The organism is Microcella sp., assembly GCF_025808395.1.
GTDB lineage: Bacteria > Actinomycetota > Actinomycetes > Actinomycetales > Microbacteriaceae > Microcella.
In genome coordinates, this window is sequence record NZ_CP075524.1 from 339,309 (window position 1) to 396,447 (window position 57,139).

At 68.1% G+C, this 57,139-nt stretch carries 54 protein-coding genes (2 of these 54 only partly in view); 43 read left to right on the forward strand and 11 right to left on the reverse strand.

Going from position 1 to position 57,139, the window contains the following annotated elements; all coding sequences use genetic code 11:
* On the forward strand, positions 1-1,950 hold the 3' portion of the coding sequence (locus KIT89_RS01700; protein WP_297602749.1) for an FtsK/SpoIIIE domain-containing protein. It extends 678 nt beyond the left edge of the window; only the last 1,950 of its 2,628 coding nucleotides appear in the window; its start codon lies off the left edge, out of view; the stop codon is at positions 1,948-1,950.
* A gap of 6 nt (positions 1,951-1,956) precedes the next feature.
* Here KIT89_RS01700 and ald read toward each other — a convergent pair whose 3' ends face one another.
* Positions 1,957-3,072 (reverse strand): alanine dehydrogenase, encoded by a 1,116-nt coding sequence (gene ald, locus KIT89_RS01705; RefSeq protein WP_297602750.1) that lies wholly within the window; start codon positions 3,070-3,072, stop codon positions 1,957-1,959.
* A 260-nt stretch (positions 3,073-3,332) separates the two neighbouring features.
* On the opposite strand from ald, the gene KIT89_RS01710 reads away from it, so the two are divergent.
* Genes KIT89_RS01710 through KIT89_RS01725 form a run of 4 tightly spaced genes read left to right on the forward strand, consistent with a single transcriptional unit; the run spans position 3,333 to position 7,500 of the window.
* Positions 3,333-4,538, forward strand: a complete 1,206-nt coding sequence (locus KIT89_RS01710) for a PotD/PotF family extracellular solute-binding protein (RefSeq protein WP_297602751.1) — start codon at positions 3,333-3,335, stop codon at positions 4,536-4,538.
* Between the two features lie 32 nt (positions 4,539-4,570).
* Positions 4,571-5,791 carry an ABC transporter ATP-binding protein gene (locus KIT89_RS01715; RefSeq protein WP_297602752.1) on the forward strand — a complete coding sequence of 407 codons (1,221 nt, stop codon included), beginning with the start codon at positions 4,571-4,573 and terminating at the stop codon, positions 5,789-5,791.
* Between the two features lie 3 nt (positions 5,792-5,794).
* On the forward strand, positions 5,795-6,706 hold the full coding sequence (locus tag KIT89_RS01720) for an ABC transporter permease (RefSeq protein ID WP_297602753.1): 912 nt from the start codon (positions 5,795-5,797) through the stop codon (positions 6,704-6,706).
* Between the two features lie 38 nt (positions 6,707-6,744).
* A complete protein-coding gene (locus KIT89_RS01725; RefSeq protein ID WP_297603880.1) occupies positions 6,745-7,500 on the forward strand; it encodes an ABC transporter permease in 756 nt (251 codons plus the stop codon).
* A 5-nt stretch (positions 7,501-7,505) separates the two neighbouring features.
* On the opposite strand, the gene KIT89_RS01730 is transcribed toward KIT89_RS01725, so the two are convergent.
* Together KIT89_RS01730 and gabT are read right to left on the reverse strand one after the other, a co-directional pair.
* On the reverse strand, positions 7,506-8,501 hold the full coding sequence (locus KIT89_RS01730) for an asparaginase (protein ID WP_297602754.1): 996 nt from the start codon (positions 8,499-8,501) through the stop codon (positions 7,506-7,508).
* The gene (gabT, locus tag KIT89_RS01735) at positions 8,498-9,859 is read right to left on the reverse strand and encodes a 4-aminobutyrate--2-oxoglutarate transaminase (protein ID WP_297602756.1); all 1,362 of its coding nucleotides are present in this window, start codon (positions 9,857-9,859) and stop codon (positions 8,498-8,500) included. Before gabT ends, KIT89_RS01730 begins: the two co-directional genes overlap by 4 nt.
* 60 nt (positions 9,860-9,919) lie before the next feature.
* Between gabT and KIT89_RS01740 the strand changes: the two genes are divergently transcribed.
* From KIT89_RS01740 to KIT89_RS01790, 11 genes are all read left to right on the forward strand, one after another.
* Positions 9,920-10,405 (forward strand): OsmC family protein, encoded by a 486-nt coding sequence (locus KIT89_RS01740; RefSeq protein WP_297602757.1) that lies wholly within the window; start codon positions 9,920-9,922, stop codon positions 10,403-10,405.
* 79 nt (positions 10,406-10,484) lie between these two features.
* Entirely contained in the window at positions 10,485-11,459 is a 975-nt protein-coding gene (locus KIT89_RS01745) for an FKBP-type peptidyl-prolyl cis-trans isomerase (RefSeq protein WP_297602758.1), read from the forward strand.
* 43 nt (positions 11,460-11,502) lie between these two features.
* Entirely contained in the window at positions 11,503-12,582 is a 1,080-nt protein-coding gene (dxr, locus tag KIT89_RS01750; RefSeq protein ID WP_297602759.1) for a 1-deoxy-D-xylulose-5-phosphate reductoisomerase, read from the forward strand.
* Positions 12,583-12,607: 25 nt separating this feature from the next.
* The gene (locus KIT89_RS01755) at positions 12,608-13,936 is read left to right on the forward strand and encodes an RIP metalloprotease (RefSeq protein WP_297602760.1); all 1,329 of its coding nucleotides are present in this window, start codon (positions 12,608-12,610) and stop codon (positions 13,934-13,936) included.
* 145 nt (positions 13,937-14,081) lie between these two features.
* The gene (locus tag KIT89_RS01760; protein WP_297602761.1) at positions 14,082-15,671 is read left to right on the forward strand and encodes a class I adenylate-forming enzyme family protein; all 1,590 of its coding nucleotides are present in this window, start codon (positions 14,082-14,084) and stop codon (positions 15,669-15,671) included.
* On the forward strand, positions 15,668-16,333 hold the full coding sequence (locus KIT89_RS01765; protein WP_297602762.1) for a TetR/AcrR family transcriptional regulator: 666 nt from the start codon (positions 15,668-15,670) through the stop codon (positions 16,331-16,333). Before KIT89_RS01760 ends, KIT89_RS01765 begins: the two co-directional genes overlap by 4 nt.
* Positions 16,333-17,082, forward strand: coding sequence for a 3-hydroxybutyrate dehydrogenase (locus tag KIT89_RS01770; protein ID WP_297602764.1), 750 nt, complete (start codon positions 16,333-16,335; stop codon positions 17,080-17,082). The genes KIT89_RS01765 and KIT89_RS01770 overlap by 1 nt, the downstream gene beginning before the upstream one ends.
* Positions 17,079-18,002: an alpha/beta fold hydrolase gene (locus KIT89_RS01775; protein ID WP_297602765.1), complete on the forward strand. Its 924-nt coding sequence runs from the start codon at positions 17,079-17,081 to the stop codon at positions 18,000-18,002. Before KIT89_RS01770 ends, KIT89_RS01775 begins: the two co-directional genes overlap by 4 nt.
* Before the next feature lie 30 nt (positions 18,003-18,032).
* Positions 18,033-19,094 (forward strand): alpha/beta hydrolase, encoded by a 1,062-nt coding sequence (locus tag KIT89_RS01780; RefSeq protein WP_297602766.1) that lies wholly within the window; start codon positions 18,033-18,035, stop codon positions 19,092-19,094.
* 106 nt (positions 19,095-19,200) lie between these two features.
* On the forward strand, positions 19,201-20,328 hold the full coding sequence (gene ispG / locus KIT89_RS01785) for a flavodoxin-dependent (E)-4-hydroxy-3-methylbut-2-enyl-diphosphate synthase (protein WP_297603881.1): 1,128 nt from the start codon (positions 19,201-19,203) through the stop codon (positions 20,326-20,328).
* Between the two features lie 325 nt (positions 20,329-20,653).
* Positions 20,654-22,423 (forward strand): proline--tRNA ligase, encoded by a 1,770-nt coding sequence (locus tag KIT89_RS01790; protein WP_297602767.1) that lies wholly within the window; start codon positions 20,654-20,656, stop codon positions 22,421-22,423.
* A 9-nt stretch (positions 22,424-22,432) separates the two neighbouring features.
* Here the strand turns inward: KIT89_RS01790 and KIT89_RS01795 are convergent, their stop codons facing one another.
* On the reverse strand, positions 22,433-23,911 hold the full coding sequence (locus tag KIT89_RS01795; RefSeq protein WP_297602768.1) for a sodium:alanine symporter family protein: 1,479 nt from the start codon (positions 23,909-23,911) through the stop codon (positions 22,433-22,435).
* A 102-nt stretch (positions 23,912-24,013) separates the two neighbouring features.
* Between KIT89_RS01795 and nusA the strand changes: the two genes are divergently transcribed.
* The 4 genes from nusA to rbfA all read left to right on the forward strand — a co-directional run bounded on the left by nusA (position 24,014) and on the right by rbfA (position 28,675).
* Positions 24,014-25,009 carry a transcription termination factor NusA gene (nusA, locus tag KIT89_RS01800; protein ID WP_297602769.1) on the forward strand — a complete coding sequence of 332 codons (996 nt, stop codon included), beginning with the start codon at positions 24,014-24,016 and terminating at the stop codon, positions 25,007-25,009.
* 101 nt (positions 25,010-25,110) lie between these two features.
* Positions 25,111-25,389 carry a YlxR family protein gene (locus KIT89_RS01805; RefSeq protein WP_297602771.1) on the forward strand — a complete coding sequence of 93 codons (279 nt, stop codon included), beginning with the start codon at positions 25,111-25,113 and terminating at the stop codon, positions 25,387-25,389.
* Positions 25,390-25,422: 33 nt separating this feature from the next.
* The gene (gene infB / locus KIT89_RS01810) at positions 25,423-28,143 is read left to right on the forward strand and encodes a translation initiation factor IF-2 (RefSeq protein ID WP_297602772.1); all 2,721 of its coding nucleotides are present in this window, start codon (positions 25,423-25,425) and stop codon (positions 28,141-28,143) included.
* Positions 28,144-28,240: 97 nt separating this feature from the next.
* Positions 28,241-28,675, forward strand: a complete 435-nt coding sequence (gene rbfA / locus KIT89_RS01815) for a 30S ribosome-binding factor RbfA (RefSeq protein WP_297602773.1) — start codon at positions 28,241-28,243, stop codon at positions 28,673-28,675.
* On the opposite strand, the gene KIT89_RS01820 is transcribed toward rbfA, so the two are convergent.
* Positions 28,676-29,032 carry an SdpI family protein gene (locus KIT89_RS01820; RefSeq protein WP_297602774.1) on the reverse strand — a complete coding sequence of 119 codons (357 nt, stop codon included), beginning with the start codon at positions 29,030-29,032 and terminating at the stop codon, positions 28,676-28,678.
* Positions 29,033-29,197: 165 nt separating this feature from the next.
* On the opposite strand from KIT89_RS01820, the gene KIT89_RS01825 reads away from it, so the two are divergent.
* From KIT89_RS01825 to KIT89_RS01885, 13 genes are all read left to right on the forward strand, one after another.
* Complete coding sequence (locus KIT89_RS01825) at positions 29,198-30,118, forward strand: ribokinase (RefSeq protein ID WP_297602775.1); 921 nt, start codon at positions 29,198-29,200, stop codon at positions 30,116-30,118.
* Entirely contained in the window at positions 30,115-30,816 is a 702-nt protein-coding gene (gene deoC / locus KIT89_RS01830; protein ID WP_297602776.1) for a deoxyribose-phosphate aldolase, read from the forward strand. Before KIT89_RS01825 ends, deoC begins: the two co-directional genes overlap by 4 nt.
* A gap of 2 nt (positions 30,817-30,818) precedes the next feature.
* A complete protein-coding gene (locus KIT89_RS01835) occupies positions 30,819-31,604 on the forward strand; it encodes a GntR family transcriptional regulator (RefSeq protein WP_297602778.1) in 786 nt (261 codons plus the stop codon).
* Positions 31,601-32,551, forward strand: coding sequence for a nucleoside hydrolase (locus tag KIT89_RS01840; RefSeq protein ID WP_297602779.1), 951 nt, complete (start codon positions 31,601-31,603; stop codon positions 32,549-32,551). Before KIT89_RS01835 ends, KIT89_RS01840 begins: the two co-directional genes overlap by 4 nt.
* 229 nt (positions 32,552-32,780) lie before the next feature.
* Entirely contained in the window at positions 32,781-33,494 is a 714-nt protein-coding gene (locus KIT89_RS01845) for an ECF transporter S component (protein ID WP_297602780.1), read from the forward strand.
* A 62-nt stretch (positions 33,495-33,556) separates the two neighbouring features.
* Positions 33,557-34,411: an energy-coupling factor ABC transporter ATP-binding protein gene (locus KIT89_RS01850; protein WP_297602781.1), complete on the forward strand. Its 855-nt coding sequence runs from the start codon at positions 33,557-33,559 to the stop codon at positions 34,409-34,411.
* 1 nt (position 34,412) lies between these two features.
* A complete protein-coding gene (locus tag KIT89_RS01855; RefSeq protein ID WP_297602782.1) occupies positions 34,413-35,294 on the forward strand; it encodes an energy-coupling factor ABC transporter ATP-binding protein in 882 nt (293 codons plus the stop codon).
* A gap of 8 nt (positions 35,295-35,302) precedes the next feature.
* Positions 35,303-36,199 carry an energy-coupling factor transporter transmembrane protein EcfT gene (locus tag KIT89_RS01860; RefSeq protein ID WP_297602783.1) on the forward strand — a complete coding sequence of 299 codons (897 nt, stop codon included), beginning with the start codon at positions 35,303-35,305 and terminating at the stop codon, positions 36,197-36,199.
* 12 nt (positions 36,200-36,211) lie between these two features.
* Complete coding sequence (locus tag KIT89_RS01865; protein WP_297602784.1) at positions 36,212-36,994, forward strand: nucleoside phosphorylase; 783 nt, start codon at positions 36,212-36,214, stop codon at positions 36,992-36,994.
* Positions 36,991-37,761: a nucleoside phosphorylase gene (locus tag KIT89_RS01870; RefSeq protein WP_297602785.1), complete on the forward strand. Its 771-nt coding sequence runs from the start codon at positions 36,991-36,993 to the stop codon at positions 37,759-37,761. The genes KIT89_RS01865 and KIT89_RS01870 overlap by 4 nt, the downstream gene beginning before the upstream one ends.
* Complete coding sequence (locus tag KIT89_RS01875; protein ID WP_297602786.1) at positions 37,752-39,065, forward strand: MFS transporter; 1,314 nt, start codon at positions 37,752-37,754, stop codon at positions 39,063-39,065. The genes KIT89_RS01870 and KIT89_RS01875 overlap by 10 nt, the downstream gene beginning before the upstream one ends.
* A complete protein-coding gene (locus KIT89_RS01880; protein ID WP_297602787.1) occupies positions 39,062-40,390 on the forward strand; it encodes an MFS transporter in 1,329 nt (442 codons plus the stop codon). Before KIT89_RS01875 ends, KIT89_RS01880 begins: the two co-directional genes overlap by 4 nt.
* Positions 40,387-41,316, forward strand: a complete 930-nt coding sequence (locus tag KIT89_RS01885; RefSeq protein WP_297602788.1) for a nucleoside hydrolase — start codon at positions 40,387-40,389, stop codon at positions 41,314-41,316. Before KIT89_RS01880 ends, KIT89_RS01885 begins: the two co-directional genes overlap by 4 nt.
* On the opposite strand, the gene KIT89_RS01890 is transcribed toward KIT89_RS01885, so the two are convergent.
* Complete coding sequence (locus KIT89_RS01890) at positions 41,289-42,809, reverse strand: PucR family transcriptional regulator (RefSeq protein ID WP_297602789.1); 1,521 nt, start codon at positions 42,807-42,809, stop codon at positions 41,289-41,291. The two genes, KIT89_RS01885 and KIT89_RS01890, sit on opposite strands and share 28 nt — an antisense overlap.
* Before the next feature lie 145 nt (positions 42,810-42,954).
* Here KIT89_RS01890 and KIT89_RS01895 point away from each other — a divergent pair, with 145 nt between their 5' ends.
* Complete coding sequence (locus KIT89_RS01895) at positions 42,955-43,695, forward strand: formylglycine-generating enzyme family protein (protein WP_297602790.1); 741 nt, start codon at positions 42,955-42,957, stop codon at positions 43,693-43,695.
* Entirely contained in the window at positions 43,692-44,405 is a 714-nt protein-coding gene (locus KIT89_RS01900) for an SUMF1/EgtB/PvdO family nonheme iron enzyme (protein WP_297602791.1), read from the forward strand. Before KIT89_RS01895 ends, KIT89_RS01900 begins: the two co-directional genes overlap by 4 nt.
* 15 nt (positions 44,406-44,420) lie before the next feature.
* Here the strand turns inward: KIT89_RS01900 and KIT89_RS01905 are convergent, their stop codons facing one another.
* From KIT89_RS01905 to KIT89_RS01915, 3 genes are all read right to left on the reverse strand, one after another.
* Positions 44,421-44,546, reverse strand: coding sequence for a hypothetical protein (locus KIT89_RS01905; RefSeq protein ID WP_297602792.1), 126 nt, complete (start codon positions 44,544-44,546; stop codon positions 44,421-44,423).
* Positions 44,543-44,824: a 2TM domain-containing protein gene (locus KIT89_RS01910; protein WP_297602793.1), complete on the reverse strand. Its 282-nt coding sequence runs from the start codon at positions 44,822-44,824 to the stop codon at positions 44,543-44,545. The genes KIT89_RS01905 and KIT89_RS01910 overlap by 4 nt, the downstream gene beginning before the upstream one ends.
* A gap of 62 nt (positions 44,825-44,886) precedes the next feature.
* Positions 44,887-45,789, reverse strand: a complete 903-nt coding sequence (locus KIT89_RS01915; RefSeq protein WP_297602794.1) for an A/G-specific adenine glycosylase — start codon at positions 45,787-45,789, stop codon at positions 44,887-44,889.
* A gap of 155 nt (positions 45,790-45,944) precedes the next feature.
* On the opposite strand from KIT89_RS01915, the gene KIT89_RS01920 reads away from it, so the two are divergent.
* The 3 genes from KIT89_RS01920 to KIT89_RS01930 all read left to right on the forward strand — a co-directional run bounded on the left by KIT89_RS01920 (position 45,945) and on the right by KIT89_RS01930 (position 49,074).
* Positions 45,945-46,589, forward strand: a complete 645-nt coding sequence (locus tag KIT89_RS01920; RefSeq protein WP_297602795.1) for a uridine kinase — start codon at positions 45,945-45,947, stop codon at positions 46,587-46,589.
* Between the two features lie 39 nt (positions 46,590-46,628).
* The gene (locus tag KIT89_RS01925; protein WP_297602796.1) at positions 46,629-48,101 is read left to right on the forward strand and encodes an SDR family oxidoreductase; all 1,473 of its coding nucleotides are present in this window, start codon (positions 46,629-46,631) and stop codon (positions 48,099-48,101) included.
* Between the two features lie 61 nt (positions 48,102-48,162).
* Complete coding sequence (locus KIT89_RS01930; protein ID WP_297602797.1) at positions 48,163-49,074, forward strand: glycerophosphodiester phosphodiesterase family protein; 912 nt, start codon at positions 48,163-48,165, stop codon at positions 49,072-49,074.
* A gap of 22 nt (positions 49,075-49,096) precedes the next feature.
* Here KIT89_RS01930 and KIT89_RS01935 read toward each other — a convergent pair whose 3' ends face one another.
* Entirely contained in the window at positions 49,097-50,479 is a 1,383-nt protein-coding gene (locus tag KIT89_RS01935; RefSeq protein ID WP_297602798.1) for a M20/M25/M40 family metallo-hydrolase, read from the reverse strand.
* A 45-nt stretch (positions 50,480-50,524) separates the two neighbouring features.
* Between KIT89_RS01935 and KIT89_RS01940 the strand changes: the two genes are divergently transcribed.
* From KIT89_RS01940 to KIT89_RS01955, 4 genes are all read left to right on the forward strand, one after another.
* Entirely contained in the window at positions 50,525-52,396 is a 1,872-nt protein-coding gene (locus tag KIT89_RS01940) for a DUF2207 domain-containing protein (protein WP_297602799.1), read from the forward strand.
* Between the two features lie 114 nt (positions 52,397-52,510).
* Positions 52,511-53,365, forward strand: a complete 855-nt coding sequence (locus KIT89_RS01945) for a transporter substrate-binding domain-containing protein (RefSeq protein ID WP_297602801.1) — start codon at positions 52,511-52,513, stop codon at positions 53,363-53,365.
* On the forward strand, positions 53,365-54,219 hold the full coding sequence (locus KIT89_RS01950) for an amino acid ABC transporter permease (protein ID WP_297602802.1): 855 nt from the start codon (positions 53,365-53,367) through the stop codon (positions 54,217-54,219). The genes KIT89_RS01945 and KIT89_RS01950 overlap by 1 nt, the downstream gene beginning before the upstream one ends.
* Positions 54,216-54,974 carry an amino acid ABC transporter ATP-binding protein gene (locus KIT89_RS01955; protein ID WP_297602803.1) on the forward strand — a complete coding sequence of 253 codons (759 nt, stop codon included), beginning with the start codon at positions 54,216-54,218 and terminating at the stop codon, positions 54,972-54,974. Before KIT89_RS01950 ends, KIT89_RS01955 begins: the two co-directional genes overlap by 4 nt.
* Here the strand turns inward: KIT89_RS01955 and mmuM are convergent.
* Positions 54,971-55,867 (reverse strand): homocysteine S-methyltransferase, encoded by an 897-nt coding sequence (gene mmuM / locus KIT89_RS01960; RefSeq protein ID WP_297602804.1) that lies wholly within the window; start codon positions 55,865-55,867, stop codon positions 54,971-54,973. The two genes, KIT89_RS01955 and mmuM, sit on opposite strands and share 4 nt — an antisense overlap.
* A gap of 228 nt (positions 55,868-56,095) precedes the next feature.
* Between mmuM and KIT89_RS01965 the strand changes: the two genes are divergently transcribed.
* On the forward strand, positions 56,096-57,139 hold the 5' end (the start) of the coding sequence (locus tag KIT89_RS01965) for a DEAD/DEAH box helicase (protein WP_297602806.1). 1,098 nt of this gene lie beyond the right edge of the window; the window shows 1,044 of its 2,142 coding nt (coding positions 1-1,044); it begins with the start codon at positions 56,096-56,098; its stop codon lies off the right edge, out of view.

The window sequence follows — 57,139 nt, forward strand, 5'->3', positions numbered from 1 at the left end:
GTTCGCCCCGAGTTCATGACAAGGCGCCAGGTGAGCACTCTGCCGAGCGCCGGTGGCGGCAGCGCAGAGCTGCCCGTGTCGCTCGCCTGGAGCTCGCTCGAGTGCAGTGGGCGCGACGATGCCGAGTTATCTGGAGTGGTCGTCGGCGTCGGAGCATCAGGGGTCGATGAGATCGACCTGGTCGCGGCGGGCCCGCATGCGATCGTCGGCGGCACGACCGGCAGCGGCAAGAGCGAGTTCTTGCGCGCTCTCGCTCTGGGCTGGGCGGCTGCGGCGCCCCCGAGCCGAGCGCAACTGCTCTTCGTCGACTTCAAGGGCGGCGCCACCTTTGCGGGGCTCACCGACCTTCCTCACTCGGCGGGGTTGGTCACCGACCTCGACCCGATCGTCGCGCAGCGCGCCGTGCGAGCGCTGCGTGCCGAACTGCGGCACCGAGAGCGAGCACTCGCCGAGGCCGCAGTCCGCGACCTTCGCGACCACCCTGAACTGCTGCCGCGGCTTCTCGTGCTCGTCGATGAGTACGCGGCGCTCATCGAGGCTTTTCCCGACGTGCATGCGGTCTTCAGCGACCTGGCCGCTCGAGGTCGATCGCTGGGCGTGCACCTGGTGCTCTGCACCCAGCACCCCAACAGCATCGTGAGAGACGCGATCTCGGCGAACTGCCCGGTGCGCATCTCGTTTCGGGTCACCGAGGTCTCATCGGCCGCCATCGTCGGCGATCTCGCTCGAGAGCTCGTCACTGCTCCTCCCGGCCGCGCGGCGCTCGTCGACGAGCGCGGCACTCGCCTGCTGCAGATCGCGGTCATCAGCGATGACGACATCACGGTGGTTCGTCGACGGTGGTCCGGCCACGAGCCGGCGAGCAGCACCTGGTGCCCGCCCCTGCCCGACCTCGTGAGCGCTGACGACCTTGCTGCCCTGAGATCGCAGCAGCCGATCGAGCCAGGCGAGTCGTCGTCGCCGATGAGCACGATCGACTTCGGCGTGCTCGATGATCCTGACAACCGGTGCCGGCAGATCGCGCGCTGGGTGCCCCAGAGAGACGGTTCGCTCGCGGTGCAGGGCGCTGCTCGCAGCGGACGCACCACGGTGCTGGCAACCCTTGCAGAACAGGCTGCTGAGCACGCCGCGGTCGTGGTGCTGCCGGCTGCGCTTCCGGCAGCGTGGGCGATCCTCGAGAGACTGTCGAAGGGCTCCATCGGCTGCACGCTGCTGCTGGCTGACGACCTCGATCAGCTCGTCAGCGGCGCGGGCGAGCGCAGTGGTGAGCTGCTCGCGCTGTGGGACGCCGCCGTGCGGTCAGTGCGTGCCGCGGGCGGCGCCGCTGCGGCCGCGCTCTCGATCTCGACACCCGGGGCAGCCGCACTGCTCGCTCGCTTCGAGAGTCGCGTGATGCTGCGCTGCACCGATGCAGACGAGCATGCTCTGGTCGGCGCCCCGCGCGGGCTCTTCGATCGCAGAGCGCCAGCCGGAAGGGGCTGGTGGCACGAGCTGCAGCTGCATTCGCTCATGCCCTCGTCGGCGCTGCCCCCACCGGCAGACGGTCGCGCGGCGGTGTGGCGACTGCCGCAGGCGACTGACGTCATCGTCGTCACGAACCATGTCTCCGAGGTCGTCGAGCAGGTCGCTGCCCACCACGGCGAGCGTCGGCTCGTCGTCGACGTGCGCAGTCTCGGGGCGCACTCGTTCGACCCCGACAGCAGCGTGGCGCTCGATCCTCGCATCATGATCGCCACTCCCGAAGCGTGGCAGTCGGTGTGGGGCGTGCTGTCGATCGCCCGGCAGAGCGCACCGGTCGTGCTCACCAGAGTCGATCCGGCCGACGTGCGAGCGGTGCTCGGGTGCCGCGACAGCCTGGCCCCCCTCGACACCCGCGCGGGGGAGTGCTGGGTGGCCGAACCGGGTTCACCGCCCGTCAGAGCCAGGTGGCAGACGCTGGCGCGGCCGTGATGCTCGTCAGGCGAGAGCCTCGGCGGGCTCGATCGACGGCAAGGCGTGCGCGATGCCCACGGGGCCGTTCGTGACGGTGCCGGCGTGCGTGTTCAGCCCGAGCGCGAGAGACGCATCGGCGCGCAGAGCATCTCGCCACCCCAGGTTCGCGATCGCACGAACGTAGGGCATCGTCGCGTTGGTCAAGGCGTAGGTCGAGGTGGTCGGCACCGCGCCCGGCATGTTCGCAACGCAGTAGAAGATGCTGTCGTGCACGGCGAACGTGGGCTCTGCGTGCGTCGTCGGCCGAGAGTCGGCGAAGCAGCCGCCCTGATCGACCGCGATGTCGACGAGAACGCTGCCAGGCTTCATGCGCGAGACGAGCTCATTGCTGATGAGCTTCGGAGCCTTCGCTCCGGGGATGAGCACCGAGCCGATGAGCAGATCTGCTCGCACCGCGGCCTTCTCGATCTCATAGCCGTTCGAGGCGATGGTGCGGATTCGGCCGCTGTAGAGCGCGTCGAGCTCGCGCAAGCGCTGAATATTCGTGTCGAGAACGGTCACTTCAGCACCGAGGCCGACAGCCATCGCCACGGCGTTCGTTCCGGCGACTCCGCCGCCGAGCACGACGACGTTCGCCGGGTCGGTTCCGGGAACCCCGGGCACGAGCAGACCGGGGCCGCCGTTCGGTCGCATCATCGCGTTCGCGCCGACGATCGGAGCGAGGCGACCAGCGACCTCGCTCATCGGAGCGAGGAGGGGAAGCGCCCGGGTCGGCAACTGCACGGTCTCGTAGGCGATGCCGGTGACGCCGCTCGCGAGCAGTGCGTGAGTGAGGTCTTTCTCGGCAGCGAGGTGCAGATAGGTGAACAGCACCATGCCGTCTCTGAAGTGCTCGTACTCGGAGGCGATCGGCTCTTTGACCTTGAGCAGCAGCTCTGCTTCGCCCCACGCCGTCGCGGCATCGGGCACGATGCGCGCTCCTTGCGCTGCGTACTCGGCGTCGGTGATCGACGAACCGAGACCGGCACCCGACTGCACGAGAACCTCGTGCCCGTGCGCGACCAGGTCGTGCACGCCCGCGGGAGTGATCGCCACTCGGTACTCGTTGTTCTTGACCTCAGCCGGAACGGCGATTCTCATCAGTGTCTCCTCGCGGACGGTTGCGCGCGGGAATCGACACATCGCCGCGCTGCGTTGCGACACTCAGCGTAGCGCCCCAAACCGATGGATTCCGCACTGTTTCTTTCATGGAAGTGCTGATTTCGTGACATTTGTGTTTCAGAATGGCCGAATCAAGCGTTCGGGGGTGCGGGTTCGGGCGGCCGTGTGACAGTATCGATTCACCGCCCCCGAGCGGCAACGGACACCGACGTACCGGCAATCGCATGAAGGAGCACGCCATGAACCGTCCTCTTCCCGAAGACCCGATGATCCGCAGCCTGATCGCACAGGCCAAGCGTGCGCAGCTGACTCGTCGCACCATGCTCGCCGGCACCGGCGCGGGCGCCACTGCTCTTGCGCTCGCCGCGTGCACGCCGGCCGACAGCTCGGCCGGGCCCGCCGAAGACAACTCGGCCAACGACCCGACGCTGAACTGGGCGAACTGGCCGTTCTACATCGATGAAGACGATGACGGAAACTTCCCGACCCTCCTGGCGTTCGAAGAGCAGTACGGCATCGCCGTCAACTACCTCATCACCGTCGACGACAACAACTCGTACTTCGCGACCGTGCGCGACCAGCTCGCTCTCGGTCAAGACATCGGCGCAGACACGGTGTGCTTGACCGACTGGATGGTCAACCGCTGGATCCAGCTGGGCTACACCCAAGAGCTCAACAAGGCCAACATCCCGAACGCGGCCAACCTTGTCGACAGCTTGCAGAACCCCTCGTTCGACCCCGGCCGCGTGCACTCGCTGCCCTGGCAGGGCGGCTTCGCCGGCATCTGCTACAACGTCGAGCAGACGGGCGAGGTTCGATCGGTCAGCGACCTCTGGCGCTCTGACCTCGCCGGGCGCGTCGGCGTGCTGAGCGAGATGCGCGACACGATCGGGCTGCTCATGCTCGAGAACGGCGTCGACATCTCGGGCGACTTCTCGGCGGACGACTTCAACGCAGCGCTCGACGTGTTCCGCACGCAGATGGAGTCGGGTCAGGTTCGCAACGTGCGTGGCAACGCCTACACCGAAGACCTCGTGAACGAAGACACGCTCGCCGCGATCTGCTGGTCGGGTGACATCACGGTGCTCAACTTCGAGGCCGGGTACGAGAAGTGGAAGTTCGTGCTGCCCGAGGCGGGTGCAACCCTCTGGAACGACAACTTCATGATTCCGATCGGCTCGCCTCGCAAGACCAACGCCGAGACCCTCATCAACTACTACTACGAGCCAGAAGTGGCAGCCGAGGTCGCTGCGTGGGTCAACTTCATCACGCCGGTCGAGGGTGCTCAAGAGGCTGCCGTGGCGATCGACCCCGAGCTGGCCGAAGACACGCTGATCTTCCCTGACGACGAGACGCTCGCCAAGGCGAGCATCTTCCGCGGACTCACCCCGCAAGAAGAGAACGAGTACCAGGCCGCATTCCAGGCGATTCTGCTCGGCGCATAACACCACCCCTCACGAGAAGGAGTACCACCCAGGTGACGAACAACGAGGTTCAGCAAGGGGGGTTTGCCGAAGCGGGTGCTGATCTCGAGCTGGTGGGGATCAGCAAGCGGTTCCCCGGCTTCACGGCGATCGAAGAGCTCGACCTGATGATCCCGGCAGGGTCGTTCTTCGCCCTGCTGGGGCCGTCAGGGTGCGGCAAGACGACGACTCTGCGGCTCATCGCGGGCCTCGAAGAGCCCACCCAGGGGCGCATCGTGATCGGCGGCAAAGACGTCACCGCGACGAAGGCCTACCAGCGCCCGGTCAACACGGTGTTTCAGAGCTACGCACTGTTTCCGCACATGACGATCCTCGAGAACGTCGCGTTCGGCTTGAAGCGACGCGGCATCAAGAACGCCGAACCGCTCGCGCACGAGGCGCTTCGCCTCGTCGAGCTCGACCACCTCGCCCAGCGCAAGCCCGCACAGTTGTCGGGTGGCCAGCAGCAGCGCGTGGCCCTCGCGCGCGCCGTCGTGAACCGACCCGCGCTGCTGCTGCTCGACGAACCGCTGGGAGCGCTCGACCTGAAGCTGCGTCGGCAGATGCAGGTCGAGCTCAAAGACATTCAGAGCGAGGTCGGCCTGACCTTCTTGCACGTCACGCACGACCAGGAAGAAGCCATGACCATGGCTGACACGGTCGCCGTCATGAACAAGGGGCGCATCGAGCAGATGGGCGCACCGCAAGACCTCTACGAGCTGCCGCACACGGCCTTCGTGGCCAAGTTTCTCGGTCAGTCGAACCTCTTCACCGGTGACATCGTGTCGAGCACAGCGACATCGATCGTCGTCGATGCCTCCGGCTCGAAGATCGAAGTGCCCACCGAGAGGGCGCAGCGCCACAACGGTCGTGTCACCGTCGGTGTTCGCCCCGAGAAGGTGACGCTGCACGACACCGAGCCGAAGAGCGAGGCGGCGCGCAACGTGATCGGCCCCGGCCGCATCACCGACGTGTCGTTCAGTGGCGTGAGCACGCAGTACGAAGTCACCATTCCTCGCCACGGTGCTATCACGGTCTTCGCTCAGAACACCTCGATCTCGAGCCTGCACCACGACGGCGACGAAGTGTGGCTGAGCTGGTCGGTCGGCCACGCCTTCGGGCTGGCCGATGAGGCAGAGGGCGAACCGGTGTCGCGCTTCCACGCCGACCTCGACACGACGACGATCGCCGTGCAGTCGCGCAAAGATCTCGAAGCGGAACTCGAGGGGGCCTAGGCCATGGCCTTCACCGCCTTCTCGAGCTCGACCGCGGCGGCTGAACCGATCGCCCGGCGCAGAAGCCCGATCGCCCTGTTCTTGCTGCTGCCGGGCATCCTGTATCTGATCCTGTTCTTCGTGACTCCGCTGATCTCGCTCGTGATCACGAGTCTCCAGGTGCCAGACCCGGTGCTGTTCGGTCAGTTTCAGAACGCCTTCAACTGGCAGAACTACACCTTCGTGCTCGAGACCTACTGGCAGCAGTCGGTGCGCTCTGCCGGCTACGCCGCCCTCGCCACGCTCTTCGCGCTGCTGATCGGGTTTCCGCTCGCGTACTTCATCGGCATCACGTTGCGGCCGTACCCGCTGCTGCAGGCCCTCGCCCTGGTGCTCGTCATCGCGCCGTTCTTCATCTCGTTCCTGCTGCGCACCCTCGCGTGGAAGCAGATCTTCGCGACCGAGGGGCCGATCTCAGGAATCCTGTCGTCGATCGGCATTCTCGGCCCAGGGCAGGCGATCACCGGCACAGCCTTCTCGGTCATCTTCGGTCTGACCTACAACTTCATTCCGTTCATGACTCTGCCGATCTATGCGACGCTCGAGCGCTTCGATCTTCGCCTCATCGAGGCGGGCAACGACCTCTACGGCAGCCCGGCGACCACCTTCCGCACGGTCACGCTGCCGCTCTCGGCGGCCGGAGTGATGTCGGGCACGCTGCTCACGTTCATTCCAGCGGCGGGCGACTACATCAATGCGTCTCGCGACTTCCTCGGCTCTGCCGACACGACCATGATCGGCAACGTCATCGAGACCAACTTCCTCGTGCTGCAGAACTTTCCGGCGGCGGCGGCGCTGTCGATCGTGCTCATGGCGTTCATCCTCATTCTGGTGAGTCTGTACGTGAAGCGCAGCGGAACGGAGGAACTGCTGTGAGAGGCTTCGGAAAGTACGCCATCTGGGTCTACTCGGGCATGGCCTTCGTCTTCTTGCTCATTCCGATCGTCTACACGATCGTCTTCTCGTTCAACGATGCGCGCCGCACGAACATCATCTGGCGCGGCTTCACCTTCGATAACTGGCTGTCGGTGTGCGACGCCCAAGACGTCTGCCGGGCCTTCGGCAACAGCATCTTCATCGGTGTCATCGCCACGATTCTCGCGACGACGCTGGGCACCATGATCGCGCTCGCCCTCGTGCGCTACCGGTTCAGGTTCCGCAACGCGACCACCCTGCTCATCTTCTTGCCCATGACGACCCCCGAGGTCGTGCTGGGCGCAGGTCTGGCTGCGCAGTTCTTGCAGGCCGGGGTGCCGAAGGGTCTCGGAACGATCATTCTGGCCCACACGCTGTTCTGCTTGAGCTTCGTCGTGGTCACCGTGCGCGCACGTGTCGCGAGCCTTGATCCGGCGCTCGAAGAGGCCGGGCGCGATCTCTACGGCAACCCGCGTCAGGTGTTCTGGCGCATCACGTTTCCGATGCTGCTGCCCGGCATCGTCGCCGCGGCCCTGCTGTCGTTCGCGTTGAGCTTCGACGACTTCATCATCACGAACTTCAACCGTGGCGCAGAAGTCACCTTCCCGAGCTTCGTCTACACGGCTGCTGCTCGCGGTATTCCCGCCGAGGCCAACGTGATCGCGTCGGCCGTCTTCTTCTTGGCGATCATTCTCGTGCTCGCCTCGCAGTTCAGCGCGGCGGCCAAGCGACGGCGGATGGCCAAGCAGAGGTAGTCGGCTCAGAACTCGCTGACGCGCAACCGGCCGATCTCGCGATCGCCCGCCCGCACGCGTTCGCTCGTCTCATCGATGAGCGCTGCCGCCACCAGCGGGTCGACGACTCCTTCTGCCGCGAGCAGGCTTAAGGCGACAGGAGTCGTCGCCCGCATCGATCCGTCGAGCACTTTGACCGCGACAGCGACTCCGCCCGGTGTGGCGATGACGACGAGCCCTTCGGTGCCGAGCTTGGCGAGGCCGCCGAGCCGCTCGATGACCACGGTGTTCGCCCGGCCCCGGCCGTCGATGGCCCAGGGTTCGGCGCGCACCGCGGCCATGACCCTGGCAGTGTGCGGCTCGGCCGCCGAGGCGATGCGCGCGGTGGCACGGGCGAGGCCGGCGAGGCTCACGGCGGGCATCGGCGACCCGCAGCCGTCTGACGCGCGGTGCCGCACCGGTTCGCCGGTGTACTGCTCGACGACGTCGCGAATGAGGCGCTGCACCGGATGCTCCGCCTCGAGATACCCGCCGGGGTCGGCGTTGAGCGCGTCACTGGCGCGCAGCATGCCGGCGTGCTTGCCCGAGCAGTTCATCGTGAGCCGCGTCGGCCCGAGCCCGGCGGCCTGGAGGGCCGCGCGCTGCTCGCTGCCGAGCGGCCAGAGCGCGGGGCACTGCAGAGACTGCTCAGTGCGCGCGTCGTCGGCGAGCATCCGTTCGACGACCGCAACATGCTCGGGGCTGCCGCAGTGGCTGGCGAGCGCGAGCACGAGCTCGTCGTCGGCGAAGCGTGCTCCGGCGGTGAGCATGGCGATCGCCTGCACCGGCTTGAGGGTCGAGCGGGGGTAGATCGTGGCGTGCACGTCGCCGACGGCGCGCAGCAGCCGGCCGTCGCTGTCGACGACGGCTGCCGCGCCGATGTGTCGAGACTCGATGAGGCCGCTGCGCTCGAGCCGCGCGAGTTCGACGCTGCCCTCGACCCCGAGCTCGCTGATCACTCGTGCACCGGCAGCGGGTGTCACCCTGCCCAGAGCGCGTCGTCGAGCACAGAGATCGCCTCGCGCAGCAGCTCGTCGCTGATGGTGAGGGCGGGCAAGAACCTGATGACGTTGCCGTAGGTGCCGGCGTTGAGCAGCAGCACTCCCTGCTGGGCGGCCGCAGCCACGGCGCGGTTGACAATGTCGGCGTCTGGCTCGTGCGTGTCTGGGTCGACGAACTCGATGGCGAGCATCGCGCCGATGCCTCGCACGTCGCCGATGCGGGGGTGCTTCTGCTGCAGTTCGAGCAGCAGGGGCTTGAGCACCGATTCGATGTGGCGCGCCCGGCCGAGCAGGTCTCGCTGCTCGATCTGGTCGAACACGGCGATCGCGGCGGCGCACGCGACCGGGTTGCCGCCATAGGTGCCGCCGAGCCCGCCCGCGTGCGCGCTGTCCATGATCTCGGCGCGGCCGACGACTCCGGCGAGCACCATGCCGCCCGCGATGCCTTTGGCGGTCGTCACCATGTCGGGCACGAGCCCGAAGTGCTCACTCGCGTAGTAGGCGCCCGTGCGGGCGACGCCCGACTGCACTTCGTCGGCGATGAAGACCACGCCGTTCTCGGTGCACCACTGCTGCAGGGCGACGAGGTAGCCCTCGGCCGGAACGATGAAGCCGCCTTCTCCCTGAATGGGCTCGGCGACGAGGCAGGCGAGGTCGGCCGCACCGACGCGCTTCTCGAGGTAGCTGATGGTGCGCGCGGCCGCCGCCTCGCCTGAGAGACCGTCGTGGAAGGGGTATGAGCTGGGCGCGTGGTAGATGTTGCTCGCGAACGGCCCGAAGCCCAGGTTGTAGGGCATGGCCTTGAAGTTCATGGCCATCGTCAGGTTGGTGCGGCCGTGGTAGCCGTGGTCGAGCACGGCCACGCCCGCGCGACCGGTGTGCTTGCGCGCGATCTTGACGGCGTTCTCGAGGGCCTCGGCGCCCGAGTTGACGAGCACGACCTTCTTGGCGTGGTCGCCCGGAGTGTGCTGCACGAGCAGTTCGGCGACGCGCACGTATGGCTCGTAGGGCGTCACGGTGAACAGCGTGTGGGTCAGCTTGGCGACCTGCTCCTGCACGGCGGCGACGACCGCGTCGTTGGTGTGGCCGGCGCCCATGACGCCGATGCCGCCGCCGAGGTCGATGAAGTGGTTGCCGTCGACGTCGACGACGATGGCGTCGTGCGCTCGGTCGATGTAGAGCGGAAACGAGGTGCCGACGCCCGCGCTCACGACCGCGAGCCTGCGTTCATGCATGGCCTGCGAAGCGGGGCCGGGCACGGCGGTGACGATGCGGCGTTCTTGCGCCACCGCGGCACCTTCCGACGACAGTGATGAGGGCGCAGAAAGTGTGTCAGTCATGGTGAGATTGAGTGTACTCCGGGCCCTGCTGAGCGGTTCGGAATGGCTGAGGAGAGCGCTATGGGGCACGAGCACGGCTACGCGGTGAGCCTGCAGTGGACGGGAAACCGGGGCGAGGGCACGTCGACCTACCGCTCATACGGTCGCGATCACCGCGTGCGCGCCGAGGGCAAGCGTCACGAGATCGACGGCTCGAGCGATCGCACGTTTCGCGGTGACGCCGACCGCTGGAACCCCGAAGAGCTCGTCATCGCAGCTCTCGCGCAGTGCCACATGCTCAGCTATCTGCACGTCGCCGCGGTGAATGGCATCGTCGTGGTCGACTACCACGATGACGCCACCGGCACTCTGCAGCAGGAGGGCGACGGCGGCCATCTCTCGCAGGCGACGCTGCGGCCCGTCGTCACGATCGCTGCGCACCACGATGAGGCGGATGCGCGCCGGGCCGCAGAACTGCATCATCGGGCGAGCGAGCTGTGCTTCATCGCCAACTCGGTGAACTTCGAGGTGCGCCACGAGCCCACCACGCTCGTCGAAGGCTCGTGAGCGCCGCGCCGGAGCGAACACCAAGGCTCGGCGTGGGAGGATGGGCGCTTCGTGCCCGTCTCGTTGTAAGGATTCCGTCGTGCGCCGCTCATCGTCTCTCCTCTCGCTCGGCGTCAGTGCCGGCCTGCTCTTCTCGCTCGTGGCCTGCGCGCCCGGCGACTCGGCAGAGCCGACGCTCGACGGCTGCGCCACCAACGGTTCGGCCTCTGACGCGGTCTCGGTCGATGGTGCCTTCGGCTCGGTGCCCGTCATCTCGTTCGACGGCCCGCTGACGGCCGCCTCGACCGAGCGCACGGTGCTCGACGAGGGCGACGGCGAGACGGCCGCGAACGGCGACACAGTGCTCATCGAGTACACCGTGTTCAACGGCGAGACGGTCATCGAGCTCGCCTCGACGGGCTTCATTGGCGTCAACGCCGAACGTTTTCCGATCGACACCTCGAGCCCGCAGCTCGTCGGCTTCTCGCGATTGCTCGACTGCGCCACTGTGGGGTCTCGACTGGCGGGCGTCATTCCGCCGAGCGAGGGCTTTGGCGAGCAGGGGGTTCCTGAGCTGGGGCTCACCGGCAGCGAGTCGCTCGTCTTCGTGATCGACGTCATGGGTATCGTGCCGCCGCCGCTCGCGCGGGCCGAGGGCGCTGCCCAGGATGCGCCCGAGGGCTTTCCGACGGTCGAGCTCGATGAGAACGGGGCTCCGACCATCACGCTTCCGGCGGGCGAGCCCGGCACCGAGTTCGACCTCGCCGTGCTGATTCTCGGTGAGGGCCCCGTCGTGCAAGACGGTCAGTCGGTCACGGTGCACTACACCGGCCTCAACTGGAACACGGGTCAGATCTTCGATTCGAGCTGGCAGCGCGGGGTGCCGGCAGACTTTCCGACGAGCGGGGTGATCCAGGGATTCCGTGACGCCCTGGTGGGCCAGACGGTCGGTTCGCAGATCATCGCCATCATTCCGCCCGACCTCGGCTACGGCCCGAGCGGCGGCACTCCCGATGGCTCGATCGGCCCCAACGACGTCATCGTCTTCGTCGTCGATATTCTCGCCGCCTCGTAATCGACGACCGGATGCCCGCTCTCGGTCGGGCATGATGAGAACCATGCGCGACGTCATCATTCTGGGTTCGACGGGCTCGATCGGCGTGCAAGCGCTCGAGGTCATCGCCGCGAACCCCGACCGGTTTCGCGTCGTCGGCCTCGCGGCAGGTCGCAATCGCGAGCTGGTCGAGGCGCAAGCGCACGAGCATGGCGTCGAGCACATCGCGCTCGGTGCCGACGCGGCCGCCGAGCTGGTGCGCGATGTCTCGTGCGATGTCGTGCTCAACGGCATCACGGGGTCGGTGGGGCTGGCGCCCACCCTCGCGGCGCTGCGCGCCGGTCGCGTCTTGGCGCTCGCCAACAAAGAGAGTCTCATCGTGGGCGGGTCGCTCGTCACCGACCTCGCCGCTGCGGGGCAGATCGTGCCGGTCGACAGCGAGCACTCGGCGATCGCGCAAGCGCTGCTCGCCGGCGAGCAGCATGAGGTGCGGCGTCTCGTGCTGACGGCGAGCGGCGGACCGTTTCGGGGCCGCACGCGAGCAGAGCTCGCCGCTGTGACCCCCGCCGAGGCCCTCGCCCACCCCACATGGAACATGGGCACGGTCATCACGACCAATTCGTCGACGTTCGTCAACAAGGGCCTCGAGGTCATCGAGGCGCACTTGCTCTTCGGCGTGCCATACGACCGCATCGAGGTGACGGTGCACCCGCAGTCGATCGTGCACTCGATGGTCGAGTTCGTCGACGGCTCGACGATCGCGCAGTGCTCGCCGCCCGACATGCGGCTGCCGATCTCGCTCGGCCTCGACTGGCCGCACCGGGTCGAGGGGGTGGGTGCTCCGCTCGACTGGAGCACAGCATCCACCTGGAGCTTCGCCCCTCTCGATGACGAGGCTTTTCCGGCGGTGACGCTTGCGAAGCAGGTCGGTCTCGCGGGCGCGACGTTTCCCGCCGTCTTCAACGCCGCGAACGAGCAGGCCGTGCACGCCTTTCACGAGGGCCGCATCGGGTATCTCGACATTCTCGACACCGTGCGGGCCGTGGTCGATCGGCACGAGCCGCAGCCGATGACGCTCGAGGGTGTGCTCGAGGCTGAGCGCCGTGCTCGGCTCGACGCCGACCAGCTCATGGGCGTGCGCTGAGCGCGCGGCGCTAGAGTGGCCGCTCGTGGAGACTGTGCTGCTGTACCTCGTCGGCATTCTCGTGGTCGTCGTCGGGCTCATCGTCTCGATCGCGCTGCACGAGCTGGGGCACTTCGTGCCCGCGAAGCTCTTCGGTGTGCGAGTGGGCCAGTTCATGATCGGCTTCGGGCGCACGATCGTGTCGTGGCGCCGCGGCGGCACCGAGTACGGCTTCAAGTGGATTCCGCTCGGCGGCTACATCTCGATGGCCGGCATGTATCCGCCCGTGGCCGGTGCGTCGGCGTCGCGCTATTCGACGACGGGCTTCTTCCAGACGCTCGTGCAAGACGCTCGCACGGCCTCTGCCGACACGATCGCTGAGGGCGAAGAGCACCGCACCTTCTACCGCCTGCCGGTGCACAAGCGCATCATCATCATGCTCGGCGGGCCGTTCATGAACCTCGTCATCGCCGTGGTGCTCTACGCCGTCGTGCTCATGGGCTTCGGGGTGGCGCAGCCGTCGACGACGCTCGGCAGCGTCAACGAGTGCGTGCTGCCGGCGACAAGCGAGCGGCAGGAGTGCGTGCCGGGCGATCCGCTTGCTCCGGGCGCCGAGGCGGGGCTGCAGCCGGGTGACCGCATCGTTTCGATCGACGGGGTGCCGATCGATTCGTGGGATGCCGTGCTCACCACTGTGCGAGCATCGGCCGCGCAACCGCTTGACTTCACGGTCGACCGCGGCGGCCGCACGGTGCAGACCACGCTCACGCCGCTGCTGACTGAGCGCTATGTCGTCGACGACCGCGGGCGCGTGGTCGAGGGCGCCGACGGCGAGCCGCTGACGCAAGAGGTCGGATTCATCGGCATCGCCGCGGCCTACGAGACCGTGCAGCAGCCGGTCACCGCGGTGCTGCCCGCCGTGGGCGACAATGTGTCGGCGGTGGTGGGCATCATCATCAACCTGCCTCAGCGCATGGTGGATGTCGCGAACGCGGCGTTCGGACCAGCTGAGCGCGACCCCAACGGGCCGATCAGCGTCGTCGGGGTCGGTCGCATCGCGGGCGAGATCGCGAGCATCGACACGATTCCGATCGTCGAGCGCATCGGCTTCTTGACGGGGCTTCTGGCCTCACTCAATGTGGCGCTCTTCGTCTTCAACCTGATACCGCTGCTGCCGCTTGACGGCGGGCACGTCGCCGGGGCGCTCTTCGAGGCTCTGCGGCGCTGGTTCGCGAAGCTGCGCGGCAAGCCCGACCCCGGCCCGGTCGACACGGCTCGACTCGTGCCGATCACGCTCGCGGTCGTGCTCGTGCTGGGTGTCATGAGCGCCCTCTTGATCTACGCCGACATCGTCAAGCCGGTCTCGCTCTTCTAGCTGCCACTGGCTGTTGACACGGCGGGCAAGAGTGCCTACGCTCACCAATACCTGAATCACCTGTCAGGTTTGCACCTGGCTCGGTGATCTCAGTTCGACGACACTCCATGCGAACGACGATGTTGGCGGTGACCACGTGACGCTGATGAGCAGCGCAGACGACCCAGAAGGGTTGCACACGCTCGGGCGGTGGACGGTCGATCGCGCCGTGGCAACGCCCGATCGAGTGGCCATCGACGACCGCGGGGTCGTGCTGCGCTATCGCGATCTGCACGAGCGCAGTACGCAATTGGCGCAGCGACTGCGCGACGCAGGCTATGGGGTCGGCGACCGCATAGCCACCCTCACCGGCAACAGTTCTGACCACGTCGTGCTGTTCTTCGCGTGCGCGCAGGCCGGACTCGTGCTGGTGCCGATCTCATGGCGCCTCTCGCCTCGCGAGATCGCTCAGCAGCTCGAGCTCGCCGAGCCGATGGCGTTCGTGGTCGAAGACGAGTTCGCGTCGCTCGGCGCCGCGGCGGCCGAGCGCCTTCTCGACCCGCCGCCGCAGGCCGCGCCCGGACTGCGCGGCATCGAGAGAACACCGCCATTGCCTCGTCGATCGATGCGCGACGGCGACGCGCTCGTGCGTGCCGTGCGCGATGACGACCCTCTGCTGATCATCTTCACCTCGGGCACCCTCGGGGCTGCGAAGGGGGCGGTGCTGACGCACGCCAACTGCTTCTGGACGAACCTTGCGCTCTCGCGCACCATCGAGATCTCGAGTGCCGACACGGTGCTGGCGGTCATGCCGCAGTATCACGTGGGCGGCTGGAACGTGCAGCCCCTGCTCGCCTGGTGGACGGGCGCCACGGTCGTGCTCGAGCGCACCTTCGACCCCGGCAGAGTGCTGCACCTGATCGAAGACAGGGGCATCACGACGATGATGGGCGTGCCGGCGAACTACCTGCTGCTGGCCGAGCACCCGGCGTTCGGTCGCACCGACCTCACCACCCTCAGCCACGCCCTCGTCGGCGGCGCCCCCATGCCAGAGCCGCTCTTGCGCACCTGGCATGCCCGAGACGTAGCGCTCGTGCAGGGCTACGGCCTCACCGAAGCCTCGCCGAACGTGCTCTGCCTGCCTGACGAAGACGCGCGCTCTCGGGTGGGCTCGGCCGGTCGGCCGTACCCGCACGTCGAGGTGCGCCTCGTCGACCCGGTCACCGACGAGACGATCGACGGTGCGGGTGCCGGAGAGCTGCTCGTGCGAGGCCCGAGCGTGTTCGCCGGATACTTCAGAGACGACGAGCGCACGGCAGACGTGCTGCGCGACGGGTGGTTGCGCACGGGCGATCTCATGCAGCGCGATGCCGACGGCTACTACCGCGTGGTCGACCGACTGAGCGACATCTTCATCACGGGCGGCGAATCGGTGGCGCCCGCCGAGATCGAGAGTGTGCTCTTCGAGCACCCTGCCGTGGCAGACGCGGCCGTCGCAGGAGTGCCAGACGACCGCTGGGGCGAAGTGCCAGAAGCCTGGGTGGTCGCACGAACGGGCGTGGCTGTCGACGAGAAGGCCCTCGTCGAGCACTGCGCGGCACGACTCGCGCGGTTCAAGGTGCCGAAACGAGTCTGGTTCGTCGACCGGATTCCCCGGTCGGGCGCAGACAAGGTGCTGCGCCGAGAGCTGCGCGACGTGCACCCCAGCGAGAGCGCGCGCGTGCGCGCAGACGCGCTCGCTGAGGCCGAGTCATGAGCGAGGCGCCTCGCACCGCTCGCGGTGAGCGCACGCGTCGGGCGCTGCTCGACGCGGCCGAGTCGGTGTTCGCCGAGCACGGCTACGCCGACGCGTCGATCGTGCGCATCACCGAGCGTGCGGGAGTCGGGCAGGGCACCTTTTACCTCTACTTCGACAGCAAGCTCGAGATCTTCGAGGAGCTCGTCGACGACCTCAACCGGCGAGTGCGGCACGCGATGACCGAACGGGCGACCGAGGGCATGACGCGCATCGAGCGCGAACGAGAGGGCTTTCGCGGCTTCTTCCGGTTCACCGCCGAGCACCCCGCGCTCTATCGAGTCGTGCGCGAGGCAGAGTTCGTCTCGCCCCGCTCGCTCAAGCTGCACTACTCACGCATCGTCGAGGGCTATATCGAGGGGCTCGGCACTGCCCGCGATCGCGGCGAGGTCGGCGACATCGACCCCACGGTCGCCGCCTGGGCGCTCATGGGCATCGGCGAGATGATCGGCATGCGCTGGGTGCTGTGGGGTGCTGACGGTGCTGCGGGCGCCGACGCAGACCCGCTCGCGAGCGGTACGAGCGAGCTGCCAGACGAGGTGTTCGAGCAGATGATGCGCTTCATCGAGAATGCGCTGCAGGCACGGCCCGGTGAGGGGCCATCAGAGGGGGAGGGTTCGTGATGGCCACAGAGCTGGGCGGTCGGCGCGCGGTGGTGACGGGAGCCGCGAGCGGCATCGGCGAGGCCTGCGCGCGGGCATTCGCCGCGCAGGGAGCGCACGTGATCGTGGCTGATCGCGACGACGAGGGTGCCCAGCGCGTCGCTGCTGAGATCGGTGGCGAGCCGTGGGTCGTCGATCTCTCTGACCTGGATGCTCTCGCCGAGGTTCGACTCGACGCCGACATCCTCGTCAACAACGCCGGAATCCAGACCGTCAGCCCGATCGTCGACTTCGACCCCGCTCGGTTTCGGCTCATCGTCGACCTCATGCTCGTCTCGCCGTTCATGCTCACGCGCGCAGCCATGCCCGGCATGATCGAGAAGGGCTGGGGGCGCGTCATCAACATCAGCTCGGTGCACGGCCTGAGGGCGAGCGCCTACAAGTCGGCCTACGTCTCGGCCAAGCACGGCCTCGAAGGCCTCTCGAAGGTGACCGCGCTCGAGGGCGGTGCGCACGGCATCACGAGCAACTGCATCAACCCCGGCTACGTGCGCACTCCGCTCGTCGAGAAGCAGATCGCTGACCAGGCACGGGTGCACGGCATCGCCGAAGACGAGGTGGTCGATCGGGTCATGCTGACCGAAAGCGCCATCAAGCGCCTCGTCGAGCCGCACGAGGTGGCGTCGTTGGCCACGTGGCTCTGCAGTGACGCGGCAGGCATGGTCACGGGTGCCTCGTACACGATGGACGGCGGATGGAGCGCGCGATGATCGAGCTCGAGCCCCCCGTGGTCAGCGTTCCGGTCGAGGGTGGCGATCTCGCGGTGGGCGTGTACAACGGCGCCGATGACGCCGCCGTTCACTCCGGCGCTGCACCGGTGCTCGCCGTGCACGGCATCACGGCCAACCATCGTTGCTGGCCGCTCGTGGCGGCGGCACTGCCTCACGTGCGCCTGATCGCCCCCGATCTGCGGGGGAGGGGCCGCAGCAGCAGCGTCGCCGGAGCCGCCGGCCTGCGTCAGCACGCCGCCGACCTGATCGCCGTGCTCGACGCGCTCGAGGTGCCGGCCGCCCACCTCGTCGCTCACTCGATGGGTGCCTTCGTGTCGGTGGTCACGGCCGCTCTCCACCCCGACCGTGTGCTGACGCTGACCCTCGTCGATGGCGGGCTGCCGCTGCAGCGACCTGCGTCGGTCTCGCCGACGGCATCGGGCACCGAGCTGCTGGGACCCGCCGGCGAGCGGCTCAGCATGACGTTCGCAAGCCGAGAAGAGTATCGGCAGTTCTGGCACCGGCATCCCGCTTTCGCCGAGCAGTGGTCGCCGGTCGTGCAGGGCTATGTCGACTACGACCTCGAAGGCGTCGAACCCGCACTGCGACCGTCGGCGGTGCTGCAGGCAGTAAGTGCCGACGTCGTCGAGCTCTACGGGCCCGACTGGTACCTCGAGGCCTTGAGGGCAGTACGGGCACCTGCGTCGTTCTTGCGGGCACCGAGAGGCCTGCTCAACGAGCCGACGGCGCTGTACGCCCCGGGCCATGCCGACGACCAGCGGGCTCTCACACCGCTGAGGGTCGTCGAGATCGACGATGTCAACCACTACACGATCGTGCTCGCCCAGCACGGTGCCGCCGCCGTCGCCGAGGAGGTGGGGCGAGCGATCGCCAGCACCGCTGAGGTCTCGTCCCACTGACCGACCGAGAAACGAAGGAGTATCCCCGTCATGACCGATCACCTGCTCGCGGGCATCCACGCCCACGACGTCTCGACACCCCGCCTGAGGGCCCGCGTGCTCGAGCGCCCCGCACAGTCAGAGCCGTCGACCACTGTCGTCTTCGTGCACGGCAACGTGTCGAGCTCGCAGTTCTATCAGCCCACGATGCTCGCGCTCGCCCCCGACGTGCGCGCTCTCGCGATCGACCTGCGCGGATTCGGAGGCAGCGAGACGCTGCCCGTCGACGCCTCGCGGGGTCTGCGCGATTTCTCAGACGACGTGCTCTCGGTGCTCGACGCTCTCGAGCTCGACAGGGTTCACCTGGTCGGCTGGAGCATGGGAGGCGGAGTCGTGATGCAGCTGATGCTCGACGCCGCTGAGCGCATCGCGAGTGTGACGCTCGAGTCGCCGGTGTCGCCCTACGGTTTCGGCGGAACGGCTCGAGACGGATCACTCTTGACCCCCGATGCTGCTGGCACCGGCGGAGGGGGAGCCAACCCCGACTTCGTCGCGCGCCTCGACGCCGGCGATACCTCCGCAGACGAGGCGACGTCGCCGAGGTCGGTCTATCGCTCTGCCTACGTCGCCGCACCCGATGAGCTCGACCATGAAGACCTGTGGGTCGCATCGATGCTGACGACGGCGACGGGTGTCGGCAACTACCCGGGAGACAGCACTGCGTCAGAGAACTGGCCAGGATTCGCCCCCGGCAGCAATGGTGTGCTCAACACCATGGCGCCGACGAACTTCAACGCGAGTGCGATCGTCGACCTCGAGCACAAGCCCGCGGTGCTCTGGATTCGCGGTTCGGCAGACGCGATCGTGTCTGACGGCTCATTCTTCGACCTCAACATGCTCGGCCAGGTCGGAGTGATTCCCGGGTGGCCGGGGGCCGACGTGGCACCACCCCAGCCGATGGTCACCCAGACGCGCGACGTGCTCGAGCGGTACGTCGCACACGGCGGAGCCTCGCGCGAGCTCGTCTTCGAAGGGTGCGGGCACTCGCCGCACCTCGAGCGCGAGCGCGAGTTCGTCGAGGCGCTCAGCGAGCACCTCGAGAGCAACCGATAGGCACGGTGCTGCGGGGGCGAACGTGACGAGCGGCCACTCGCCCCCGCAGCGACAAGTCTTCAGGTCAGATGCGTAGACTTTGCCCGTGCCCGCAGTGAATCTCGGAATGCCCAAGGTCCCTGAGACCCTCGCCCCCCGCCGTCAGAGCCGCCAGATCAAGGTCGGCAAGGTGCTGGTCGGCGGCGGTGCCCCCGTGAGCGTGCAGTCGATGACGACGACACCGACGACCGACATCAACGGCACCCTGCAGCAGATCGCCGAGCTCACGGCCACGGGCTGCGACATCGTGCGCGTCGCGGTGCCGAGTCAAGACGATGCCGATGTGCTGCACATCATCGCCAAGAAGAGCCAGATTCCGGTCATCGCCGACATCCACTTCCAGCCCAAGTACGTCTACCAGGCGATCGATGCAGGGTGCGCTGCCGTGCGCGTCAACCCCGGCAACATCCGCAAGTTCGACGACCAGGTGGCCGAGATCGCCAAGCGGGCGAAAGAAGCCGATGTGAGCATCCGCATCGGGGTCAATGCCGGCTCGCTCGACCCGCGTCTGCTGCAGAAGTATGGCAAGCCCACCGCCGAGGCTCTCGTCGAGAGCGCCGTGTGGGAGGCGAGCCTGTTCGAAGAGCACGACTTTCACGACTTCAAGATCTCGGTCAAGCACAACGACCCGATCGTCATGGTCAAGGCCTATCGCCAACTGGCTGAGCGCGGCGACTGGCCGCTGCACCTCGGCGTGACCGAGGCCGGCCCCGCGTTCCAGGGCACGATCAAGAGTGCGACCGCTTTCGGCATTCTGCTCGGCGAAGGCATCGGTGACACCATCCGCGTCTCGCTCTCGGCACCTCCCGCCGAAGAGGTCAAGGTCGGCCTGAAGATTCTCGAAGCCTTGAACCTGCGCGAGCGCAAGCTCGAGATCGTGTCGTGCCCCTCGTGCGGCCGAGCCCAGGTCGACGTCTACACGCTCGCCGAAGACGTCACGAAGGGCCTCGAGGGCATGTCGGTGCCTTTGCGCGTCGCCGTGATGGGCTGTGTCGTCAACGGGCCGGGCGAGGCGCGCGAAGCCGACCTCGGCGTGGCCTCGGGCAACGGCAAGGGCCAGATCTTCGTCAAGGGCGAGGTCATCAAGACCGTTCCCGAGAGCGAGATCGTCGCGACCCTCATCGAAGAGGCGAACCGCCTCGCCGCGTCGATGCCCGATGCGCCAGTCGGGTCGCCCGAGGTCGTCACGGCCTGACCCGGCCGCACGTGTCCCCCCATCGGGGGACTGACTCGCGAGCGCTCGCAGTCATTACGCTGAACCCATCGGCCGGGGGAGCCGACTGACAGCGCCGGGGGGCGGCGCACGACTCGCAGGGCCCGTGTGGCTCGGTGGTCGCTCAGAGCGAATCCTTCACCGAGCGGGTTTCCCGCCGCGCGAGCGATCGCGAGACGGGAAGGGCCTGCGAGCGATCCAAGCCCCCCTTGCCATCGCTCGCAGGCCTGCTTTCTATTCTGTCCCCCGAACGGGGGTCATGTCGCGTGAAACGCTGACGACTCGCCGCGGCCAGTAGTCTGGGCCGGTGATCACGCGCCTTTCCACGCTCTTTCTCCGCACGCTCCGAGACGACCCTGCAGACGCCGAGGTGGCCAGCCACCGGCTGCTCGTGCGGGCCGGCTACATCCGGCGCCAAGCGCCCGGGGTGTTCGCCTGGTTGCCGCTCGGGTTGAAGGTGCGGCGGCGCATCGAGGCGATCATTCGCGAAGAGATGGCGGCTGCGGGCGCGCAAGAGGTGCACTTTCCGGCTCTGCTGCCGCGCGAGCCCTATGAGGCGACCGGGCGCTGGACAGAGTACGGCGATGGCATCTTCCGGCTGAAAGACCGCAAGGGCGCCGACTACCTGCTGGCACCCACGCACGAAGAGGTCTTCACGCTGCTCGTCAAAGACCTCTACAGCAGCTACAAAGACCTGCCTCTCGCGATCTACCAGATTCAAGACAAGTACCGCGACGAAGCGCGCCCTCGCGCAGGTCTGCTGCGCGGCCGCGAGTTCTCGATGAAAGACGCGTACTCGTTCGACGTCGACGACGCCGGACTCGACGCCGCCTATCAGGCGCAGCGCGACGCCTACGAGCGCATCTTCGCCCGGCTCGGTCTTGACTACGTCATCGTGCAGGCAGATGCCGGCGCCATGGGCGGTTCGCGCAGTGAAGAGTTCTTGCACCCGACGCCCATCGGCGAAGACACCTTCGTGCGCTCGGCGGGCGGCTACGCCGCCAACGTCGAGGCCTACCGATCTGCGGTGCCGGATGCCCTTCCGATCGACGGGCTGCCTGCGGCGGTCATCCACGATTCGCCTGGCACTCCCACGATTGCCACGCTCGTCGATCTCGCCAACGACCGCTACCCCCGAGACGATCGGCCGTGGCAGGCGGCAGACACGCTCAAGAACGTCGTGCTGCGGTTGACCCACCTCGACGGTTCGCGCGAGCTCGTCATCGTAGGCCTGCCCGGCGACCGCGATGTCGATCTCAAGCGCGCCGAGGTGGCCTTCGCGCCCGCGGCCGTCGAGGCGGCCACCGACGAAGACTTCGCGAAGGCGAAGGGTCTCGTGAAGGGCTACATCGGGCCCTGGGGGCCGAACGGCCCGGTGCTCGGCGAGCAGTCCGCCACCAGGATTCGCTATCTTCTTGACCCCCGCGTCGTCGACGGCACAGCGTGGGTGACCGGGGCCAACGAGCACGAGAAGCACGTCTTCCACCTCGTGGCAGGGCGAGACTTCGTCGGCGACGGCCGAGTCGACATCGCTGAGGTGCGCCCTGGCGACCCCGCCCCTGACGGCAGCGGGCCGGTCGAGCTCGCTCGCGGCATGGAGATCGGGCACGTCTTTCAGCTCGGCCGCAAGTATGCCGAATCGCTCGGACTCAAGGTGCTCGACGAGAACGGCAAGCTCGTCACCGTCACGATGGGGTCGTACGGCATCGGAGTCACTCGCATTCTCGCGGTCATCGCCGAGAACGCGCACGACGAGAAGGGTCTCGTGTGGCCGCGCGCGGTCGCACCCTTCGACGTGCAGGTCGTCGCCGCCGGCCGCGATGAGGCCGCGTACACCGTCGCCGAGGCGCTCGCCGGCGAACTCGACGAGCGGGGTCTCGACGTGCTCTACGACGACCGTGCGAAGGTCTCGCCCGGCGTCAAGTTCGGTGATGCCGAACTCATCGGAGTGCCGCTCATCGTCATCGTCGGCCGCCGCGCTGGCGAGGGGGTCGTCGAGTTCTGGAATCGCCGCACCGGCGAGCGAGACGAGATCGCGCTGCACGAGGTCATCGACCGCGTGCGCACTGCCGACTAGCGCCGGCGGTCAGCGGCGCTTTCCGCGCACGAGCGGAATCGGCCCGGTGACGCTCAACTCGTCGCTCCACTGCTCGATGCCGCGCAGGTCGGGCAATCGGTCGCGCGTGAAGACGGGGTCTCGGCCGTCACGGCGCTGCTGCTGGTAGTCGCGCAGCAACCGGAAGGCCACGCCTCCGAGCAGCGCGATCGCCGTGAGGTTCACGAGCGCCATGAGTCCCATGACGCCGTCGGCGGTCGTCCACACGAGCGAGGTCGACGCGACCGAGCCGCCGAAGACCGCTGCGATGACGAGGCCTCGATAGATCGTGAGCGCACGGCGGTTCTCGGTGATGAACTCGAGGTTCGACTCGCCGTAGTAGTAGTTGCCGAGAATCGAGCTGAAGGCGAGCAGCAGGATGACCACCGCGAGCAGCACGCCAGCCCAGCTGCCCAGCGAGCCGACGATGGCCTGCTGCGTCAGGTCGACGCCGCGGCCGGCCGCCGACAGGTCAGGGTTGGTGACGAGAATGATGAAGGCCGTGATCGAGCACACCAGAAAGGTGTCGAAGTAGACGCCGAGCGTCTGCACGAGCCCCTGCTTGACGGGGTGGGTCACGGCGGCAGAGGCACCGGCGTTCGGCGCCGACCCGAGCCCCGCCTCGTTCGAGAACATGCCGCGCTGCACTCCGACCATGATGATCGTGCCGATCGCCCCGCCGGCGATCGACTGAAAGCCGAAGGCGCCCGCGTAGATCTCGGCGAACACGCGCGGCACCTCGCCGATGTTGAGCCCGACGATCGCGAGCCCGATGAGCAGGTAGAGCAGCGCCATCGACGGCACGAGCGCCTGGGTCACGCTCGCGATGCGGCGGATTCCGCCGAAGATCACGAGACCGGTGAGTACGGCGAGTGCGCCGCCGATGACCCACGGCAGGGCATCCGGAACCGGGCCGCCGAGCGCGCCGCCGGCAGCGCTCACGATCGTGTTCGCCTGCAGGCTCGAGAACGCGAACGGAAAGCAGATGATGAGAATGATCGCGAAGACGATGCCCATCCAGCGAGCACCGAGCCCGTGCTGCATGTAGTAGGCGGGGCCGCCGCGGAAGCCCGCAGGGTCTTTGCGCTTGTAGAGCTGACCGAGCGTCGACTCGACGAAGCTCGACGCACCGCCGATGAAGGCCATCGTCCACATCCAGAAGATCGCGCCCGGCCCGCCGACGGCGAGTGCCGTCGCCACGCCCGCGATGTTGCCCACGCCGACACGCGAGGCAGCAGACACCGTGAAGGCCTGAAATGCCGAGATCGACTGCGGCTTGCCCTCGGCGTCGCGCGGCGTGACATTGGTGAGGGTGCGGAACATGTCGGGCAGCAGCCGCAGCTGCACGACGCCCGTGCGCACGGTGAACCACAGGCCGAGACCGATGACGACCGGCAGCACGATCCACTGCCAGAGGTCTCCGCCGAGAGATCCGATCGTCGATTCGATGGCATCCATGACCGCGTTCATGCCGACAACAGTAGGTGAACGGCGAGCCGCGCGGTCGGGTACGGTAGAGGGTTGACGCGCCCGGGAGGGCGCTGACCCAATCGAATAGCGGAGGTACCGTCAGTGGACATCGACCTGAGCATCTTGAGGATGATGGAGCGTGAGCGGGAGATCCCGTTCGACGAACTCGTGCAGATCATCGAGCAGGCCATTCTGACGGCCTACCTGAAGCACACCGATCACGATGACCACCGCGGCACCGATGAGCCGCAGCCGAGGGTCGAACTCGATCGCAAGACCGGCCACGTGACCGTCTTCGTGCCCGAATTCGACGACGACGGCGCCCTGATCGGCGAAGCACCCGACAGCCCGGACGACTTCGGCCGCATCGCCGCCTTCGCTGCCAAGCAGGTCATCAACCAGCGGCTGCGCGACATCGGTGACGACCGCGTGCTCGGCGAGTTCAAGGGTCGAGAAGGCGACATCGTCGCTGGCGTGATCCAGCAGGGCCCCAACCCCCGCATGGTGCACATCGACCTGGGAACGGTCGAAGCGATCTTGCCGCCTGAAGAGCAGGTTGCGGGCGAGGAGTACCCCCACGGTTCGCGCATGCGGGTCTACGTGACGAGCGTGTCGAAGGGTCTCAAAGGGCCGTCGATCACGGTCAGCCGCACGCATCCCTCGCTCGTGCGCAAGCTCTTCGCGCTCGAAGTGCCCGAGATCGCCAGCGGAGTCGTCGAGATCACCGCGCTCGCGCGTGAAGCGGGGCACCGCACCAAGATCGCCGTGCGATCGCTCGAACCCGGTGTCAACGCGAAGGGTGCGTGCATCGGCGAGCTGGGGCAGCGCGTGCGCGCGGTCACCGCAGAGCTGGGCAACGAGAAGATCGACATCGTCGACCACAGCGATGACCTGGCGACTTTCGTGGCCAATGCGCTCTCGCCTGCCAAGGTCTCGAGCGCCTTCGTGCTCGACCCGGCGACGAAGGCCGTGCGGGCGCTCGTGCCCGACTACCAGTTGTCGCTCGCGATCGGCAAAGAGGGGCAGAACGCCCGCCTCGCGGCGAAACTGACTGGCGCAAAGATCGATATTCAGCCCGATTCGGTGATGGACGAGTAGCTCAGGGGCTGAATATCGATCTTTGCGCCGAGTGGCGAACGCATCGCGTTCGACGCGAGGGTCGGGTGCCGGAATCCGAAGGCGTCCGGGGAAGGGGTAACATGGAACCCGTCAGAACCTGCCTCGGCTGTCGACAGCGAGCGCCTCGATCGTCACTTGTGAGGGTCATCGCGCGCGATGGAGCAGTCGTGGTAGATGCCCAGGCTCGGTTTCCGGGTCGGGGTGCGTGGGTGCACAGCACTCGCGACTGCATCGAAACCGCCACCGTGCGGCGGGCCTGGGCCCGCGCGCTGCGGGTGGTGGGTCCGCTCGATGCGGCAGAGGTGATGATGTCCGTTTCACCAACCAGAGAACAGGCTGATCGGCACATGGACAACTAATGAGCGGCTCGAAATGAGTTCCGTCCAGAACTAATGGTCTGCCCCTGCCTGGGTGCGGACCCAGACAGGAGAATTGTGGCTGCGAAACCACGCGTGCACGAGATCGCGAGCGAACTCGGCATCGAAAGCAAGGTCGCCCTCGAGAAGCTCAAAGAGCTCGGCGAGTTCGTCAAGAGCCCGTCATCGACGATCGAACCACCCGTCGCGCGCAAGCTGCGCGCGGCTCTCGAAGCTGAGGGCATCACCGCCCCGAAGGCCGCCGAGAAGCCCGCTGAGAAGCCGGCGGCGAAAGCCGCGGCCAAGCCGGCTCCTGCGCCGGCTCCTGCGCCGCCCGCGGCTGCCGAGCCGGCACCCGAGGCACCGGCACCCGAAGCACCCGCGAGCGAGCCGACGGCAGCGCCCGGCACCGACGGCGACGCCGCGGCTCGGCCCGCTGCTGCTGCTGGCCAGCCGCGCCCCGGCAACAATCCCTTCGCCTCGCAGCAGGGCATGGCCCGCCCCGGCCAGTCGCGCCCCGGCAACAACCCCTTCTCGTCGACGCAGGGCATGCCTCGCCCCGGCGGTGGCGCGATTCCGCGTCCGAGCGCACCCCGCCCAGGCGCACCGCGTCCCGGCGCTCCGCGCCCGGATGGCGCTGGTCGCCCCGGCGCGCCGCGCGGCAACGCCCCCTACCAGCAGCGCACGGGCGGCCCCGGTGGTCGCCCGGCCGGCGCAGGCGGGTTCAGGCCCGGTGGCGCCGGCGGCGCACCCGGTGGCGGATTCAGCGGCCCTCGCCCCGGTGGCGGCGGCCGTGGCCGTGGCCCGGGTGGCGGCACCGCCGGCGCCTTCGGGCGCGGCGGCGGCAAGTCGAAGGCTCGCAAGTCGAAGCGCACGAAGCGGCAAGAGTTCGAGATGCGGGAGGCCCCGTCGGTCGGCGGCGTCAGTGTTCCCCGCGGCGACGGCAAGACCGTCATCCGTCTGCGCCAGGGTGCGTCGATCACCGATTTCGCCGACAAGCTCGAGAACGCGACGGGCATGAGCTGCCCTCCCGGCAACCTCGTGACCGTGCTGTTCCACCTCGGTGAGATGGCCACGGCCACTGAGTCGCTCGACGGCGCCACGTTCGAGGTGCTCGGTGAAGAGCTCGGCTGGCGCATCGAGATCGTCTCGCCCGAAGACGAAGACAAAGAGCTGCTCGAGGCCTTCGACATCGATCTCGATGAAGAAGACCACGAAGATGACCTCGTCATCCGCCCGCCCGTCGTCACCGTCATGGGTCACGTCGACCACGGAAAGACCAAGCTGCTCGACGCGATTCGCGAGGCGAACGTCGTCGCGGGTGAGGCCGGCGGCATCACGCAGCACATCGGCGCGTACCAGGTCTGGACTGAGCACGAGGGCATCGAACGCGCCATCACCTTCATCGACACCCCGGGTCACGAGGCCTTCACCGCCATGCGTGCTCGTGGTGCGCAAGTGACTGACGTCGCGATTCTCGTGGTGGCGGCCGATGACGGCATCATGCCCCAGACGGTCGAAGCGCTCAATCACGCGCAGGCCGCGAACGTGCCCATCGTCGTCGCCGTCAACAAGGTCGACAAAGAGGGCGCGAACCCGGCGAAGGTGCGTCAGCAGCTGACCGAGTTCGGGCTGGTCGCCGAAGAATACGGTGGAGACACCATGTTCATAGACGTCTCGGCGCTGCAGAACATGGGCATTCGAGAGCTACTGGATGCTGTGCTCTTGACCGCGGACGCCGGGCTCGACCTGCGCGCGAACCCCGCCCGCGATGCGCGCGGTGTCGCGATCGAAGCGAAGCTCGACAAGGGCCGCGGCTCGGTCGCCACCGTGCTCATCCAGGCGGGCACGCTGCGCGTCGGCGACCCCATCGTGGCCGGAACGGCCTACGGTCGCGTTCGCGCAATGACCGACGAGAACGGTGAGAAGGTCGAAGAGGCCTACCCCTCGCGCCCGGTGCAGGTGCAGGGTCTCTCGAGTGTTCCCCGCGCAGGTGACACGTTCATCGTCACCGACGATGACCGCACCGCGCGTCAGATCGCCGAGAAGCGCGAGGCTGCCGAGCGCAATGCACTGCTGGCGAAGGCCCGCAAGCGCATCAGCCTCGAAGACTTCACCAAGGCCCTCGAAGACGGCAAGGTCGAGTCGCTCAACCTCATCATCAAGGGTGACGTCTCCGGTGCCGTCGAGGCGCTCGAAGAGGCGCTGCTCAAGATCGAGGTCGACGACAGCGTGCAGCTGCGCATCATCCACCGCGGTGTGGGTGCCGTCACCGAGAGCGACGTCAACCTCGCGACGATCGACAACGCCATCATCGTGGGCTTCAACGTGCGCCCCGACACGAAGGCTCGTGAGCGTGCTCAGCGCGAAGGCGTCGACATCCGGTTCTACTCGGTCATCTACGCCGCGCTCGAAGAGATCGAGAGCTCGCTCAAGGGCATGCTCAAGCCCGAGTTCGAAGAGGTGCAGTCGGGTGTCGCCGAGGTTCGCGAGATCTTCCGCTCGTCGAAGGTCGGCAACATCGCCGGTGTCATCGTGCGCAGCGGAACGATCACCCGCAACGCCAAGGCGCGGGTCATCCGCGACGGCGTCGTGGTGGGCGACAACCTCGCCATTGAGTCGCTGCGTCGATTCAAAGACGACGTGACCGAGGTGCGCACCGACTTCGAGTGCGGTATCGGTCTCGGCAAGTTCAACGACATCCAGATCGGCGATGAGATCGAGACGATCGAGATGAAAGAGAAGGTGCGCGCCTAGCGCGTTCTCGGTGCGGCCCGTCGATCTGCGCGATCGGCAGGCCGCGCCGCCTCGAGCATCACCCGGTGCCGACAGCTACAGCAGTCAGGAGCAGCTCATGTCAGGCAACCCTCGCGCCCGCAAGGTCGCCGACCGCATCAAAGAGGTCGTTGCTCAGCGACTCGACAAGGGTCTGCGCGACCCCAGGCTGGGGTTCGTGACCATCACCGACGTGCAAGTGACGGGCGATCTGCAGCACGCGTCGATCTTCTACACAGTGCTGGGCACCGAGCAAGAGCGCGCCGACAGCGCGGCGGCGCTGACCGCGGCGACGGGGATGCTCAGAACCGAGGTGGGCCGCAACCTCAACACGCGCCTCACCCCGTCGATCGAGTTCATTCTCGACGGCATTCCTGAGAACGCCGCGTCGATCGAGGCGCTGCTGCGCGAGGCTCGTGAGCGCGACGCGCAGACCGAGTCAGAGGCCGCGACGGCGCAGTACGCCGGTGACCCCGACCCCTACATCAAGCCGCGCGAGCTCGACGAAGAGTAGTCACGCGTCGTCGGCGGCCTGATCGGCGACCACCTGCCCGCGCAGCCCGCCGCCGAACAGCGCCACGGCTGCCAGGAACATGACGGCGGCCTTCGCGATGATCCAGGGCAGCAGCAGGCCCGTGATGGCGAGCAGCAGTGCAGCGGCCGATGTGGCGATCACGATCGGCAGGGCAGCACGGTGCCCTGCCTCCCAGGCGACCGCGTTCTGCAGCAGGCTGTCGCTGCGATACCCGATCCATCGGTTGGGGCGCAGCCGGCCGCTGGCGGCGAGCCACATGATGGCGCTGAATCCGAGTGACCCGGCGATCAGAAACGCGCCGGTGAGCAGGAGGGCGTCTTCGCCGGTGATGTCCACGCCCCCAGAGTACGGGTTCGCGCGCGCGATCGAGCGCTGAGGTGCGCAGATGCGCTTCGTCTGCGCAGGGGTCTGCTCACCTGAGCAGATGCTTGCCGTCGACGCTCGAGTGTCAGTACAGTCACGACACCGTTTGTTCATAGTTGTCTACAGACAAGGTGATCGATGACGATCGCAGTTCTCGGCGGGTACGGCGTCGGAATCACGATGCGCGTTCCCCGCATGCCGCGGGCCGGCGAGACGGTCTCGGGCGGCGTGCTGAGCCGAGAGCACGGTGGCAAGGGCTCGAATCAGGCCATCGCCATCGCGCGGTGGGGCGGCAGCCCCGCGTTGATCACCGCGGTGGGCGATGACGTCGAAGGCCGAAGTGCTCGCGATCTGTGGGCGAGCGAGTCGGTCGATGCCACGGCCGTGGCCACGGTCGACGCCGCCACCATGGCGGGCGTCATCCTGGTCGACGGAGCGGGAGAGAACCGCATCGCGATCGCTGCGGGCGCGCTCGACTCTGTGTGGGGTGCACGAGTCGAGCCGCTCGCGGCTCACGCCCTCAGCGATGCCGATGCCCTCGTGATCTCGCTCGAGATTCCGCACGACGCTGCGCTGCAGTGCGCCGCGCTCGCGCGCCGGGCCGGCATCACCGTGATCCTCAACCCCGCCCCCGCCGAGGGGGTGCCGGTCGAGCTGTGGCAGAGCGCCGACGTGCTCGTGCCGAACCAGTCCGAAGCCCGCGCGCTGCTCGGTGACGACGGCGATGCTGAGGGCTCGCACGTGGATGACGACCTCGCACTCGCCCGACGACTCGCCGAGCGGGCGTCTGGCACGGTCGTGGTGACCTGCGGCGAGGCAGGCGCAGTCATCGCCGATCGAGCAGGGGTGCGCCGCGTCACCGCGCCAGCGGTCGCCGTCATCGACACGACCGGCGCAGGCGACACGTTCGTCGGCGTGCTCGCGGCAGAGCTCGTGCGGGGCGTCGACCTCGACGACGCTGTCGACACCGCGTGCCGCGCGGCCGCGCATTCGGTGACGCGTCACGGAGTGGTCGACGGCATTCCTCGTCGCGACGAGATCATTCGGGAGGTGGCATGACAGGGGCATCGGTCGATGCGCTGACGGGGTCGTCGCTCGCGAGCGTCATCCAGCACACGCTCATCGCGGCCGACGTCACGCACGATCGCGTGGTCGCTCATGCCGAAGAGTGCCTGCAGTGGGGCTTCAACGCTGCCATGGTCTCTGGCACCTGGGTGCGAGAGGTCGCCGCCGTGCTCTCTGGTTCAAGCGTGCTGGTCGCGTCGGCGCTCGATTTTCCGATCGTGGGCATCACGACCCCTGCCGGAAAAGCCGCAGAGGCAGCGCAACTGGTCGCCGACGGCGCGCAGCAGCTCGACATCGGCTGCCAGATCGGCTGGCTCAAGAGCGGTCGCTTCGACGATTTCAGAGACGACATCGCCGGTGTCGTGCGCGCGAGCGGGGTGCCGATCAAGGTCATGCTCGAGCTGCCGCTGCTGACGAAGCACGAGCGCGAAGCCGCAGTCGAACTGGCGATGGAGGCAGGGGCGGCGTATCTCAAGAATGCGAGCAGCGGCGCCGTCGAGATCGCCAACGCCGACAGCATCAGGTGGTTGGCCGATCGAGCACGCGACGGAGTCAGAGTGAAGGCCTCGGGGGGCATCACGACCACGGCCACGGTGACCGAGCTCGTCGAGGCGGGCGCCTCGCTCGTCGGCACGAGCGCGGGCATCGCCATCGTGCAGGGCACCGCCGATGAGATGACGCGGAGCTACTGATCATGGCGATCTTCGAACGGCGTCAACCGGCCGCGACCGTCGACCGCTCTGGGCCCACGGCGCTGCACACTCAGATCTCAGACACGATCCGCGCCACGATCGGTTCGGGGGCGTGGCCGGTCGGTCATCGACTGCCGGCCGAGCCAGAGCTCGCCGTCGACCTGAAGGTGAGCAGGGGCACGCTGCGCCGCGCGCTGTCGACCCTGGTCGACGAGGGGCTGCTCACGCAGAGTCCAGGCAAGGGCACCTACGTCATCGCCGTGCCCACCGCCCCGCGAGCCGAAGGCGAGCTGCGCGGCATCGCCGAAGACTTCGCCCGGCAGGGCCTGCGGTTGACCACGACGGTGCTGCGGGCAGAGCTCGATGTGCCCGACACCGCGGTCAGCACGGTGCTGCACGTGCTCGCCGACGAGCCCGTCGTGTGCCTGACGCGCGTGCGAAGCACCGACTCCACTCCCATCGCCCTGCTCAACAACTACGTGCGCGCAGATCTCGCACCGGGTCTCGAGAAACTCGACCTCGTGAGTCGCACGCTGTTCGAGCTGCTCGAGGTGCACTTCGGCCTGGCGCTCGCCTTCGCGCGTCGCGACTTCGCGGCTCGAGCAGCGACGGCCGAGGTCGCGCAGCACCTCGCGGTCGCGGTGGGCGCGCCCGTGCTGCACATGACGCAGACGGCATATCTCGCCGATGGCCGGCCCATCGAGCACTCTGAGGTCTGGATCGCGAGCGACGAGGTGCACGTGAGCATGGTGCTCGAGCGCCCGCAGAAATTCGAGGTGGCATTGTGACGACGAAGGTGATCATCGACTGCGACACCGGCTCTGACGACGCCGTGGCCATCATGGCGGCGGCGCTGCACCCCGCTCTCGAGCTCGTCGCCGTCACGACGGTGAACGGCAATGTTCCGCTCGAGAACACCACAGACAACTCGCTGCGCGTGCTCGATGCGATCGGCAGCACTGTTCCCGTGCATCCTGGCGCCCCTCGGCCGCTCATCCGGCCCGATTTCCCGATTCCGCGCGACGTGCTCAACGCGGGGCGCGAAGAATTCCAGAAGCGCAAGCTCGACCTGCCAGACCCGGTCTCGACGGCGTCGTCGCAGGGTGCTGTCGACACGCTCATCGCGCACTATCTCGGGGAGGACGGCCCTGACACGGTGCTCGTCGCCGTCGGCCCGCTCACCAACGTGGCCGCGGCCCTCGCGGCCGAGCCTCGGCTCGCGGCCCGTATTCCCCGCCTCGTGATCATGGGCGGGGCTCGAGGGTGGGGAAACGTCTCGGCCACGGCTGAGTTCAACTTCTGGGTCGACCCCGAGGCGGCGGCCGCAGTGCTGTCGGCGGGCATCGCCGATGTGCTCATCCTGCCGCTCGACGCGACGCACGATGCGGCACTCAGTCGCGCGCACTGCGATCGCTTCGAGTCTCTCGGCACGCCGGGTGCGGTGGCGACGGCGGATCTCGTGCGGCAGCGCATCGACACCTATCCGGGGTCAGAGCACACCCCCTTCGACGCCGCCCCCGTGCACGACGCTCTCTGCATCGCCGCACTCGTGCGACCCGACGTGCTGACTCACGTCGTGAGCGCCGCGACCGCTGTCGAGACCGCGGGAATCTTCAGTGTCGGGGCCCTCGTCATCGACGATCGCCCGTGGTCGCCACTGCCGCACAACGCTCGCGTCGCCCTGCGCGCCGATGCCGACATCTTCGCCGACGTTCTCATCGAGGCGTTCCGATGACGACACCCCTTCTCGGCTCCTTCGCCGTCGGTTCGACGGCCCCAGACTCCGACCGCCCTCACCTCAGACGATGGGTCGCATCCAGCGATCAGCGTCGGGGTGGTGCGGCCGAAGCGCTCCACAAGAGCGAACCCCGGTTGATCGTCGATGGTGACGCCTCAACCACCTCGAGTTCCGGTCAGCAGTGCTGCCGACCGGACGTTCACCCCCGAATCGAAAGGCACGGATCATGACCAACGCCCCAGTGGCGTCTGCTCCGAAGAAGAGCAGCCGCTTCAACCGCAACAACCTGCCGACGACACTCATCGTCACGCTCATTCCGGTGTGTGTGGCGCTCAACATCGTCGGCGGCTACATCGCCTCAGCATTGCGACTGCCGGTCTACCTCGACATGATCGGCACCGCGATCTCGGCGATCGTGCTCGGCCCCTGGTGGGGCGCGCTCGTCGGTGTTCTCACCAACACCGGCTCGGCACTCATCACCGGACCGGTGAGCCTGCCGTTCGCGCTCGTCAACGTCGTCGGCGCCCTGCTCTGGGGCTACGGCGTGCGCTCGTGGGGCCTCGGCCGCACGATTCCGCGGTTCTTCCTGCTGAACATCATCGTCGCCGTCGCGTGCACCATCGTTGCGGCCCCGATCATCGTTCTGGTCTTCGGTGGAGCGACCGGTGCGGGTGCTGATGCACTGACCGGAACCTTCCTCGCAGTCGGGCAGAACCTCGTGGGTTCAGTGCTCTCGTCGAACATCCTGACGTCTCTGGCAGACAAGATCATCGCGGGCTTCGTAGCGCTCGCGATCATCGAAGCGCTGCCGAAATCGTTGACGCAGAATCTCGACATAGTGAAGGCGACACCACTCAAGGGCGTTCTGCTCGCCGTTGCCGGTGTCGTCGTCGGTGTGCTGATCGTCGTCGTGTTCCTCGCCATCAACGCGGGCGCCTAGGCACGAACAACCCCGTCCGGGCGCGCGGCAGCAGTCGCGCGCCCGGACGCTACGGAGGAATCATGACCGAACCCATCATCACGTTTGACAACGTCACCTACAGCTATCCCGGCACAGAAGAGCCGGCCCTCGACTCCATCGATTTCTCTGTCATGCCCGGCGAGTACGTCGCCGTGCTGGGGCTCAACGGCGCTGGCAAGACCACGCTGGGGCTCTGCGTCAACGGCGTCGTTCCCACCATGCTCGGTGGCGAGATGACCGGCACGGTCACCGTCGCCGGCCTCGAGGTCGGCGAGTACGCCGTTCGCGAGATGGCGAAGGTCGTCGGCATGGTCTTCGACAACCCCGAGTTTCAGATGAGCCAGCTCTCGGTCGCTGAAGAGATCGCGCTCGGCCTCGAGAACGCCGGTGTGCCCTACGAAGACATGATCCGCATCATTCCCGAGACGCTCGAGCTCGTCGGGCTCGCGGGTTTCGAGAAGCGTTCGCCCCTCGGGCTCTCGGGTGGCCAGCAGCAGCGGCTCGCGATCGCGGCGGTGCTCGCCATGAGCCCGCAGATTCTCATCATGGACGAGCCGACGTCGAACCTCGACCCCATCGGCAAGCAAGAAGTCTTCGACATGGCGGCGACCCTCAACAAGCAGAAGGGCATGACCGTCATCGTCATCGAGCACGAGGTCGAGGTCATGGCGCGCTACGCCGACCGCGTCGTGGTGCTCGACCACGGTCGCGTCGTCATGAACGGCACGCCTCAAGAGATCTTCAGCCGAGTCGACGAGCTCGCCGCTCTGCACCTGAGGGTGCCCGAGAGCGCCGCTCTCGCCACGATGCTCGCCGAGCACAAGCTCTGGAAGGGCGAGATTCCGACCCGCACCGAATCCGCCGTCGACGCCATCAACTCACGACTGGAGGCCTGACGTGGCTAAGAAGACCCCGCTTCCCTCACCGACCGAGGCGCGCGCCAGCGCTGCCCACGCGATCGTCGTGAACGACGCGCGCTATGTGTACCCGAACGGCAACGTCGTCGCGCTCGATGGTGTGAGCGTCACCGTCGAGCACGGCGAGATTCTCGGCATCATCGGCCAGAACGGCTCGGGCAAGACCACGCTCACGAAGCTGCTCAACGGCCTGCTGAAGCCTTCGGCTGGCGAGGTCGTGGTCAACGGCATCTCGACCAGCGGGCGCACCGTGCAAGAGATGTCGGCGCACATCGGATACGTGTTCCAGAACCCCAATCACCAGCTCTTCGCCCGCACCGTGCAGGCCGAGCTCGAGTTTGGCCCGACCAACATCGGCATCGAGGGCGACGAGCTCGCCGACCGGGTCGCGCGAGCGGTCGAGTTCTTCGGGCTCGCTGACGTCATCGACGAGCATCCGTATCGCGTGAGCTTTCCGATCAGAAAGCTCGTGGGCATCGCGTCGATCGTCACGATGGAACCGTCGATTCTCATTCTCGACGAGCCCTCGACGGGTCAAGACCACCAGACCACGTCGATCATCAACGACCTCATGCGCAAGCTCGCCGATCAGGGCACGACGGTCGTCTGCGTGTCGCACGACATGCCGCTGCTCGCCGATGTGGTCAAGCGCGTCATCGTCATGAAAGATGCCCAGATCATCGCCGATGCCTCGCCGCGAGAGGTCTTCGCCGATAAGCCCCTCATGGCGCGCACCAACCTGCAGGCGCCTCAGATCACCGACATCGCCCTGCAGACCGTCGTGCCGCTGGGCGGGCCGGTTGCCCTGACCCCGTCAGAACTCGCCGACGATCTCGTCGCCCGACTCGGCCGCAAAGGCTAGGAGCCGTCATGTCAATGCAAGGAGCCCTTCCCGTCGCCCTCATTCCCGGCGACTCTGCGATGCACCGCATCCACCCGCTGCCGAAGATGATCTGGGTCGTGCTCTACGTCGTGGTGGCCTTCATGACGCAGAACATCATCCTGCTCTACAGCATGGCGGCCTTCGCCCTGTTCTTGGCGATCGTGAGCGGGGTGATCCGGCCCATGCTGAAGGCCGCGTTCATCATCGTGCCGATCGGCTCGTCGCTGCTGGCCCTGCAGCTCATGGCGCCCGCCGTCGAGCAGCCCTGGACCCAGATCGCCCAGTTCGGGCCGATCACGCTCTACGAAGACGGCCTCTACTACGGCCTCGTGCTGCTCGGCCGCATCGTCGCCTGTCTGCTCATGGCGCTCGTCGTCGTCATGACGACGCACCCGAGCGACCTCTTCACGACGCTGGCCAAGCTCAAGGTGCCGTACACGCTCAACTTCATGATGGCGATGACCCTGCAGCTGATTCCCGTGTTCCAGCGCGAGGTCGGCATCATTCTCAGCGCGCAGAAGTCTCGAGGCATGAAGGGCAACGGCTTTCAAGCGGTGCTGCCGAGCTTCGTGCCCGTCTTCGTCGGTGCCATCGAGCGCGTGCAGCAGCTGTCGATCTCGCTCGAGTCTCGTGGGTTCGGCTCTGCCGGCATCAAGACGTCGTACCGCCAGGTCAAAGGAAAGCCGACTGACTGGATTCTCGCCATTGTCGGCGTGGCAGGAGCCGCGACGCTCGGCACGATGTCGATCATGCGCGGCGGGTGGAACCTTCGCGACCTGCTCGTCGTCGAGCCCGCCACGGCCGTGATCGTCTGGACGGTCTCTGCCTCGCTCTTTCTCGGCATCATCCTGTTCGCGCTCATTCTGTCGTTCAAGCAGAGCTAGGAGGCTCACATCATGGCCGTCACCACACACGACGACCGGCAGCATCACATTCAGGTGGCACCCGGCGAGGTCGGACGCTACGTCTTCTTGCCCGGCGACCCCGGTCGGTGCGAGCCCATCGCCCGCTTGTTCGACGACCCCGTGCTCATCGCCAGCAATCGTGAGTATGAGACCTGGACGGGAACGCTCGACGGCGAGAAGGTCTCGGTCACCTCGACCGGCATCGGCTGCCCGTCGGCGGCGATCGCGATGGAAGAGCTCGTCAAGGTCGGCGCCGACACCTTCGTGCGCGTGGGCACCTCGGGCGCGATGCAGCCCGAGATCGTGCCAGGAGACCTCGGCGTCATCAGCGGTGCGATCCGCGACGAAGGCACCACGCTGCACTACCTTCCCGTCGAGTTTCCGGCAGTGGCAGACATCGATGTGACGCGCGCGCTGACGGTGGGCGCTCGGTCGCTCGGTCGCACGGTGCACGTCGGCATCAGCCAGTCGAAAGACTCGTTCTACGGCCAGCACGAGCCCGGGCGCATGCCCGTCGCGCCGCGACTGCGCGACCGCTGGGCCGCGTGGATGGCCGGCGGTGCGATCTGCTCTGAGATGGAGGCGGCCGCGCTCTACATCGTGGCCTCGACCCTGAGGGTGCGCGCGGGCGGCATCATGCTCATCCTCGGGCATCACGATCAATCGCCGATGACTGAAGAAGAAGAGGCGATGGGCTCGATGGACAACCTGCTGCCTGCGGCGATCGCCGGCATGCGCGAGCTCATCGCTCGCGACCGCGAGGCGGCAGCATGAGCGGCGCGCACGACCCCGAGGTGCAGTACCACCTGCAGCTGCGCCCCGGTGATGTCGGCCGCTATGTGCTGCTGCCCGGCGACCCCGGCCGGTGCGAACCGATCGCCGCCCACTTCGATGAGGCCCGCCTCGTCGCGAGCAACCGCGAGTACACGACGTACACGGGCACGCTCGACGGCGTTCCGGTGAGCGTCGTCTCGACCGGTATCGGATGCCCGTCATCGGCCATCGCGGTCGAAGAGCTCATCAAGCTCGGCGCCGACACCTTCATTCGCGTGGGCACCTCGGGGGCGATTCAGCCCGACACCCCCTCGGGAACCCTCGCGATCGTCACCGCGGCCATTCGAGACGAGGGCACCTCGAGCCACTACCTGCCCATGGAGTTTCCGGCCATCGCAGACCCTCAGGTGGTCGACGCGATCACCGAGGCGGCTCGACGCACGGGTGCGCCGTGGGAGCGCGGAGTGACGCAGTCGAAAGACTCGTTCTACGGCGAGGTCGAGCCAGAGCGCATGCCCATGGCGGGCATGCTTGCAGACCGGTGGGCTGCCTGGGTCGCGGGTGGAGCCATCTGCTCTGAGATGGAGGCGTCGACGATCTTCATCATCAGTGCGATTCATCGCGTGCGCGCCGGCGGCATCATGCAGGTGCACAACGACGCCGTCGGCGGCGAGATCGACCAGAACCGCGAGCACTTGCTCGCGACCGCGGTCGAGTCGCTGCGCGTGCTGATCGCTCACGATCGAGATTCGAGTTCATGGCCCTGACGGCCGACGCCGAGCGGCTCGCGAGGGTCGCCCCCGAGTATGTCGCCCGCATGCGCGGGCACCAGCGTCGCAATGTGACGCTCATGATCCTCGACGGTGCGGCCTTCGCGCTCGTGCTGTCGATGCTGAGCGAGACGACGATCATTCCGGCGTTCGTCGAGGGGCTCACGGGCAGTGCCGTGCTCGTGGGCCTCGTGGGTGCGATCTTCGCGCTCGGGCGCTATGCCCCGCAGCTCGTCGGCGCGCACCTGGCGCTCGGGCGAGAGCGGCGCAAGCCGCTGTTCGTGACGATCATCGTCGCGCAGCGCGTCGGCATCCTCGCCGTCGCGGCGAGCGCGCAGCTCGCGGGCGCACTCGACACCTCGCTCGTGGTGGTGCTGTTTCTCATCTCGTTCGGCGTGTATGCGGCGCTCGCCGGCATCATCGGCCCGGTGTTCGGCGACTTCGTGGCCAAAGCGGTGCCGGTCGGCCGCGGCCTGTTCTTCGGCACGGTGCAGCTGATCGGCGGGCTCTTGGGCTTCGGGGCCGCCCTGATCGCCGAGACGGTCATCCGTGAGAACGAGTTTCCGGTCGGCAATCAGATTCTCTTCTGGGCCGCCGTGGCGGGCTCGGTGGTCTCGCTCGTGCTCGTGTGCTTCTTGAAAGAAGAACGCCTGCCCGACCCGCCGCCGCGCCCGCCGTTCGTGCGAACGCTCGCGAGCATCCCGGGCATTCTGCGCACCGACCCCGACTACCGGCGCTTTCTCGTCGGCCGCCTCTTTCAAGCGATCGCGGCGGGCGGCATGGGCTTCGTCGTCGTGGCCGGGCTGCAGGGATCGACGCTCGTGCCCTCAGACGCGGCGCTGCTCGCGGCGGCGTTCATTCTGGCCCAGGCGGTGCTCGGGTTCGGCCTGGGTGCTCTCGGCAACGCGGCCGGCTGGCGCGTGGTCATGGTCGTCGGCGGCTCGCTCATGGCGGCGGGATTCGCCGTCGCCGCGGTGGGCGGTTCGCTCGTCATGAGCATCATCGCGATGGCACTGCTCGGGGGCGCGAACTCGCTCGTCTTCGTCGGCGACCAGAACATGTCGATCGAGCTCGCGCCCACCGGGTCGACGAGCATCTACCTCGGGCTCACGTCGACGGCCCTCGGGCCCTTCTTCATCGCGGGGCCGCTGCTGGCGGGCGTGCTCTCGCCCGTGCTCGGGTTCACCCCCGTCTTCGTCGCGGCAGCCGTGCTCGCCGCGATCGGGGCCGCACTGTGCCTGCGCGTGCGCGAACCGCGGCACCGCATCGCCGTCGACAGGCTCGACGAGGTGCTGCCGTGACCGTCGCCGCCGACGTCGAGCGCTTGCGGCTGCTCGCACCCGAGTTCGTCGAGGGCATGGGCAAGCACCGCCGCCGCAACATGACCCTGATGGTGCTCGAGGGCGGAACCTTCGCGCTCGCGATGTCGCTCTTGAGCGAGACGACGATCATTCCCGCGTTCGTGCAGGCTCTCACGGGCAGCGCCCTGCTCGTCGGGCTCGTCGGCGCAGTCTGGGCGCTCGGCCGGTATCTGCCGCAACTGGTCGGTGCGCACCTCGTGCTCGGCCGTCGGCGGCGCAAGCCGCTGTTTCTGGCGATCGTCGTCGCCGAGCGCGTCGCGATTCTGCTCATCGCCATCGCCGCCTCGCTCGCGGGCGTGCTCACGACCGAGCTTGTGGTGCTGCTCTTCTTTCTCGCCTTCGCCGCCTACTCGACGACCGTGGGGCTGCTCGGCCCTGTCTACGGCGACTTCATCGCGAAGGCGGTGACGGTCGCGCGAGGCTGGCTCTTCGGCCTCGTGCAGCTGCTCGGGGGAGTGCTGGGCTTTCTCGCCGCGCTCGGTGCCGAGCGCCTGCTCGCGGCCTACCCGTTTCCGCTCGGCAACCAGATCGCCTTCTGGGCGGCGCTCGGGCTCTCGCTGCTGTCGATCGTCTTCGTCGCCAACCTCGTCGATCACGAGTTTCCGGTGGCCGAGGCGCGGCCGCCGTTTCGCCGCACGCTCTCTGACGTGCCGCGCATGATCGCCGGCCACCTGCACTACCGCCGCTATCTGGTGGCGCGCGCGGCGATGGCGGCCGCGACCGGCGGGGTCGGGTTCGTCGTCGTCGCGGGGCTCGCCGGCCCCTTGCGAGCATCCGATGCGGCTTTGCTGGCGGCCGCCTTCGTGCTCGCTCAAGCGGTGATCGGGTTCTCGCTGGGCGTGCTCGGCAATCGCACCGGCTATCGACTGGTCGTCATCGTCGGGGCCGTCTTGATGGTGGTCGGGATGCTCACCGCAGCCGTCGCCGACAGCCTGCCGCTCTTCGCGCTGTCGTGCGCGCTGCTCGGCGGTGCCAACTCGCTCACCTTCGTCTGCGACCCCAGCATGTCGATCGAGTTCGCGCCTCCCGGCAGAACGAGCGTCTACCTGGGCACGACGCTGACCGTGCTCGCACCGTTCTTCATCGCCGGCCCGCTGCTCGCGGGGCTGTTCGTGCCGATCGTGGGGGCCACCGCGGTGTTTCTCGCGTGCGCCGCTCTTGCCGCGCTGGGCGGTGCGCTCGCGATGCGCTTTCGCGACCCGCGCGCGGGCGGGGCGCTCGAACTCGACATCGCACCGACCGAGACCGCTCAGGAGGCATTGTGACTCGACGACTCATCATCGACACCGACACCGCGGCCGACGACAGCTTCGCCATGCTCGTGGGCTTGCGGCACCCCGAGGCCAGGCTCGAGGCCGTCACGATCGTGGCAGGCAACGTCGCCTTCGACCAGCAGGTGCAGAACGCCCTCATCACGATCGACCAGGCGGGCCGGGGCGGCGATGTGCCCGTGCACCTGGGGGCGCGAGTGCCGCTGCTGCAGTCGTGGGTCGAGGCCAGCGCGCACGGCGACGGCAAGGGCAACCACGAGTGGCCAGAGCCCGCGCAGCGGCCGAGCGATGAGCGAGCGGCCGAGGCGATCGTGCGCATCGTCGACGAGAATCCCGGCGAGATCGACATCGTCGCGATCGGCCCCCTCACGAACATCGCCACGGCGGTGGCGCTCGACCGTGAGCTGCCGCGCAAGGCCCGATCGCTCTGGATCATGGGGGGCTGCGAGAACTCGGTCGGCAACATCACCGCCGCGGCCGAGTACAACTTCTACGTCGACCCCGAGGCTGCCCAGCTCGTGCTCTCGGCAGGCTTCGACACGACGATCGTCACCTGGACGGTGACGCTCGAGCGCGCGACCTGGAGCGACGAGCAGCTGCGCGAACTGCGCGACCTGGGCACACCGCTCGCCGAGTTCTTCAGCATTCTCGACGCACCGAACCTCGAGTTCAATCGCAGTGTCGGCATCGAGGGCAGCACGCACCCCGACTCGCTCACGGCCATGCTGCTCGTGCGGCCAGACCTCATCACGGCGTCGCGCGAACTCTACGTCGAAGTCGACACCCGCCCCGGTCTCACGCGCGGCTACTCGCTCATGGACGACCGTCCTGAGCGCAACGCGCCGAACGCCCGCGTGATCGACGACATCGACGCCGAGGGCTTCTTCCTGGCCTATCGAGAGCTGCTCGCGAGCGAGTGACCCGGCGTGCGCGTCGCCAGCGCCCACGCCAAGATGGCGACGTGCACGGTGACGGCTCGCGTCGGATCACTGAGGGCTCCTGCACCGAGCAGACGCTCGACCCGCTCGAGCCGGTTGTAGAGGGTCTGGCGCCTGATGGCGAGCGCTCGAGCGGCCGCGCTGCGGCTGCCGCCGGCGCGAAACAGCTCGGCGAGCGTGCGCAGCAGCTCTGACCCTCGCCGGGCGTCGGCCTCGAGCACGGGGCCGAGCTGCCTCGTGATGAAGTCGTCGAGCGAGCCCGCGTCATCGACGGTGCGCAGCAGGCGCAAGAGCGCGGTGTCTTCGGCGAGCAGCGCGCCGGTCGCTCCGAGCAGGGGGGCGATCGTGGCCCCGTCGACGGCCTCGCGCAACGACGTCGCGACTCCGCCCCAGTCGGCGACGGCGCCGCCCGCCGTGACCGAGCGGAACAGCTGCGTCGCACCGGCCGTCACGGCACCGAGGGTGCTGCGCAGCCCTGTCGGGTCGCTCGATGCCGCCACCGAGGTGATCATCGCGACCGACTGCCCGACGCGGCCGATCACCGCGGGGCCGAGCACGCGCGGCACCGTGTCGACGAGATGCACGTAGGCGTCGTCGAGGCTTCTGCCCGGCGCGGGGGCGCACAGCACCGCGATCAGCCGGCTCTGCTGATCGGCGACGACCCCGAGCGCTCGGGCACGCGCATCGAGCTCGTCGGCGCTGAGATCGTCGTGCAGCAGTGCGTGCAGCAACTGCTCGTGGGCGTAGCGTCTGGTCGGCATCGACGACCCCGAGCGCGCGAGCTCGAGTGCGATCGCCGCCGCCCCGCGGTCGATGACGACCCGATGGTCGGCGGTGACGGCGGCGGCTGAGCGAATCACTCCGCGACGTTCGCCGAACACCTCGACCGGTCTCTCGAGCTCTCGAGCGTTCGGCGGCACCGTTCCCGACGCGGCCACCTCTCGCCCCTCGGCGTCGATGAACGCGGCCGGAGCGCCCGTGAGCTCGGCGAGGGTCGAGAGCACGGCGCTGACTCCGCCGCCCTTCACGAGAACATCCATCAGGCGTCGGGTGGCCTGGTCTGAGGCGCGCAAGGTGAGCGACTCGGCGTCGAGAATCAAGCGGTGGGCAGACTCGGTGATGTCGATGAAGGGCACCACGCCGTCGAGCCTCACGAGGGCGACTCTCGAGCCGCGCAGCTCGTCGGCGATGACCGCCGGAATCTCGCTGAAGGTGCGGCCCACCTCGAAGAGCAGCGCGCCGACGTCGATCTCGATGAGCGACTGCGCGTAGGCCCGCATGCGGGCGTCGCTCGCGGCGACCAGACCGAGGCCCGAGGTCAGCAGCGCTTCGCCGCCCTTCAGCAGGGTGGCGATGTCGAAGATCTCTGAGGTGTGCACCCAGCGCACGTCGCGCTTCGGGTCGCCGCTCACCAGCCTGGGGTCTGCCGCCGCGAGGGCGGGCAGGGCCAGCAGTTCGGCAAGCGTGAGCGCCATGACTCCACTCTGGTCAATGCTTGACAGAGTGTCTAGCAACTGCGCACATGAGCGCGCGAAACACGACACAACGTCTGTTGTCGGGGGTGGCGGCGGTGGTGAGACTGAGAGCGAGCATCCACCCCCGCAAGAAAGAGACGACATCGTGGTCGCGACCGACACAGCAACCGTCACCGGGTCAAGCCCGCTCGTGCACGTGCCCGAAGGGTATTCGTGGATGGGCTGCGACGACTTCGATCGCGAGGCTCCGCGACGACGCGTCTACGTGCCCGCCTTCTGGATGGACAAGTATCCGGTCACCAACGACGACTACGCGGCCTACGTCGCGAGCACGGGCGCTCGAGCCCCGTCGTACTGGGAGGGCGGCGCGATTCCCGAGGGCTACGGCGACCACCCGGTGATGGTCAACTGGGCGAACGCGACCGCCTACGCGGCGTGGGCGGGCAAGCGGCTGCCCACCGAGGCCGAGTGGGAGAAGGCGGCGGGCGGCGCTCAAGGCTTCAGCTTTCCGTGGGGAGACACCTTCGACGCCGACCGGGCGCTCACGTGGGAGACAGCCGGCGTCACCGGGCTGCACAGCGAACCCGTCACGGCACGGCCGCAATCAGCATCGCCCTACGGGTGCGAGCAGATGGTCGGCCTCGTCGAGGAGTGGGTCGACGACCACTACCGCGCATACTCGGGCAGCGGCTACGACTCGATCGGCTACGTGCAGGGCTACCGCGTGCTGCGCGGCGGCAGCTGGATCTTCGCGCAGACGCACGCGCGCATCACCTACCGGTGCTTCGAAGAAGAGAACCTCTCAGACGAGCACTTCTGGGGGCTCGGCGGCCCGACCTTCCGCTGCGCCTCGACGAACGCACCGCAACCGGAGGCCCGAGCATGACCCCCACGCTGCCCCCCGGGCACGACCTCGTGCGCATCGCCGCCGGGGAGTTCGTGCGCGGAAGCGACGACTTCGACATCGAAGCCCCCGAGCGCACCGAGCACCTGCACGCCTTCGAGATCGACCGCTACCCCGTGACGGTCGAGCAGTATGCGCGCTACTGCCGCGAGTCGGGCGCTGCGACGCCTCCCGACTTTCCTGACGCGACGCGGCTGGCGGCCGAGCCTGAACTGCTGCGGCACCCGGTCGAGCGCGTCTCGTGGCACGAGGCCGTCGCCTACGCCGGCTGGGCCGGGCTGCGGCTGCCGACCGAGGCCGAGTGGGAGCGCGCGGCGAGAGGCACCGATGGCCGCCGGTGGCCGTGGGGCGACCGCTTCGATGAAGCGCGGGCGGTGGTCTGGGACAACGCGAAGGCGCTCGGTGTCACGACCGTGTCGATCGATCGCTTTCCGGGCGGCGAGAGCGCCGACGGAGTGCGCCACCTCGCTGGCAACGTCGAAGAGTGGGTGCACGACGAACTGCGACCCTACCCGGGCAGCAGCCACCGCTCGCCGGTCGCCGAGGGCGGCTGCCGCGTGCTGCGCGGCGGGTCGTGGTTCTACACCAACGAGTACGCGCGCGGGTCGTTCCGGCGCGGGGCGCTGCCCGACTTCACGGGCTATGCCGGCGCAGGCGGCCCGGGGTTTCGCTGCGCTCGCGACGCCGACTGACGGCGCGCACTGGCGCTAGTGCGGCAGGTCGATCGCGCCAGTCGACACGACGGCGATGACGCTCACGAGCAGCGCCGGCACGACGATGAGGGCCGCGAACAGGCTGAACAGCGCGACGGTGAACTTCTCGACGCGCGTCATGACTTGCCCTGCGTCATGCGGGCGACCTCACGGTCGACGTCGGCCTCGGTGATGGCTTTCGGGTTGGGCCCGTAGGCGTCGATCGCCATGAACATGGCGGCGATGCCCATGCCGGCGATCGGGAAGATCGGCCAGAAGAAGCCGCCGGGCATCGTGAACGCCCACACGCCGACGACGATGACCGAGACGGCCAGCCAGATGAGCAAGAACTGAAAGAAGTCGGCGCGCGCCTTCAGGCGACGACGTGCCAGCTCGCGAAGATCGGTGTCGCTTGTCATGACTCCAGACTAGCGAGCGGCCTCCGGATGCTCATCCACCGTTCGGCGTACTCGCGGGTCGTTCACCCGATGGGCAGGCGGTAGCCCTGCTCGGCGTCGCCCGTCGCGAGACCGTCGGCGAGCAGGCTCGCGAGCGCGCGCTCGCGCTGCACGGCATCTGGCCAGAGCTGCTCGACGACCTCGGCGGGCACCGGTGTGTCGCTCTGCCGCAGCTCGCGCATGATGAGGCCCCGCACCTGGCGGTCGCTGCCCTCGAAGCGCGCCTGCCGCGGCGCCGCCGGGCCGTCGTAGTCGGGGTAGCCTGCCGCGCGCCAGGCGCACAGCTCGGCGATCGGGCAGGCCTCGCACGTCGGGGCTCGGGCCGTGCACACTGTCTGCCCGAGCTCCATCGTGCCGGCGTTGAACTGCCGAGCCTCGGCCGGGTCGCCCGGCAGCAGTGCCTGCATCGCGTCGAGGTCTGCGCGAATGCGCGCGGGCCCCGCCTCGCCGAGGCCCGCGACCGCGCGGGCCAGCACCCGGCGCGTGTTGACGTCGACGACCGGGGTGCGCACCCCGAAGGCGAAGGCCGCGACGGCGCGAGCGGTGTAGTCGCCGATGCCGGGCAGGGCGAGCAGGGCATCCACGTCAGCGGGCACGATGCCGCCGTGCCGCTCGCTGATGGCGACCGCTGCGGCGTGCAGGCGCAGGGCTCGGCGGGGGTAGCCGAGGCGATCCCAGGCGCGAACTGCTTCGGCGGGGGAGTCGGCGGCGAGCGCGTCGGGCGTCGGCCAGCGCGCAAGCCACTGCTCGAGTCGCGGAATCACTCGCGCGACGGGCGTCTGCTGCAGCATGATCTCGCTCACGAGGGTGCCCCACGCGCTGAACTCGGGGCGGCGCCACGGCAGGTCGCGCGCGTGCTCGGCGAACCATGCGATGATGCGGGGCGGGATGCCCGCTCGCCGCTCGGCGCCGCCCTCTGTCTGCACCCCACTACGCTACGGCGTCGCTCGTGCCCACACCCCGTCGATCGGTCACTTGTCGCGGTCGCCCGGCGCCGCTCGCACAACAACTGACCGATAGACGCCCGAACTGCACGGGTCGGCGCGCGAGCACCACGGCGCTGACCGCGTAGGGTCGCCGCATGACCGATCGCACCGCGCTGCTCGCCGGCCTCGCCGATGAGGTGCTCGCGCACAACCCCTCTGGCCGACGGGTGCTCGCGATCGACGGCGTCGACGGCGCAGGCAAGACGACCTTCGCCGACGCACTCGCTGCGGTGCTGCGCGATCGCGGTGTTCATGTGGTGCGCGCGAGCGTCGACGGCTTTCATCGTCCGCGCGCCGAGCGGTATGCGCGGGGTCGCGACTCGGCCGAGGGGTACTACCGCGATTCGTTCGACCTCGAGGCGCTCAGGGCGCTGCTCATCGAGCCGTTCGGCTCGGGCGCCGCAGTCGTGGTGGTCGCTGCGTTCGACCACGCGAGCGATGCGCCTGTCGAGCGGCGCGAGTCGGGCATCCCGCACGATGCGATGCTCGTGCTCGACGGGGTCTTTCTGCACCGCCCCGAGCTGCGCGGGCTCTGGCACAGCAGCGTGTGGCTCGACGTCGACGATGCGGTGCGCGAGGCGCGACTCACCGCTCGCGATGGTGCTGGTTCGCTCGCTGCGCGGTATTCAGAGGGGCAGGCGATCTATGCCCGCGAGGCGAACCCTCGGCGAGCTGCGGCGATCATCGTCGACAACAACGACGCGGCGCGCCCGAGACGCGTGTTCGCCGACTTCTGCTGAGGCGGGGCAACTCTCAGCGCGCGCACCTAGCGTGGCGGCATGACGATGCTCGTGACCGGCGCCACCGGCTATATCGGCGGGCGCCTGGTGCCGCGACTGCTCGAGGCGGGCCACGAGGTGCGGGTGTTCGTGCGCGACCCGGTGCGCCTGCGCGACGTGCCGTGGGCGGGGCAGGTCGAGGTAGTCGTCGGCGATCTGAGCCGCGCCGCCGACGTCGAGCGCGCGGTCGAGGGCATCGACGTGCTGTACTACCTCGTGCACTCGATGAGCAGTGCGGGCGACTTCGAGCGCACCGAGCGACAGGTGGCCTCGACGGTCGCGCGAGCCGCGGCCGAGGCGAAGGTGGGCCGCATCGTCTACCTCGGCGGGCTGCACCCCGATGGCCCGCTCTCGGCGCACTTGCGCAGCCGCAAAGAGGTCGGTGACATTCTCATGGCGAGCGGGGTGCCGACGGCCGCGCTGCAAGCGGGCGTCGTCATCGGCTCGGGCTCGGCGAGCTTCGAGATGATCCGCCACTTGACCGAGGTGCTGCCGTACATGCCTGCGCCGAAGTGGGTGCGCAATTTTATTCAGCCGATCGCGGTTCGGGATGTTCTCCACTACTTGATCTGCGCCGCCAGCCTGCCTGCCCACGTGAATCGTGCTTTCGACATCGGCGGCCCCGATGTGCTGCGCTACGGGCAGATGATGAACGGCTACGCCGTCGAGGCCGGCCTCAAGCAGCGGCCCATCGCGAGCCTGCCGGTGCTCACGCCCTACCTCGCGAGTCAGTGGGTGAACCTGGTGACGCCGATTCCTCGGGCGCTCGCGGTGCCGATCATCTCGAGCCTGCAGTACGACGCAGTGTGCAGCGAACACGACATCGATGAGTTCATCGCGCCGCCCGAGGGCGGGCTCACGGGCTATCGCCGAGCGGTGCGCTATGCCTTGGCGAAGATGCGCGAGGGCGAGGTCGAGACCAGTTGGCAGAACGCGACAGTGCAGGGTGCGCCGAGCGACCTGCTGCCGAGCGACCCCGACTGGAGCGGGCACACCGTCTACACCGACCTGCAGGAGGTCGACTCGGCAGCGTCGCCCGAGGCGCTGTGGCGCGTCGTCGAGGGCATCGGCGGTGAGAACGGCTGGTATTCGCTGCCGGTGGCATGGGCGGCGCGAGGCTGGCTCGACAAGCTCGTCGGGGGTGTCGGGCTGCGGCGCGGTCGCCGCGACGCCGAGCGGCTCGCACCGGGTGAGGCCGTCGACTTCTGGCGCGTCGAGCAGCTCGAGCGCGGGCGCTTTCTGCGGTTGCGCGCCGAGATGAAGGTGCCGGGTCGGGCGTGGCTCGAGTTCACGGTGCTCGAGCGGCCGGGCGGCGGTTCGCGGTTGCGGCAGCGCGCCGTGTTCTTTCCGACCGGGCTGGGCGGCCGGCTCTACTGGGCGGCCGTGCTGCCCTTTCACGGCGTGGTGTTCAGCGGCATGGCGTCGACGATCGCGCGCACGGCGGCGAACAGTATTCAGGTAACGAAAAGGTAACGACTGCGCTAGGGTAGACGCACCGCAATGACGCGGAGACCGACTGCCGGAAGCGATGCCGATGCCCAACCTGCACCCGTGGAGACTCTCACGGCGCGCGCCCGCTCGGCCATACTCCGCCCGCCGCACCGCGGCTTCGTTCACCGCCACACTCGCCCTCGTCGCGGTGCTCGCCATCGACCACACCGCGGCCACCGTGCACGCGGCGCAGCCGCTCGGCTCGCTCGGGCTCAACAACGGCGTGCCGCTGACGATCGCGCACCGCGGCGATCCCGCCGCCGCACCCGAGAACACCCTGCCGGCGTTCGAAGCGGCACTGCGCAGCGGAGCCGAGGTGCTCGAACTCGACCTGCGGGTGAGCGCCGACGGCCACGCCGTGCTCTTTCACGACGACACTCTCGACCGCACCACCGATGGCACGGGCCCCGTCTCAGACCTGAGCCTTGCCGAGCTGCAGGCCCTCGACGCGGGCAGCTGGTACGGCAGCGCATGGGCGGGCACGAGCATCCCGACCTTCGAAGAATTCTTGCCCCTGCTGCGGTCGTCGAGCGCACGGGCCCTCATCGAGTTCAAAGGCGCGTGGACGACAGAGCAACTTCGCCCCGTCGTCGCCGCGATCTACCGCGCTGGAGTGCAAGACCGCGTCGTCGTCGCGAGCTTCACCTCGAAGACGCTCATGAGGCTCGCGCGCACCGCGCCCTCGCTGCATCGAGCCGCGATGGCCCGCTACCTGCCCGACGACCCGGTCGCCTTCGCCGACGAGTTCGGCGCGACGACCGTCGTGACGAGTCTGCGGTCGTTCCACCTCGACCCGGGTGCCGCCGAGCGCCTGCGGCTCGCGGGGCTCACGGTGATCGTCTACACCCTCAACCGCGCCGACCTGTGGCAGCAGGCGATCGACCTGGGGGTCGACGGCGTGGTGACGGATGCTCCGCGCAGGCTCGCGCAGCAGCACGCGAGCGCGCGCGACTGAGCGCGCTGCCTCGGGGAAGAGCTCACCGCCGCCGCAACAGGGCGGCGTAGATCTCGATGCCTTCGAGCAGCGAGGCGACGCGAATGCGCTCGTTCTTCGCATGCAGACACGAGCGCTCGTCTGCACTGAGCCGAAACGGCGCGAAGCGGTAGACGTGGTCGCTGATCTGCGTGAAGAATCTCGAGTCGCTCGCCTGCATCATGACGTAGGGGCTCACGAGCAGTCCGGGTACGACCTCGTCGATCGCGGCGAGCAGGTCGTTCCACGCCGGGCCGCTCGTGGGCGACACGGGTGAGGGCTCGCTCGGCAGCAGCACCTCGATCTCGACGAGCTCGTCGCCGATCACGCGGCGCACCTCCTCGACGGCGTCGGCCACGCTCGACCCGGGAGCGATGCGCATGTTGACGGTCGCTTCGGCGTGCTCGGGCAGCGCATTGGCGGCGTGACCGGCACGCAGCTCGGTGACGGCGCGCGTCGTGCGCAGCAGTGCCGTCGTCTCAGCGCCGCGACGCAGCAGCACCCTCGTGAGCAGGGGAGCAAAGACGTCGACGTTGCGGAACACGAAGCGCAGCGGCTGACGGGCGCGCGCGCCGAGCGTGCGGATCATCGTGCGCATCGTCGGGTCGAGTCGCGCACGAGACGGCGACTCAGACAGCCGCAGTATGGCTCGCGCGAGCCGGTCGGTGGCGGCGAACGGCGGTGGGCTCGACGCGTGCCCGCCCTTCTGCTCGACGCGCAGCCGCAGCGTCGTGATGCCCTTCTCCGTCACGCCGATGAGCGCCGCCGGCTCGTCGAGACCCGGAAAGACGTCGCGCACGATCGCGCCGCCCTCGTCGACGACAAGCGAGGGGCGGATGCCCCGCTCACGCAGCGCCGCCACGATCGCCTGCGCGCCCGAACCCGCGGTCTCTTCGTCGTGCCCGAAGACCAGCAGCACATCGTGGCGGGGAGTGAACCCCGCCGCCAGCAGCCGGTCGACCGCTTCGAGCACGGCCACGAGCGAGCCCTTGTCGTCGATCGTGCCGCGACCCCACACCACGGTGTCGCCCTCGTGCTCGACGACCTCGGCCGAGAAGGCGGGGTGCAGCCAGCCCTCGTCGGTGGCGGAGACGACGTCGTAGTGCGCCATGAGCACGGTGGGAGTGCTGGCCCCGGCAGGGTCGCTGCCCGGCCAGCGGTAGAGCAGCGAGAATGCGGTGCTGCCCTCGGGGTCGGTGCCGTGGCGCTCGACCGTGAGCGCCTCGTGCGCGCGCGGGTACAGGGCGGGTAGTGCGGCGATGAACTGCTCGAAAGCATTCCGATCGGCACGGGGGCCGGGGCCGCTGGTGGGGCGAGAAATCGTGGGGATTCGCACGAGCGCGCTCAGCCTCTCGATCGCGCGGGCGTCGGCGTCAGCATCCGTCACCTCGCCAGCCTATGGCGACGAGCGCCGAGCCGGTAACGTGCCACCATGCGTCGTTTGCTGATTCCTGTCGTGGCGATTGCGGCGATGGTCGTGCTCACGATCGTGGCGGCTGTGCTGATGGCGCCGCGGCTCGTCGGCGAGCAGCTCGCGAGCGGCCCCGCACCGCAGTCGGCCGTGGCGGCCGTCTCGGGCGGGCCCCTGCGGGCCGACGTCAACGCCTTCACCTTCGACTCGTTTCACGCCGACTACGTGCTCGGTCGCGACGAGTCTGGACACTCGACGCTGACGACCACTGAGACGCTCGTCGCACGGTTTCCTGACTACGACCAGAACCGCGGAATCCGCCGCTCGCTGCCCGCCACCTACCAGGGCCACTCGACGAGTCTGCGCGTCGTCTCGGTCACCGACGAGAACGGTCAGCCTCGCCCCTTCACGGTCGACTACGGCTCATACCGCATCGACATCGTCTCGGCCGTGCCCGAAGGCAGCTACACCTACGGCGTGCAGACCTACGTCATCACCTACACCCAGCGCGACGTCGTCGACTACTTCGGCAACACCGGCGCGCAAGAGTTCTACTGGAACACCAACGGCACTGACTGGCGGCAGCCGTTCGCGCGGGTCTCGGCGACGGTGACGCTCGCCGACGGGGTCGCCGACGCACTGCTACCGGACCGCGTCTTCTGCTACCAGGGCTATTCGGGGTCGACCGATCAGTGCGAGATCTCGGTCGACGGCGACGTGGTCTCGACCGAGCCGGTGGCGCTCGAGGCGTATCAGAATGTGACGGTGGCGCTCGGCTTCGCCGACGGCACCTTTGCGCTCTTCGATAATTCGATGCTCGCGTCGCCGTGGGGCTGGCTCTTCGTGCTGAGCCTGGTGCTCGCGATCGGCGGCGCCCTCATCGCGCTCGTCTTGCGATGGACGATTCACCGGGATGCCCGAGGCAGGCCCGTCATCGTCGCCGAGTATCTTCCGCCGAAGGGGCTCAACCTGCTCGACGCCTCGATTCTCACGCACCATCGTGCGCGGGCCGTCGCCAGCCAGCTCGTCGACCTCGCCGTCAACCGCATGATCACCATCATCGAGACCAGTGCGGGGCTCTTCGGCATGAGGTCGACGTGGCGGCTGCGCCTCGAGTCGGCGGTCGGCATCGCCGGCGAAGAGAAGCGATTGCTCACCTACTTCTTCGGCAGCGGGCTCGTCGCAGGCTCAGAGCACACCTTGAAGGCCCAGAACACGACGCTCAGCACCAAGATTCAGGCCCAGTTGCAGCGCATCACGGGCACCATGATCACGCGCGGGTGGCGGCGCGCGATTCCGGTGCGGCACTCGGGTCTGCTGGCGCTCGCCGTCGTGCTCTCGTTCGCTGGCGTCATCGTGTCGATGAGCTCGCTCGAAGACGAGGGGCGCACGGGTGGCGACTTCGCGTGGCTCGCGATTCCCGCGATCATCGCGTGTTTCTTCGTCGTCTCGTCGTCGCTGTTCAGGGCACCACTCACCCCCGAGGGCGCAGAACTCGTCGACCACATCAAGGGCCTCGAGGTGTACATCAAGCTCGCTGAGGCCGATCGGCTGCGCGTGCTGCAGTCGCCGCAGGGCGCGCTGCGCGAACCGATCGACGTGAACAGCACCGACCAGCGATTGAAGCTCGTCGAGCGGCTGCTGCCGTGGGCGGTCATGCTCAAGCTCGAGCGCGAGTGGGCGCGTGAGCTCGGCAAGTTCTATGCCGAAGGCCAGAACCCTGCGTGGTTCGCGAGCTCGCGGTCGTTCTCGGTCGGCTCGTTCACTGCGGGCGTGAGCTCAGTGGCCTCGACGCTGTCGTCGAGCTACTCGGGTTCGAGCTCGTCTGGCGGTTCGTCGGGCGGCGGTTCGTCAGGCGGAGGCGGCGGTGGTGGAGGCGGCGGCGGAGTGTAGAGCCCCACCTTCCGGGCGTCATAAATCGTCACCGCGGCCCCACCACGGTCGAACAGCGCTCACAATGGCGACATCACATTCGCTGTTCTCTTCTTCCCATCCCGGAGGCCTTTCATGTTTCTCTCACACCGACGTGCCGGTCTCGCGGCCGGCATCGCCGCAGTCGCCCTGACGCTTGCCGCTTGCGCGCCCTCCGCAGAGGCGCCAGATGACGCCCCCGTAGCCGAAGGGCAGTCGGGCTACGTCACCGAGGGCAAGCTCACCATCGCCACGGGTGAGCCTGCGTACTACCCCTATGTCATCGACGACGACCCCACTACCGGCGAGGGCTTCGAGGCTGCCATTGCCTACGCCGTCGCCGATGAGCTCGGTTTTGCACCCGAAGACGTGGTCTGGGTGCGCACGAGCTTCGAGGCAGCGATTCAGCCCGGCCCCAAAGACTTCGACTTCAACCTGCAGCAGTACACGATCACCGCCGAACGCGCCGAGAACGTCGACTTCTCGAGCCCGTACTACGCGACGCCTCAAGCCGTCATCACTGTCGAGTCGTCGCCTGCGGCCTCGGCGACGAGCCTGGCCGACCTGACCGGCCTGCTCATCGGAGCCGCTACCGGCACCACGAGCTTCACCGCGATCGAGCAGCAGATCGCTCCGACCGCGGGCGCTCAGGCGTTCAACACGAACGATGACGCCGTGCTCGCGCTGCAGAACGGAACAGTCGATGCAATCGTGGTCGACCTGCCCACAGCGTTCTTTTTGTCTGCAGTGATTCTCGACGGCGGCGTGCTCCTCGGGCAGCTGCCCGCCGACGCGGGAATCAGCGACGAGTGGGGCCTGGTGCTCGCGAAAGACAGTCCGCTCACCGAGGCAGTGACGACGGCGGTCGACGCCCTTCGTGCGTCAGGTCGACTCGCCGAGATCGCCGATCAGTGGCTGGGTGCTGACGCAGGCGCGCCTATTCTTCAGTAGTGCCCACGCCGAGCCCCTTCGTCAGCGACGTCGAGGTCGGGCGGCGCGCGTACCGCCGCACGCAGAACGTGCGGTCGGTGCTCGTGTCGCTCGCCTCGACGATCGTGTTCGCCATCATCGTGTGGCTGACGATCATCAACACGCCAGGCTGGCAGCGGGTTCAACGAAGCTTCTTCGACCTCGACACGGCGATCGCTGCCTGGCCGCGGGTGATCGCCGGCCTGTGGGTCAACGTTCAGGTGCTCTTCTTCGCCGCCATCGGGGTGCTGCTGCTGAGCATCCTGATCGCGACAATCCGCACACTGCGCGGGCCGATCTGGTTTCCGCTCCGAGCGCTCGCCGCCGCCTACACCGACCTTTTCCGCGGGCTGCCGCTCATCATCGTGCTGTTTCTCGTGGGGTTCGGGTTGCCGGGCCTCGAACTGTTTCCGCGCAACTCCGCCCAGTTCTGGGGAACGATCGCGCTCATCCTCACCTACTCGGCCTACGTCAGCGAGGTCTTCAGGGCGGGCATCGAGGCCGTGCACCCCTCGCAGCGCCTGGCCGCCCGGTCACTCGGGCTGAATCACGGTCAGACCATGCGCATCGTCGTGCTGCCGCAGGCGGTGCGCAAGGTTACGCCCGCACTGATGAACGACTTCGTGGCGATGCAGAAAGACGTCGGGCTCATCTCGGTGCTGGGGGTCGTCGACGCGGTTCGCGCCGCCCAAATCGAAACGGCGGCGAACTTCAACTTCACCCCCTACGTGCTGGCCGGGCTGCTGTTCGTGCTGCTGGCACTGCCCATGATCAGGCTCACCGATTGGTATACAGCGCGCCTGCGCGCCCGCGAGCAGATGGGCAGTGTGGTGTGAGCGCCCATGTTCTGCGGCTGGAGGGCGTGCGCAAGCGTTTCGGCGACACCGAGGTTCTCGGGGGAGTCGACCTTGCCGTTCGCGAGCACGAGGTGGTCGCTCTGATCGGTGCCAGCGGCTCGGGCAAGTCGACGCTCTTGCGGTGCGTCAACCTGCTCGAGCAGGTCGACGACGGGCGCATCTGGTTGCGAGATCTCGACATCTCTGATCCGCGCGTGACGGCAGACAAGATTCGCGCACGCATCGGCGTCGTGTTCCAGCAGTTCAACCTCTTCCCGCACATCAGGGTGATCGACAACGTGACCCTCGCGTCGCGGCACGTGCTGCGCATCTCTCGCGCTCAGGCAGAAGAGACCGCGCTCGCGCTGCTCGACCGGGTGGGGCTCGCCGACAAGGCTCGCGAGTACCCCGATCGACTGTCGGGCGGTCAGCAGCAGCGCGTGGCGATCGTGCGCGCCATCGCCTCCAACCCCGAGCTGCTGCTGCTCGACGAGATCACCTCTGCCCTCGACCCCGAGCTCGTGGCCGAAGTGCTCGATCTGGTGCGCGACCTCAAGAGCGAGGGCACCACGATCGTCATGGCCACGCACGAGATGGAGTTCGCGCGCGACGTCGCCGACCGGGTCGTCTTCCTCGACGGCGGCGTCATCATCGAAGAAGGAGCCGCGAACGAGGTGCTGTCGAGACCGCGCGAAGAGCGCACGCGCGCCTTCCTCTCGCGATTCATCGAGCCGCGGCCGCCCGAAGAGACCTAGCGCTGCGACCACTCGTCGGCGACGGCGGCAATGTGCGCGATGTCGGCAGGGCCCACGCGGCAGCACCCGCCGATGATGGTCGCGCCCGCCTCGAGCCATTCGGCGACGCTGTCGTGAGCGCCGCCCGACTCGCCCTCCCACCGTCGCGAGTCGGCATTCCAGGTCTCGCCGCCGTTTGGGTACACGACGATCGGCTTCGAGGTCGAGTCCCGCGCGGTGCGCAGCGCGGCGGCGACCTCGCTCGGGTGCGAGCAGTTGATTCCCATGGCGATGATCTCGTCGACGGCATCGGCCTCGGCGAACGCGTCGGCCAGACTCTCGCCCGTGCGCAGGGTTCCGTCGGCGATGGTGAACGACACCCATGCTGGTACACCGCTGCCCGAGAGCAGGTCGAGCAGAGCCCCCGCCTCGCTGATGCTCGGAATCGTCTCGATCGCGAGCAGATCAGCGCCCGCGTTGCAGAGCACTTCGAATCGAGGCTCATGCCAGCGGCGCAGTCCTGCGCGATCGAGGTCGTAGTCTCCGGTGTACTCAGAGCCGTCAGCACGCGCGGCGCCGTACGGTCCCACAGAAGCGGCGATCAGGCCATCGACGCCCACATCGTCGCGAGCCGCCTGCGCCAGCTTGACACTGCGACGCAAGAGGTCGGAAGCCGTCGACACGTCGATGCCTACCGCGCTCAAGGCATCGAACGACACCTGATACGAGGCCGAGATGGCGACTCGCGCGCCCGCCTCGAAGAAGTCGCGATGTGCGGCCTGAATCGCCTGCGGATCATCCAGCAACAGTCGAGCGCTCCAGAGATTGCCTGAGAGGTCGTGGCCAAGCGACTCAAGATGACTTCCCAACCCGCCGTCGATGACGGTGACAGATGCGAGATCAGAGACATGCACGGAGCCATTCTGCGACATGAGCCAGCGGCCCACATCACGTACTGTCACGCCGCGTCACGTCGGAAGTAGTCGTGCAGTAGACTTAAGCTCGCACCACTGCTCACCGGAAGTTCTCCTCCGGGTCAGAGCGAGGGGTGTTCAAGGCTCTGAGAATCACCGCAGAGTCGATGCTCGATCCGCGGCTGATGGGTAGCGCCGCGTGAGGTTCGTCACCACTCGAGGAGGGGCATGGCCCAGACAGGCCAGCGTCAGAGAAAAGGTTCGTCGTCGAAGCAGTCGTCGACGCGCCGTCGTCGACCGCTCGACGAACAGGGCATCATCCCGATCTTGGCCCGCGCGGTGCGCGAGGTCGAGAACGCCGCCGAGCGCGGCGCGAAGGTGAGCCCCTCGAACCGCACGAAGTTTCAGGTGGCGGCACTGCTCGTGCGTGAAGAGCGCGCTCGCGTGAAAGACGACCGCGAGGTGCCAGACAGCGAGCGCGCTGAAGTGCTCAAGCGCCTCGACGGGCTTGCGAGCATCATGGCCAAGACGGCGGCCCGCGACACCTCGCTCATCGCTCTGCTCGCCCCAGAGGCGAAGGTCTCTGACGCGGCGAAGGCTCTGCGCCGAGACATGCTGCTGGCGTCGGGCGCCGAGCTCGAACCCGACGATCTGCTCATCGTGTCTGAGCCTGAGCCCGTCGCCCCCGACATCGCCAAGCAGGTCGTGCCGAAGTCGGTCAAGCAGGCGCAGCTCGCGAACCCCTTTCTGGCGCCCGACCTGGCCGCGCTCAACCCGCAGCCGGTGACGGCGGCTCGGCTCGGCAACTGGGAGCTCATCGAGCCGTTGTTCCGCTCGTTCGAGTACGGCGCTGGTGGCCAGTCTGCCTCGATGGCGCTACCGGAGGGCGGGTCGCTCGTGACCCCGGGCGGCATGGAGCTCATGCGGCACCAGGCGCGGCTCATCGAAGCCGTGCGCGGGGGGCACCGCACGTTCTTGCTCGCCGACGAGCCGGGTCTCGGCAAGACGGCGCAGGCACTCATGGCGGCGAACGTCGCTGGGGCGTTTCCGCTGCTCGTGGTGGTGCCCAACGTGGTGAAGACCAACTGGGCCCGCGAGGTGCAGCGCTGGATTCCTCAGCGCTCGGCGACGGTCGTGCACGGCGACGGCGACGACCTCGATGCCTTCAGCGATGTCGTCATCGTCAACTACGAGATTCTCGATCGCCACGTCGGCTGGCTCGGCCGCTTCGGCTTCAAGGGCATGGTCGTCGACGAGGCGCACTTCATCAAG

Bases quoted from the DNA above. Each gene is read 5' to 3' on its own strand.
- ald (WP_297602750.1), bottom strand. From the start codon at position 3,072: ATGAGAATCGCCGTTCCGGCTGAGGTCAAGAACAACGAGTACCGAGTG.
- KIT89_RS01710 (WP_297602751.1), top strand. From the start codon at position 3,333: ATGAACCGTCCTCTTCCCGAAGACCCGATGATCCGCAGCCTGATCGCA.
- KIT89_RS01720 (WP_297602753.1), top strand. From the start codon at position 5,795: ATGGCCTTCACCGCCTTCTCGAGCTCGACCGCGGCGGCTGAACCGATC.
- KIT89_RS01725 (WP_297603880.1), top strand. From the start codon at position 6,745: ATGGCCTTCGTCTTCTTGCTCATTCCGATCGTCTACACGATCGTCTTC.
- gabT (WP_297602756.1), bottom strand. From the start codon at position 9,859: ATGACTGACACACTTTCTGCGCCCTCATCACTGTCGTCGGAAGGTGCC.
- KIT89_RS01740 (WP_297602757.1), top strand. From the start codon at position 9,920: ATGGGGCACGAGCACGGCTACGCGGTGAGCCTGCAGTGGACGGGAAAC.
- dxr (WP_297602759.1), top strand. From the start codon at position 11,503: ATGCGCGACGTCATCATTCTGGGTTCGACGGGCTCGATCGGCGTGCAA.
- KIT89_RS01760 (WP_297602761.1), top strand. From the start codon at position 14,082: ATGAGCAGCGCAGACGACCCAGAAGGGTTGCACACGCTCGGGCGGTGG.
- KIT89_RS01765 (WP_297602762.1), top strand. From the start codon at position 15,668: ATGAGCGAGGCGCCTCGCACCGCTCGCGGTGAGCGCACGCGTCGGGCG.
- KIT89_RS01770 (WP_297602764.1), top strand. From the start codon at position 16,333: ATGGCCACAGAGCTGGGCGGTCGGCGCGCGGTGGTGACGGGAGCCGCG.
- KIT89_RS01775 (WP_297602765.1), top strand. From the start codon at position 17,079: ATGATCGAGCTCGAGCCCCCCGTGGTCAGCGTTCCGGTCGAGGGTGGC.
- KIT89_RS01780 (WP_297602766.1), top strand. From the start codon at position 18,033: ATGACCGATCACCTGCTCGCGGGCATCCACGCCCACGACGTCTCGACA.
- ispG (WP_297603881.1), top strand. From the start codon at position 19,201: ATGCCCAAGGTCCCTGAGACCCTCGCCCCCCGCCGTCAGAGCCGCCAG.
- KIT89_RS01795 (WP_297602768.1), bottom strand. From the start codon at position 23,911: ATGAACGCGGTCATGGATGCCATCGAATCGACGATCGGATCTCTCGGC.
- KIT89_RS01805 (WP_297602771.1), top strand. From the start codon at position 25,111: ATGGAACCCGTCAGAACCTGCCTCGGCTGTCGACAGCGAGCGCCTCGA.
- infB (WP_297602772.1), top strand. From the start codon at position 25,423: ATGGTCTGCCCCTGCCTGGGTGCGGACCCAGACAGGAGAATTGTGGCT.
- rbfA (WP_297602773.1), top strand. From the start codon at position 28,241: ATGTCAGGCAACCCTCGCGCCCGCAAGGTCGCCGACCGCATCAAAGAG.
- KIT89_RS01825 (WP_297602775.1), top strand. From the start codon at position 29,198: ATGACGATCGCAGTTCTCGGCGGGTACGGCGTCGGAATCACGATGCGC.
- deoC (WP_297602776.1), top strand. From the start codon at position 30,115: ATGACAGGGGCATCGGTCGATGCGCTGACGGGGTCGTCGCTCGCGAGC.
- KIT89_RS01835 (WP_297602778.1), top strand. From the start codon at position 30,819: ATGGCGATCTTCGAACGGCGTCAACCGGCCGCGACCGTCGACCGCTCT.
- KIT89_RS01845 (WP_297602780.1), top strand. From the start codon at position 32,781: ATGACCAACGCCCCAGTGGCGTCTGCTCCGAAGAAGAGCAGCCGCTTC.
- KIT89_RS01850 (WP_297602781.1), top strand. From the start codon at position 33,557: ATGACCGAACCCATCATCACGTTTGACAACGTCACCTACAGCTATCCC.
- KIT89_RS01860 (WP_297602783.1), top strand. From the start codon at position 35,303: ATGTCAATGCAAGGAGCCCTTCCCGTCGCCCTCATTCCCGGCGACTCT.
- KIT89_RS01865 (WP_297602784.1), top strand. From the start codon at position 36,212: ATGGCCGTCACCACACACGACGACCGGCAGCATCACATTCAGGTGGCA.
- KIT89_RS01870 (WP_297602785.1), top strand. From the start codon at position 36,991: ATGAGCGGCGCGCACGACCCCGAGGTGCAGTACCACCTGCAGCTGCGC.
- KIT89_RS01875 (WP_297602786.1), top strand. From the start codon at position 37,752: ATGGCCCTGACGGCCGACGCCGAGCGGCTCGCGAGGGTCGCCCCCGAG.
- KIT89_RS01890 (WP_297602789.1), bottom strand. From the start codon at position 42,809: ATGGCGCTCACGCTTGCCGAACTGCTGGCCCTGCCCGCCCTCGCGGCG.
- KIT89_RS01900 (WP_297602791.1), top strand. From the start codon at position 43,692: ATGACCCCCACGCTGCCCCCCGGGCACGACCTCGTGCGCATCGCCGCC.
- KIT89_RS01905 (WP_297602792.1), bottom strand. From the start codon at position 44,546: ATGACGCGCGTCGAGAAGTTCACCGTCGCGCTGTTCAGCCTGTTCGCG.
- KIT89_RS01910 (WP_297602793.1), bottom strand. From the start codon at position 44,824: ATGACAAGCGACACCGATCTTCGCGAGCTGGCACGTCGTCGCCTGAAG.
- KIT89_RS01920 (WP_297602795.1), top strand. From the start codon at position 45,945: ATGACCGATCGCACCGCGCTGCTCGCCGGCCTCGCCGATGAGGTGCTC.
- KIT89_RS01925 (WP_297602796.1), top strand. From the start codon at position 46,629: ATGACGATGCTCGTGACCGGCGCCACCGGCTATATCGGCGGGCGCCTG.
- KIT89_RS01930 (WP_297602797.1), top strand. From the start codon at position 48,163: ATGCCCAACCTGCACCCGTGGAGACTCTCACGGCGCGCGCCCGCTCGG.
- KIT89_RS01940 (WP_297602799.1), top strand. From the start codon at position 50,525: ATGCGTCGTTTGCTGATTCCTGTCGTGGCGATTGCGGCGATGGTCGTG.
- KIT89_RS01945 (WP_297602801.1), top strand. From the start codon at position 52,511: ATGTTTCTCTCACACCGACGTGCCGGTCTCGCGGCCGGCATCGCCGCA.